Origin of the sequence: Phenylobacterium sp. (assembly GCF_030697925.1) — a bacterium.
Lineage (GTDB): Bacteria > Pseudomonadota > Alphaproteobacteria > Caulobacterales > Caulobacteraceae > Phenylobacterium.
Genome location: NZ_JAUYOJ010000080.1, coordinates 53,958 through 108,693, shown reverse-complemented (window position 1 = coordinate 108,693; position 54,736 = coordinate 53,958). Strand labels below are relative to the sequence as shown.

Genomic DNA, 54,736 nt, shown 5'->3' with positions numbered 1-54,736 from the left:
GTCGGCGGTGGTGAGGTCCAGCAGCGGCAGACCCAGGGCCTGCGCCGCCGCACGGCCTTCCGGGCGTTCGTCCCACAGGGCCACCTTGGCCCCGCCGGCCAGCAGGGCTTGCGCCGCGGTCAGACCCGTGCGCGCCAAACCGAAAACGGCGACCGTCCTGCCTTCGAAGCCACGGACCGGGATCATGACTGTGCGAGCCCTCCCCTACCGCAGCTTCAAGGTGGCGAGACCCAGCAGGGCCAGCATCATCGAGATGATCCAAAAGCGGATCACCACGGTGGACTCCGACCAGCCGAGCTTCTCGAAATGGTGGTGGATCGGCGCCATGAGGAAGACCCGCTTGCCGGTCATCCGGAAGTAGGCGACCTGGATCATCACCGACAGCGTCTCCAGCACGAAGAGCCCGCCGATCAGGCCCAGCACGATCTCGTGCTTGGTGGCCACGGCCACCGCGCCGATGCCGCCGCCCAGCGCCAGGGAGCCGGTGTCGCCCATGAATATCTTGGCCGGCGGGGCGTTGTACCAGAGGAAGCCCAGGCCGGCGCCGATCATGGCCCCGCAATAGACCGCCGCCTCGCCCACGCCGGGGACGAAGTGCAGCTGCAGGTACTGGGAGAAGACATAGTTGCCGACCAGGTAGGCGATCAGGCCGAAGGCGGCCGCGGCGATCATCACCGGCACGATGGCCAGGCCGTCGAGGCCGTCGGTGAAGTTCACCCCATTGCCGCCGCCGACGATGATGAAGGCCCCGAAGGCCAGGTAGAACCAGCCCAGGTCGACCACCAGCTGCTTGAACACCGGGAAGGCGATCGAGGTCGAAAGGTTCGGGGATTCCGGCGGGTTGGACCCAAACAGGATGATCATTGTGATCGCCGCCACGGCGATCAGGATCTCGAGGATCAGCCGCAGGCGACCGGACACCCCCTCAGTGGTCTGCTTGGCGACCTTGGCATAGTCGTCGAGGAAGCCCAGCGTGCCGTATCCCGCCGTCACCAGCAGCACGGCCCAGATGTAGACATTGCTGAGGTCGGCCCACAGCAGGGTGCCGACCAGCAGTCCGGCCAGGATCATCACCCCGCCCATGGTGGGCGTGCCGGCCTTCTCGATCACGTGGCGCTCGATGCCCTCCTTGCGGATCGGCTGGCCCTTGCCCTGCTTGATCTGCATGAAACGGATGAAGCGCGAGCCGAGCAGCACGACCACGAGCTGCGCCGTGAACAGCGCCATGCCCGTGCGGAAGGTCAGGTATTTCAGCAGGTTGAGGACAGGGATATGCCCACCGGCCGAGAGCTGCTCATACAGCCAATAGAGCATCAGCCCGCCTCCCCGGAACGCGCGTCGAGCAGCGTCAGCGCGGCGGTCACCGCACCGGCTTTCGAGCCGTTCGAACCCTTGACCATCACAAGGTCGCCAGGCTCTGCGGCCTGGGCGACCAGCGGCCCAAGCTCGGCCGCTGTCTCGGCGTAGCCCCCGCGCCGAGTCGACGGAAGGGCGTCCCACAGCGATTTCATCAGGGGGCCTGCGCAAAAGACCAGGTCGACCCTGGCGCTCGCTAGCGGTTCGGCCAGCCCCGCGTGGAATGCGGGGCCTTCGGCGCCCAATTCCAGCATGTCGGTGAGCGCGACGATCCGCCGCCCCGCGGGCTTGCGCGCGCCCAGCGAGGCGAAGGCCGCGGCCATGGAGATCGGATTGGCGTTGTAGCTCTCGTCGATCAAGGTGAAGGCGCCGGCCGGCAGCCGGATCTGACGTTCCGCCCCGCGGCCGGCCAGGGGCTCGAAGCTGCCCAACGCCGCCAGGCTGTCGCCCAGGTCGACGTCCAGCGCCTCCAGCATCAGCAGCACGGCCATGCTGTTGGGGCCCCAGTGGAAGCCGGTCTGCAGGATCGGGAAGTCGAGCGCCTTGCCGTGCAGGCGAGCCTGGACCATCGCGTGACCGGATTGGGGCTGGAAGTCGATCAGCCGCGCGTCGCAGGCCTCGCCGGAGCCGAAGCTGCGGACCTCCGCCCCGGCCTTGCGGGCCTCGGCGCTCAAGAGCTCGAACCACTTGTTGTCGGCGTTCAGCACCGCCACGCCGCCCGGCTCGATGCCGGCGAAGATCTCGGCCTTAGCGCGGGCCACGCCCGCCTCGCCGTCCGGGAAGTTCTCCACATGCACGGGGCCCACCGTGGTGATCGCCACGGCGTGGGGTCGGACGAAGCGCGATAGCGGCGCGATCTCGCCCTCGTGGTTCATGCCGATCTCGAACACTGCGCGCTCGGTGTCGCGCGGCATCCGCGCCAGGGTCAGCGGAACGCCGATATGGTTGTTGTAGCTCTTGACCGACGAATGGCCCTTGCCTGCCAGCATCAGTCCGGCCCGGACGGCCTGGGCGACGCTGGTCTTACCGACCGAACCGGTGACCGCGCCGCGCCGCGCCCGAGGCGCTCGATCGCGAGCTGCTTCCCCCAGTTTTTCCAATGCCTTGAAGGTATCTTCCACCATCACGGCCGAGCCTTCGATCGGCCGAGACGCCAGCGAGCCCGTGGCCCCGGCCGCCAGGGCCTGGCTGACGAACTCGTGGCCGTCGCGCACCCCGGCCAGGGCGACGAACAGGTCGCCGGTCTCGATGGAGCGGGTGTCGATGGAGACCCCGTGCACGGCGAAGTCGTCGCCGGTAACCTTACCGTCGACGGCCTTGGCGATCTCCTCGGCGGTCCAGAGCGGCTCAGCCATGGACAGGCTCCAGGGCGGTGGCGACCTCGGTCACGTCGTCGAAGGGATGGACCACGCCGGCGATGGTCTGGCCCTGCTCGTGGCCCTTGCCGGCCACCACCAGGACATCGCCCTTGGCCATCAGGGCGACGGCGGCCTGGATGGCCTTGCGGCGGTCGCCGATCTCCCTGGCGCCAGGGGCGCCGGCCAGGACCTGGGCCCGGATCTCGGCCGGGGCCTCGCTGCGCGGATTGTCGTCGGTGACGATGGCGATGTCGGCATGGTTGGCCGCCGCCGCGCCCATCAGCGGGCGCTTGGCCTTGTCGCGGTCGCCGCCGGCGCCGAACACCACGATCAGCCGGCCCTCAACGTGCGGCCGCAGGGCCTGGAGCACCGTCTCCAGCCCGTCAGGGGTATGGGCATAGTCCACATAGGCCTCGCCGCCGCGCAGCCCCGCCCCGACGTGCTGCAGCCGGCCCGGCGCGCCTTCCAGGGTCTCCAGCGCGGCCATCACCGTCGCTGGGTCCTCGCCCGCGGCGATGCACAAGCCCGCGGCCACCAGGACATTGGACGCCTGATAACCGCCGACCAGCGGCAGTCGCACGTCGTAGATCCTGTCCTTGAAGCCGATCTTCAGCGCCTGGCCCTCGGGGGTCGGCGTCCGGGCCAGCAGGACCAGGCCCTGCCCCGCCGCCCCGACCGACATGACGGTCTGGCCCGAGGTGACCGCGGCGCTGGCGAAGGCCTCGTAGGCGTCGGAGTCGCTGTTCAGGACAGCGGTGCGTCCGCGCGGCAGCAGGGCGTTGAACAGCCGCAGCTTGGCCTCGCGATAGACGCCCATGGTGCCGTGATAGTCGAGGTGGTCCTGGGTCAGGTTCAGGAATCCCGCGGCCGTCAGCTCGGCCCCGTCGAGGCGACGCTGGTCCACCCCGTGCGAGGAGGCCTCCAGCGCCAGGTGGGTCACGCCCAGGCCGGCGAGCCTGGCCATCAGCTCGGCCACGTCGGCCGCGTCGGGGGTGGTCAGGCCGGGCGGAGTCAGCTGCACGTCCAGGCTCGGGCCCGTGGCGCGAACGCCAAGCGTGCCCATGCTGGCGGCCTTGCGGCCCGCGCGGTTGAAGATCTGGCGGCAGAAGGCGGCGACCGAGGTCTTGCCGTTGGTGCCCGTCACCGCCACCACCACGGGCGGCTGCGCGCCCCAGAAGGCGCGGGCGGCCAGCGCATAGGCACGGCGCGGATCGGCGACGACGATCACCGGAACGCCGAGGCCTGGAATGTCCTCGCCGGAGATCACCGCCACGGCGCCGCCCGCCACGGCCTTGGCCGCGAACTCGCGCCCGTCGACCTTCGAGCCTGGCAGGGCCGCGAACAGGAAGCCCGGACGCACCTTGCGGCTGTCGGCGGTGACGCCCTCGATCGCCGGATCTTCGGCGAGATCTCGGGCTACCAAGTCTGAGAGACGCCGGCTCATCAGTGCTCGCTCTCGATCGGCACCACGGCCTCGGCCGGCGTCGTTCCCACCACCTCGGGGCGGCGGTCGACGCCCAGGAACGGTCCGATGCGGTCGATCACCCGGCCCGCCGCCGGAGCGGCCGTCCAGCCGCCGGTGGCAAAGCCGTAGGTCTCCGACGTGCCCTTGGGTTCGTCCATGAGGATCAGCACGAAATAGCGGTCGGCGTCCAGCGGGCCGTCGGTGGGAAACACCGCCGCGAAGGACGAGACGAGGATGTTGTTCGAGTAGCGCCCGCCGATCACCTTGTTGGCCGAACCCGTCTTACCGCCCACCCGCATGCCTGGCGCATTGGCCTTGCCGCCGGTGCCGCGCACCACGTTGACCCGCATCAGGTCCAGCATGGCGCGGGAGGTCTCCTCGGAGACCGCGCGCGCGCCCTTTGGCCGGAAGCCGGGCTTCACCGGCCGGATGGTCAGCGGCACATAGGTCCCGCCATTGAGGACCGAGCCCATGCCTGCGGCCACGGCCAGCGGCGAGACCGATATCGCGTGGCCGAACGAGGTCGAGGCCACATCATTGTCGTCCCAGCGGCGCGGCACGATCGGCTTGGCGCTCTCGCGCAGCTCTACCGGCGCGGCCGTGGTCAGGCCGAAAGCCTTGTAATATTTCTGCACCGTGCCGGAGCCGGCTTGCAGGGCCAGCTTGGTGGTGCCGATGTTGGACGAGTGGATGAAGATGTCTGACACTGACATCACCTTGTTCTCGGCGTGGTAGTCGCGGATCGTCCGGCCGTTCATGGTCAGCGGCGCGCGCGCGTCGAAGGTCGAGGCCAGGGTCGCGGTCCCGGAATCCAGGCCCAGCGCCACGGTGAACACCTTGAAGGTGGAGCCCATCTCGTAGACCGAGGCCGCGGCCCGGTTCGTCAGGGCGTCCGGCGAGCTCTTCCCCGCCTGGTTGGGATCGAAGGTCGGATAGCTCGCCACGCCTAGGATCTCGCCGGTGTGGACGTTGGTGACGATGCCGACGGCGCCCTTCACCTGATGCAGCGTGGCGGCCTTGTAGAGCTCGTCCTCGAGGGCGGCCTGGACCCGCAGGTCGATGGACAGGGCCACCGGCGCACCCGCGGCGGCGTTCTGGTGGGCGAGGTCGTTCAGCGCCCGCTCGGCGCCGGCCAGCCCGACCCCGCCGGTGTCGGCGAAGCCGATCAGGTGCGCCGCGGTCTGGCCCAGGGGATAAACCCGGCGCTCCTCGCGTTCGAAGGTGACCCCCGGCAGGCCGAGCGCATGGACCCTGGCCCGGGACTCAGGCGTCAGCCCGCCCAGCACGAAGGTGCGGCGCTGGCCGTTGAGCGCCCTGTTCAGCCGCGCGGGGGTGAGCGAGGGGATGGAGCCGAGCAAGGCGCGACGGACCTCGCCCTTGTCCCAGATCTCCTGCGGATCGATGTAGAGCCCGTAGTGCAGTAGGTCGGCGGCCAGCATGGCGCCGTTGCGGTCCACCAGGTCGGCCCGCGCCGAACCGACCGCCGCCGCGCCGCCATCGCCGCGTCCGAGGTTGGAGAACACCGCGGAGTTGGTGGCGCCGATGGCCAGCGTCAGAAAGCTGGCCGAGAACAGGGCCAGGACGAAGAAGATGCGGATGCGGGTGTCGTCCTCTGCCTTGCCCGCCGCCTTGGCGCGCTCGAAGGCATGCTCCAGGCCCCAGACCTGGGCCTTCAGCCAGCGCCAGCCCGGCGGCTGGAAGGACGGATGGGCCATGGTCATTGCTGCACGCCCGGGATGCTGACGCGCGCAACCTGGGTCAGCGGCTTGGCGGCCGGTTCGACCGGGGCGGCGACCTCGACCTTGGGAGGCTCGGCCGCACGCTTGGCGGTCGCGGCCTTGAGCTGGGCGGCGAGCATGACGTCGCCCAGGGTCTCGGGGGTGATCTCGTTCTTGGCCGCCATCGGCGCCATGCCCAGGTGGGCGGCCGAGAGCTGCTCGATCCGCGAGGGCTGCTCCAGGTGGGCGACCTCGGCCTGCAGCAGGCGGATGCGGTCGCGCTCGGCCTCGATCTGCTTCTCCACCGTGGCGATCTCGGTCCGCTCGCCCCCGGCGATGGTCTTGGCCAGGTAGACCGACAGGATGATCGCCACCAGCAGGCCCGCGGCGACCACGTCGACCAGTCGGAATCCCCTGATCTTACGGCTGAAAACACTCATGCGGCTTCCCTCCAGACCGGGGCCTCGGTGCGCACGGCCGCGCGCAGCTTGGCCGAGCGGGCGCGCGGATTGGCCCGGACCTCGTCGTCGGACGGGGCGTGGGCGCCATTGAACAGCAGGTTGAAACTGGGCTGACCCTTGGCCTCCACCGGGGGCGCGTGGCGCGAGCCGCCAGGGGTCTTGCCGGCGCGGACGGTGAAGAAGGCCTTCACGATCCGGTCCTCCAGCGAGTGGAAGGTGACCACCGCCAGCCGGCCACCGGCCTTCAGCACATGCTCGGCGGCCACCAGGCCTGCCTCCAGCTCGGCCAGTTCGTCATTGACCGCGATCCGCAGGCCCTGGAAGGCGCGGGTCGCTGGATGCACCTTGGCACCGCGACGGCCGCCCAGGGCGCGCTCGATGTGCTCGGCCAGGTCCAGGGTGCGGGTGAAGGGTTCGGTCTCGCGCCGCCGCACGATGGCCCGGGCGATCCGTCGGGACTCGCGCTCCTCGCCATAGACCCAGAAAATCCGCGCCAGCTCGGCCGGCTCGGCGGTGTTGACCAGGTCGGCGGCCGTCGGACCGTCAGCGCCCATGCGCATGTCCAGCGGGCCGTCGCGCATGAACGAGAAGCCGCGCTCGGCCTCGTCGATCTGCATGGAGGAGACGCCGAGATCGAGAGCCACGCCGTCGACGGCGGCCTCGCCAAGTTCCTCGTCCATCTCCGAGAAGCAGGCCTCGATCAGCCGGAACCGGTCGCCCAGACCCTCGGCGAAGCGCGCGGCGCTGGGGTCGCGGTCGAAGGCCGTCACCTGGGCGCCGGTGGCCAGCAGGGCGCGGGAATAGCCTCCGGCCCCGAAGGTGCCGTCGACGATCAGCTTGCCGGGGCCGGGCTCCAGGGCCGCGACGACTTCATCGAGCAGGACCGAGACATGGGGGGCGTCGTCCAAGTCAGGCCACCCCCAGCTTGGCGGCGCGCTGCTGGGCGCGGAGCTGGGCCAGGCCCTCGCGGGCCAGTTCGCGCTGGGCGGCGCGATAGCCTTGGAAGGCCTCCCGCTCCCAGATCTGGAACCGGTCCCCGAGGCCCACCAGGACAACCTCGTCGGTGAGACCGAACATGTCGCAGAGCTGTTCGGGCAGGGTGATGCGACCGGCGGTGTCGAAGCTCATCTTCGCCTGGCCGCCCAGGACGGAGAATTCCAGCGCCGAGCGCGTTGGGTCGCCGAACGGCATCTCTTCGATCAGCGACAGGTAGCGGTCGAACAAGGCTTTCCCGCCGCCCTCGATGCAATCGGCTTCAATGGATGGAAAGCAGATGATTCCGTCGAAGGGGCCAGAGACCAGGGCGCGAAACTCCTGCGGCACAACGATGCGCCGCTTGGCGTCCAATTGTTTCTCGAATGTCGAGAGAAACATCCCGCCGAAACCCCAATCGGCGGCCCCGAATGGGCCGCCCCTCCCCGCCTTCGGATGGCTCACGCGCCCCGCCCCGCCGCGACGCGCCCCATACCTCAGCGGACGATGATTGGGTTAACATGGGATCAATTGGGAAACAATGACTCTAGGTGGTGATTTCACGCAAATTCAAAGATGTCGCACCGACTTATGGTTAATGCGCGTAAACAATTCACAGAACATACATCGAACGCGTTAAGTATAACCGGCGTTTTCGAAGCACCGTGGACGGATGAAGGGATCAGACGGCCTATAAGCCGGGTTCTGTGCCGCCGGCGAACCGGCGCGGCGATCATTCCTCTGGACCGTCCCTCGCGGGACGGTTCTCGCGACCTACCCGGACGCCTCGGACCTACGACAGTCCTGCCCATGCGAGATGGGCGCAGCGTCCCTATTCGGTCTTGCTCCTGGCGGGGCTTGCCATGCCGGTCCTGTCACCAGGCCCGCGGTGGGCTCTTACCCCACCCTTTCACCCTTACCCGGACCGAGGTCCGGGCGGTTTGCTTTCTGTGGCGCTATCCCTGAGGTCGCCCTCGGCGGGCGTTACCCGCCGCCATGTCGTTGTGGAGCCCGGACTTTCCTCGACGGCTTGCGCCGCCGCGACCGCCCGGCCGTCTGATCGCGGGGATAAGTGAGGGTTGCGGTGGCGGCGGTCAAGCTGCGTGTCCACGCGCGCGGCCAGCGCCCGCCCCGGACTCGCGCTGGGCGATGCAGCCGAACCAGCCCAGGCCGCGATAGGTCTCGTAGCCCGGAGTCAGGGCGTAGCCGACCGTGACGCCGTCGGCGGCGTAGCTGCCCAGGTCGGCGGCGTCCGACGGCAGGCGGAACACCTCGTCCAGTTCGCCCTTGCGGTCCGACGAAGCCAGGATACGGCCGGCGTGGTCCAGCAGCAGGACGCGGGAGCAGGCGCGCTCCTCCTCCGTCAGCCGCACGCCGTCGACCACCGCGTGGGCCTGTGGGCTCCAGTCGAAGTGGATGCCCAGCACGCCGAGCACCGCCCCGTCGGCACGGCCCTCCCGGCGAATGGCGGTGGCGTAGGTGGCGACCGGGGCGTTCTCCAGCGCCGCGGCCCGCTCCACGTCGCAGGCCACGAACTCGTCGCCCGAGCGGGTGCGAACGGCCCGCTCGAACCAGGGCTCGCGCGAGACATTGAGCCCGACCGCGGCCGGTAGCGCTGCGGCCGACCGGTGGCCACCACCTTGCCCTTGGCGTCGCAGATCCACAGGTCCAGATAGACAGTGTAGGCGTCCAGGATCACCTTCAGCCGGTCGCTGGCGAAGCGGCTGGCGGCCTCCGAGGGGTCGGCGACGCAAGCGACCACGGCGGAGTCCGTCGCCCACCAGCGCACGTCGCAGGTCCTCTCATAGAGATTGCGGTCGATGATCTCGATAGCGTTCAGCGCCAGGTCGGCCACCCGCTGGCCGCGCAGGTGGGAGAGGATCGCCGCGCCCACCGCCGACAGCTCCGCCAGGTCGGCTCGCACCTGGCTCTCCATGGCCCCGGCCACCTCGTCGATCTCCGCGGCGATGCGCTTGAACTCCTCGGCGACGATGGCGAAGCCCTTGCCGGCCTCCCCCGCCCGCGCCGCGGTGATCAGGGCGTTAATGGCCAGCATCTTCGCCTGACGGTTAATCGCCGAGATCTCGCCGATCTTGCCGCCGGCCACGGCCGACAGCCGCTCCGAAAGCTCGAGAATCCGCTCCGGGACGAGACCCGCGTCTGCACTTGCCAAGTGGCCCCTCCCCGGGGATTGCGGCCGCCCGATCAGCCGCCGAGTCGCCCCCGCGGAGCATGGGTGGATTCCCGGTTCGTCAAACATGTTCGCTGAGCGCGGCGCACCGGCGCCCGCCTTTCGGGCAGATTGCGCGCAAGGGAGCAGCGATGTGCCCGTTCACCACTCAGCTTGGGCCCTCGCCGATCCGGCCCGGCGGGCCCGAGAACGGCCCGGCTAGGCCGCGGCGCGCAGCAGGGCGATCAGCCGGGCGCGGGTCATGCCGTCCGCGATCCCATCCACCTTCTCCGGGCGCCAATGCCGCTGGAAGGCGCGGACCACCGCGGCGGTGTGGGCGTCGAACTTGCCGGACGGGGCGCAGTCATAGCCCAGCCGGGTGAAACCGGCCTGCAGGGCGAAGACGCCCGCCCCCTCCTCGCCCTCTCCCAGGGGCTGGCCCGGGGCGGCGTCGGGCTCGACCCACAGGCCGTGGCCGGCTTCGGCGAGCCGCTTCCAGGGAAACAACTCGCCGGGGTCCTCCTTGCGCTCGGGGGCGACATCGGCGTGACCGACGATGCGGCCGTCCTCGATGTCCCAGCGGGTGCGGATGTCGTCCAGCAGCGCGATCACCGCGGCGATCTGGGCGTCGGGGAACGGACGGTAGCCGAACTCGTGGCCGGGATTGACGATTTCGATGCCGATGGAGCGGCCGTTGATGTCGGTCTCGCCCTTCCAGGACGACAGCCCCGCATGCCAGGCCCGTCGGGCCTCGGGCACCAGGCGGAACACCCGGCCGTCCTCCTCGACCATGTAGTGGGCGCTCACCTTGGAGTCGGCGGCGCAGAGCCGTTCCAGCGCCTCCGGCCCTGTGCGCATGCCGGTATAGTGCAGGACCACGAGGTCCGGCGGGACCAGGCGCTCGTTGAAGTTGGGCGAGGCGGCCTCGATGAGTTTCACTTGTCGCGGTTCCGCAGGGCGAGCAGCAGCAGCATGGCTTGGTTGGGCCTCAGGGCGATGATGAGGACGCCCGCGATCGCCACGGCGGCCCCGAAGGCCATGCGCGCATCGAAGGGGTCATGGGTGATCAGGACTCCGAGCCCGATGGTGGCCAGCGGCGTCATCAGGGTCAACGGCGAGATGAGGTTGGCCTCATAGCGCTGGATCAGGCCGTAATAGAGCGTGTGGCCGACCACCGAGACGATCAGACCCGAGAACAGCACCGCGGCGACGAAGGGCCAGCCGCTGGCGACGGCCACGGCCGCCGCGCCCGGCTCCAGCCACGCCGACAGGGCGATCAGCGGCAGGAACGACGAAAGCCCCACCCAGGCCTGCATCTGCAGCGGCTTCAGCCCGTCCATCTGCTTCAGCATCACCGCGCCGAGCGAGCCCATGAAGGCCGCGCCGACGACGAAGAGCAGGCCGGGCGCGATCCGGAAGCCATGCGGGTCCCACATGACGGTGAGTGCGCCCAGCAGGGTCAGCCCGATACCGAACAGCCGCCGCCGTGTCAGCCGTTCGCCCAGCAGCATGAACGACAGGAAGGTGGTCATCGGCACCATGACCTGGCTGACCACCGCCACGGAGGATGGGGTGGAGCTCTTCAGGCCCACGAACATCAGGGCGAAATTGCCGCCGCCCATGAGCAGGGCCACGACCAGCAGCCGCCAGATGGGCTGCGGAGGGTTCCGTAGCCAGGGGAACACCACCACAGCCACCACGGCGAACCGCACCGCGGCGTAGAACAGCGGCGGGACGTCCATGTACGAGACCACGAACTTCGAGACGATGTTGTTCGCCGCCCAGACCAGGCAGACCAGAACCAACAGGGCGAAATCGCGAAGCGCCATCGCCACGCCTTAGGCGCGGTTCGGCAGGCTTTGGCAAGCGTGCGGATTGCGCCAAGCTGCGGCCGGCAACCCAGAGGCCGTCCATGCTCACCCTCTACGGCTCGTCGAAGTCGCGCGCGGCCCGCGCCCTGGTGGCTCTGGAGGAACTGGGCTTGCGCTACCGCCACGCGCCGCTCGACCCCCGCGCCCGGCCGCAGGACCGGATCACGATGGACGCGATCAATCCCAATGGCCACGTGCCGGTGCTCGATGACGACGGCCTGATCGTCTGGGAGTCGATGGCGATCAACCTCTACCTGGCCGACAAGGTGGGCGGTCCGCTGTGGCCAACGCGCCCCGCCGACCGGGCGGCGACCTATCAATGGAGCTTCTGGGCCCAGACCGAGATCGACCGCGCCGATTGGAACCGCGCCCGGCGCGGCGGAGACGAAGCGCTGATCGCGTCCGACCGGCGGGACCTGGTCAAGGCGCTCAGCGTCCTCGACCGGGCGCTCGAGGGCCGAACCTGGCTGCTGGGCGAGGCCTTCACTATCGTCGATGTCAATGTCGCCACGACGCTCGGCCAGCCCAACGAGAATGGCCTGATCGGCTGGCAGAAGCTGGACCCGGCGGCGGACGGCTTGCCGGCCCTGGCGGCCTGGCTCGCCCGCTGCGCGGCGCGACCGTCCTATTTGGCTGTGCGGGATATGCGCTAGCCGGCGCCGGCGCAGAGCGCCCGCTTGCGGGCGAGGAGGTTCCGCTCGGCGGCGTTGGCGGTGCGGGCGATGGCGGCCTCGTAGGCCGTGGCCGCCTCGGGGCGGCGATCCAGCCGTTGCAACAGGTCGGCGCGGACGGCGTGGAAGAGGTAGTAGCTCTCCAGATCGAGGCTCTCGACGAGGCCGAGCGCCGCGGTCGCCCCCTCGATCTCGGCCACGGCCACCGCGCGGTTCAGGGCGACCACCGGGGTGGGAGCGATCGCGAGAAGCTGGTCATAGAGCCGTAAGATCTGCCGCCAGTCGGTGGCCGCGGCGAAGGGCGCATCGCTGTGGACGGCGTTGATGGCGGCCTGGATCTGATAGGGGCCCGGCTGGTTCCGCCGCAGGCAGCCTCGCACCAGGGCCTGGCCCTCGGCGATGAGGACGCGGTCCCATAGCCGACGATCCTGGTCGGGCAGCAGCAGGATCTCGCCGTCCGGATCCAGCCGCGCCGGCCGGCGCGAGGCGACCAGCAGCATGAGGGCGAGCAGGCCGGCGGCCTCCGGCTCATGCGGCATCAGGCCGGCCAGGATCCGGCCCAGGCGGATGGCCTCCTCGCAGAAGGCGTCGCGCGTGAGGCCCTCGCCACCGCTGGCCACATAGCCCTCGTTGAAGATGAGGTAGATCACCGCCAGCACCGCGCGGAGCCGGGTCGGAAGCTCCTCCGCCGTCGGGACCCTGTAGGGGATTGCGGCGTCCCGGATCTTGCCCTTTGCCCGCACCAGCCGCTGGGCGAGCGTTGTCTCGGGCAGGAGAAATGCCCGGGCGATCTCGGCCGTGGTCAAGCCGCCCAGCAGCCGCAGGGTCAAGGCCACCTGGGCGTCGGTCCCCAGGGCGGGGTGGCAGCAGGTGAAGACCAGGCGCAGGTGGTCGTCGTTCACGTCGTGCATGACGTTCTCCTGGGCGTCCTCCGCAGCGTGCAGCAGGGCGGCCTGGGCGTGGCGGTCATCGCGGGACGCCTCGCGGCGCAGGCGATCGATGGCCCGGTTGCGCGCCGTCATGATGATCCACCCGGCCGGGCTGGGCGGCGGCCCCGTGGCGGGCCACCGCGCCACCGCCTCGGCGAAGGCGTCCTGGACCGCCTCCTCGGCTATGGTGATATCCCGGAAGGCGCGGACCAGGACCGCGACCGCTCGGCCGTGTTCCTCGCGGAACACGCGTTCGATCGCGGAGAGCGGCAAGCTCTCAGCCATTCGCGGGGTGTCTGGCGTCCGACTGCAGCGGCCGGACCTCTATGGAGAGCGGCGCCAGCGTGTGGGCCAGCCTGCGGCCCCATTCCAGGGCCGCGTCCAGGTCGGCGGCTTCGATGACCGTGAACCCACCGATATGCTCCTTGCCCTCGACGAAGGGGCCATCCGTCGTCAGGAGTTGGCTGTCGCGATTATCATAGTGCAGCACCGTGGCCGTACTGGGCGGGAACAGACCGCCGGCGAACACCCAGGCGCCCTTGGCCCTCATCTCGGCGTTGAGCACGGCCAGATCCCGCATGATGGGTTCCAGGAACTCGGGCGGCGGCGGGTCCCCATCGGGTTGATAGATGCTGAGCAGGTACCGGGGCATGGGTTTCGTCCTTCATACTGCGGCCGGCATCTTGCCGGCTTTACACCCCCAAACGAACGGCCCGCCGCCGGATCGACATCGGCGGCCCAATTTTCCCGATCGCCCGCCGGCGGCTTGTCTGACGTTTGGGAACTCCCGGATGGTGGCGCCGCGCAACCGGAGACGCCCATGCCCCCCACCCCCTTCCTCGGCCCCGACGTCCGCGACCTGGGAGCGGCCTATATCGACCCCTCCGCGCGCATCTTCGGCGAGGTGGAGATCGCCGCCGAAGCCTCGATCTGGTGCAATGTGGTGGTCCGGGCCGAGAGCCAGAGGGTGGTCATCGGGCCGCGGGTCAATGTCCAGGACTTCGTGATGATCCACGTGGGAGCCGGCACGCCGACGCTCATTGGGGCCAATTGCTCGATCACCCACCATGTCACCCTGCACGGCTGCGATATCGGGGCCGACTGCCTGATTGGGATTGGGGCGACGATCATGGACGGCTGCGTGGTGGGCGCCGGCTCCATCGTGGCCGGCGGCGCCTTCCTGAAGGAGGGCACGGTCATCCCGCCCCATTCCATCGTCATGGGCTCACCCGGCGCCGTGACCAAGACCCGCGACAACGCTATGGCCAACCGGATGAACGCCTTCCTCTACTGGCGCAACGCCCAGGCCTATGGCCAGGGCGACTACCGGCTGTGGTCGAAGGAGAGCTTCCGCGCCGAGATGGCCGCCGAGCAGGCCCGGCTCATGGCCGCCGTCTCGTGAACCGCAGGGCGGTCAGGGTCTCCGAGAAGCTGACCACCTTATTGTCCACCAGCCCCACGGCCTTGGCCGCGGCCATCACTTCGACGTCCTTGAGCGTGGCGGCCTTGCCCTTGCGCGAGACCACCCAGATGGCCCCCTTTTCGGCCAGGGCCGGGACGAGGTCGCCGATACGCGCCAGTTCCTCGGCGCTGTCGGCGGCGTAGAACAGGATGTCGAGGGTCGTCAGGTCGTTGATCGGCGCAGCGCCGCGCCCGGCCAGCTCCCCAGCCAGGGCTTCGTCGGCGACGCCGAGGATGGCCGTCCGCATGCCGGGCTTGACCCCCAGCTTGTCCAGCCACCCCTTGGGATTGACGATCGCCTCGGCCCAGGACGCCGCGGCCTTTTCACCGAGCGCGAACCGCGATCCGTCGGCCAGGACCAGGTCGCCGCCTTCGGCGCGGACGCCCTTCAAGGCGTCGCCCTGATAGGCTCGCCGCTGGGCGCCGCGGAACAGAAGCTTCGGCGGCTCATACTGCAGCCGGCCCTGGTCGGCCCCGTCCGGAAATCTCGCCTCGACCTGCGCGTCCTTGCCCATGACCCCGCCTCCCGCCGCCTCGCATCCTAGTCGTCGCCGGCGTGGGGGCGCCAGGGGTCCGGGGGAGCGGGCCATGAGACCGGTGGGGAGACCGGTCGATCGACGAGCGCGAGGCGGCGGGGCCTTCACGCTCTAAGGACGAACGGGACCACGCCTTTGCGACATCGCGCGCCGGATATTTTCGGGTTTGGGCCGTATCCTTCTCCCCTTGCGGGAGAAGGTGGCCCCGCGAGAGCTGGGTCGGATGAGGGGTCGAAAGCCCTATCCACCTGAATCAGCGTCGAAGCTCGTGCAGAGCTAACCCGTGAGTTCTGAGAGACCCCTCATCCAACCGTTCTCCGAACGGCCACCTTCTCCCGCAGGGGGAGAAGGACGTGAGGGGCGCTTCAGATCTCAGAGGCCTACGCCGCCTTGCCGAGGCTCAGGCCTTCGTAGCGGGCCAGGTGGTGGTCGGTGGAGCCGAAGGCGCCCTCGATCATGGTGGCGCGCTTGAAGTAGTGGCCGATGGCCATCTCGTCGGTCATGCCCATGCCGCCGTGCAGCTGGATGGCGTTCTGGCCGACGAACTTGCAGGCCTTGCCGATCTGCACCTTGGCCGCCGAGACGCCCTTGGCGCGCTCGACGTCGCTGTCGGCGAGCTTGATATTGGCCATGTAGGTCATCGAGATCGACTGCTCGAGCTGGATGAACATGTCGACCATCCGGTGCTGCAGCACCTGGAACTGGCTGATCGGCTGGCCGAACTGCTTGCGCTGCTTGGTATATTCCAGGGTGCCTTCGTGCAGGCGGCGCAGGACGCCGCAGGCCTCGGCGCAGGTGGCGACGATGGCCTCGTCGATCACCTTCTCCACCAGGGGCAGGCCCGCGCCTTCCGAACCGATCAGGGCCTCGGCCGGCAGGGAGACGTTCTCGAAGGTGACTTCCGAGGCGCGGAAGCCGTCGACGGTTGGGTAGTCGCGGGTGGTCACGCCCTTGGCCGACTTGTCGACGATGAACACCGAGACGCCCTGGGCGTCGCGCTGGGCGCCGCCGGTGCGGGCGGTGACGATCAGGTGGCTGGCCCAGGGGGCGCCGATGACCACGGCCTTGGCGCCGTTGAGCAGATAGCCCGATCCGTCCTTCTTGGCGGTGGTCTTCAGATCCTGCCAGCTATAGCGCGCCTGCGGCTCGGCCGCGGCGAAGGCGATGGTGGTGGTTCCGGCGATGATCTGGGCGATGATATCGGCCGCGCCCGAATAGCCGGAGTGCTTCAGGAAGCCGCCGCCGATCACCACGGTGCCGAGATAGGGCTCGACCACCAGGGTTTTGCCGAACTCTTCCATCACCACCATGTTGTCGGTCGAGCCGCCGCCCAGGCCGCCCAGCTCTTCCGAGAACGGCGCGCCCAGTATGCCGAGCTCTTCGGCGAAGGCCTTCCAGACGGCAGGCCTCCAACCGGCTTCGGTCTTCAGCGCGTCGCGGCGCTGTTCGAAGCTGTAGTGATCGGCCAGATAGCTCGCGACGGTGTCGCGCAGCATCGACTGTTCTTCGGTGAAGCTGAAATCCATCTGGTTTCCCCGTGACGTTTCCCGCCCCGGCTGGAAGGCCGGAGCGGGCTTGAAGACTATTATTCAGAATGTGGCTTAGAGGCCCAGCACCATCTTGGCGATGATATTGCGCTGGATCTCGTTCGATCCGCCGTAGATCGAGGTCTTGCGGCCGTTGAAGTAGTCGCCGGCCAGGCCGTCGGCGTAGCCCGGGCCGATATTGGCGTTGTGGCCGAGGTCGCGCAGATAGGGCGCGCCGTAGTGGCCCACGGCCTCCAGGGCCAGCTCATGCAGGCGCTGCTGGATCTCGGTGCCCTTGATCTTCAGGATCGAGCTTTCCAGGCCGGGGCCCTTGCCGCTCTGCTCGCCGGCCAGGGTGCGGAGCTCGGTGAACTCCAGCGCCGTCAGGTCGATCTCGAGCTCGGCCACCTTGCGCTTGAAGAAGGGGTCCTGCAGCAGCGGGCCGCCGGTGTCCGACAGCTCGGTGGAGGCGATCTCGCGCACCCGCTCCAGGCCGCGCTTGGAACGCGCCACCCCGGCGATGCCGGAGCGCTCATGGGCCAGCAGCGCCTTGGCGCAGGTCCAGCCCTGGTTCTCATGGAAGATGCGGTTCTCGACGGGCACCTTCACATTGTCGAGGAAGACGTCGTTGACCTCATGGCCGCCCTCCAACGTCGTGATCCGGCGGACCTCGATGCCCGGCGACTTCATGTCGATCAGCAGGAAGGAGATGCCGGCCTGCGGCTTGGCGTCGGGATCGGTGCGGACCAGGAAGAAGCCCCAGTCGGCGTGCTGGCCGAGCGTCGTCCACGTCTTTTGGCCGTTGACCAGGTAGTATTCCTTGCCGTCGTCGCCGGTGAAGCGCTCGGCCTTGCACTTGAGGCTGGCCAGGTCGGAACCGGCGCCGGGCTCGGAATAGCCCTGGCACCACCACACCTTGCCGTCGCGGATGCCGGGCAGGAACTTCTCTTTCTGCTCCTGGGTGCCGAAGGTGTAGATCACCGGCGCCAGCATGGCGACGCCGAACGGCAAGATGCCGATGGTGTCGGCCCGGGCCTGTTCCTCGGACCAGATGTATTTCTGCGTCGGGGTCCACTCGGTGCCGCCGAACTCCTTGGGCCAGGACGGCGCCGACCAGCCTTTGGAGGCCAGGATGCGGTGCCAGGACAGGAAGTCCTCCTTGCCCAGATCCTCGCCGCGCGCCTGCTTCTCGCGCAGGGCCTTGGGATAGTTCTCGGCGATGAAGGCGCGTGCCTCCTCACGGAAGGCGGCGTCTTCGGGTGAAAAGTCGAGGTCCATGGTGCGGCTCCCTGGCGCGAGCATTTACAGTGTAATTCGTTGGCGCGACCATACGCGCGCCGCGCGACGATGTGAAGATGACGCTTACGTCAGCGTCAGCCGAAAGGTCTCAGCCCGGCATTTTGAACTTCAGCGGGACGACGATCCTGCCATTGCGAATGCGCCGGTCCTGGGGCGGGACACGGTAGGTCTTGACCAGGCGAAGGGCGAATTCGCCGACGCCGACGCCGCGCGGCGTCTCGGAAAGCAGCACGCAGCCGGTCAGCCGGCCGTCCTTCTCCACGCGGCATTCGACGCTCGCCCGGCCCTGGCGGCCCGCGGGCGGCTCGGCGGCCAAGGCCCCCAGGACGGCCATCGCCATCAGCAGCATCACATCGTCCTTATAGTCAGCCTATCCGGCGAACCTTCAGCGTGCGCCAACCGTTGGAGCGATTGCGCCGGCGTTGCGAGGCGTGCATCTCTGACCGGCCCATGCCCCGCATCCTCACCTATAACGTCCATCGCTGCGTTGGGACCGATCGTCGGCTCGATGTGGGACGGGTGGCCGAGGTCATCGCCCGGCTCCAGCCCGATATCGTCGCGTTGCAGGAGCTGGACGTCGGCCGCGCGCGGACCGGCGGCGTCGACCAGGCCCATGAGATCGCCCAGCGGCTGAAGATGTCCTTTCACTTCCACCCCGCCCTGCGGGTGGAGGAGGAACTCTATGGCGACGCGATCCTGACAGCCTATCCCGAACGGCTGATCCAGACTGGGCCCCTGCCTGGCCACCCCGCGATCCCGCAGCTCGAGCCGCGCGGCGCCCTTTGGCTGGCGGTGGAGATCGAGGGCCGCGAGGTCCACGTCTTCAACACCCATCTGGGCCTGGTGCCCAAGGAACAACAGATCCAGGCCGCCTGGCTGGCCGGTCACGGATGGCTGGATCATCCGACACGCCAGGGCCCCACCATCCTGCTGGGCGATTTCAACGCCACCGCCACCTCCGTGGTCTACCGCACCCTGCACGCCAAATTGGAGGCGGCGCGGCGGCTGGCGCCCAACAAGACGCCAACCTCGACCTTCCCCTCGGCCCTGCCGGTCCTGCGGATCGACCACATCTTCGTCAGCCCGGAGATCCGCGTCGAGAGCGTCACCGCACCCTTCGACGCCCTGACCCGGGTCGCCTCCGACCATCTGCCGCTGATGATGGACTTCAGCCTCGCCTGAGGCGCCGCTCGGTCCGGATGGTCGAATAGAGCCTGTCGCGGCGGCGGTTGGGGCGCCAACTGTCGCTGACATTGGCCGGATCACCCAGGTGATAGGCGGCGATCATCTCGCCCAAGGCCGACTGCTTCATCGGCAGGATGGGCGTGAGCCGGCCTTCGCGGTTCAAGGCCTCGACGGCTCCGATCAGGCCGCCGCGCTCGACGCAGGCCTTAGCCACCGCGTCGCCCGTATGGCCCAGGAAATGGCCCACCAGCCGGTCGCGGAAGGCGGTCACCGCCAGCCGATCGTGTTCGCTCGAGACCTCGATGCCGAGTTCGGCCTCGGTGTCGAAGCCACCCGAGCGGTTGTTGAGATTGGCCGAGCCGATCCGCGCCAGGCTGTCGTCCACCACCGTGACCTTGGAGTGGACGATGATCTTGGTCCCGGCCCGTGTGGTTGGATACCAGGCCCGGAACCGCCCGAAGATGTCGGCCGCCTGCAGGCGCCACAGGATGTTGGAGCGCGCCCGGTCCATGGTGAGATGGTCGAACCAGCTCGGGCTCTGGCCAGTGGAGATCAGCACGACCTCCGGCCCGTCGGCCTCGCCCAGCCGCGCGGCGATAGCCTCGGCGATGGCCGGGGCGGTGAAGTACTGGTTCTCCAGATAGACCGTGGTCTTAGCTGCGAGGATCGATTCCAAGGTCAGGCGGCGGATCTCCTCCACCACCGGCCGGCCCTGCCAGGCCGGTTCGGTGCGGGCGATGGCGATGGCGATATCGCGCAGGTGCGCCGGGATGTGGCTGGGCCAGGGATCGGTCCCTGCCGGCCCCACCGGTCGCGGCAGGACCTCGCCGGTGGCGCGCCGCCAGCGTTCGCGCGCCAGGTCGCCGAGCGCCATGGCGGCCTCGCCGTCGACCATGGCCATCACCTCGTGGCGCGGCGCGTGGTGTTCCTGGTCAGGCATGATCCGCCGCGGGTCGAGGTCCAGGTGGCCCGGGGTGTCCCATCGGTCGATGCTGATGTCGCCGCCCCCGCAGAAGGCCAATTCGTCGTCCACCACCAGCACCTTCTGGTGGTGGCAGGCGCCGAAGGGCACCTGGTCGTCCAGCACGAACTTCACCCCCGTTCCATGGAACCACTTGCGGGCTTTGTGGGGGAAGAACTCCTGGCTGACGGCGATGGGCAGGGCCGACTTCCAGATCAGCAGGCGGACGTCGAGATCCGGCCGAGCCCGGGCCAGCTCCACCAGGATGCGGCCCACCTCGTCGGGGTCGTCGGGCCCGTCATAGCCGTCGGGAAACAGCCGGGCCCGGGGATCGAAGCCCCACCCCACCAACAGGACCGAGCGTTTGGCCTTGCGCAGGGCTTCGTAGACGGCGGTAAAATAGGCTTCGGTGTCGATCAGGAAGGCCGCCCGCCCGGCCCGAGCCGTGCGCCAGCAGGTCTCGCCGGGTCTCAAGATGGTCATGACCGGCGCGGCGTCCTCGCAACTGCTTACGCTCGTCAGAAAGCGTACAGCCAAGGTGGGTTCCGCAGGCGCGGAAGACCAGCGGAGAGTCGTCGGCAAGAAAAAAGAGCGCCCGGCGAAACCGGGCGCTCAGGCTGTGTCGACAGGACTGGGCCGGGGGGCGTCAGCCCTTGTAGACCTGGCAGGGTCCGGTGAGTTCGGCGGTGAGGCGCGCCTTGCGCTCGGCGTTGGTGGTCTTGGCTTCGCGCCGGGCCTTGTCCATCTCGGCCTGGCCGCGATCGGCCACAAAGGTCGAGCGGGTGCGCTTCTCGGCCTTCAGGAAGGCGTCCAGGGCAGCAGTGTCGACGGCGGCCAGTTCGGCGGCGGCCAGACCTCGGCAGCGGTTGGCTCGCAGATATTCCACATCGCTGACGGCGGCGCTGGCGGTCCCGGCGGCGGTCAGGACGCAGACAGCGGAAAAGGCGGTGGTGATCAGTCGCATGGCGTTTACTCCCTGAAATTACGCAGGAAACGTGGGCCCAGCGACCGGCATCCTCAAATGAATTTCCGTACAGACTCAGTATTGTACGATTAAATATTGGTCATGATACGTAATAGTTACTTAAGTAACATAATCGGGTTGCAACTATAGAACATGGACGCAATCATTTAGGCATGGCTCCCGACATCAAGCTCGACGCCGCCGCGGTCAACGCCCTGTTGCGGCGCGCCTTTCCCCAGGGCTCGGCCCTGGTGTTCCCGACCATCACCGAGGTCGAGCCCGGCCGCGTGCATACGGTCGCGCCCTATCACGAGGGGATGTTGCGGCCCGGCGGGGTCATTTCAGGGCCCAGCCTGATGAGCCTGGCCGACACCGCAGCCTACGCCCTGGTGCTCTGCCACGTAGGCGAGGAGTTGATGGCGGTGACCAGCTCGCTGGTGATGAACTTCCTGCGCGGCGCCAGGCCTGGGGAGATTCACGCGGAGGCCCGGCTGCTGCGCCTGGGGCGGCGTAACGCGGTCTGCGACATCCGGCTCTGGACCGAGAGCCCCGAGCGGCTGGCGGCCCAGGCCACGGTGACCTACTCTATCCCGTAACATGACCGATCTGCCGCTCCGCCCCCCCGCCCCGATCAAGACGCCTTGCATCAAGGTCTGCGTCGTCGATGGCGAAAGCGGCCTGTGCATGGGCTGCTACCGCAAACTCTCGGAGGTGGCTGGCTGGGCCAAGCTCACCGACGAAGCGCGGGCGAGCATCATGGATGAGCTCTCCTCGCGCCGCGACCGCATCCGCCCTGAGAAGCTGGCCATGTTCGGCTGAGCCGGTTGGCCGTTAGGAACTCGGCAAGATTCGATTCACGGCTTGCAAACCCCGCCTGCCTACTCTTCGCGCTTGGCCGAGAACGGCCCCGGACTGGCCGAAGAGCGGGTGTGAAGATGATCAGACTGGCGGTGCTGGCGCTGATAGGCGCGGTCTCAGCCGTGGGCGCGGCCCAGGGCGTGGCCAGGTTCGAGCAGAAGAACGCCGTGCCCGAGCTGCGCGCCGCGCTCGCCGTCGCGCCCTCCGCCGCCATCGAGGGCCAGGCCGCCTCCATCGCCAAGGGCGCCGACGGCCACTATTGGGCCGAGGCCGACGTCAACGGTTCCCGGGTGCGGTTCCTGGTCGACACCGGCGCCAGCGCGGTGGCCCTGACCACCCAGGACGCCAAGCGCCTGGGCATTGATCCGTCCAAGCTGGACTACGCCTACAAGGTGATCACCGCCTCGGGCCAGACCCGCGCCGCGGCCGTCAAGCTGGGCAGCATCTCGATCGCCGGAGCCCAGGTCTCCAACGTCGACGCCCTGGTCATCGAGAAGGGCCTCGAGACCTCCCTGCTGGGCATGAGCTACCTAGGCCGCCTCTCCCGCTTCGAGGCCACGAAGACGGCCCTCATCCTGCGCCCCTGATCGGGCTTGGGACACCGCCGCCAGCGCGGCGTCGATCACGTCCAGCCCCGCCCCGGCCTTCACGCCCTCAACGGTGAGGATGCGCCGCCAGGTTCGCGCGCCAGGCAGGCCGTGGAACAGGCCCAGCATGTGCCGCGTCATGGCCGCCAGGTGCGTCCCGTTGGCCAGCTCCCGGGCGACATAGCCGCGATAGAGCTCGACGGCCTGCGCGGCGTCCACGTCCTCACCCACCCCGAAAACCCGCCGATCCACCTGACCTAATATGCCCGGGGTGTGATAGGCCGCGCGGCCGAGCATCACCCCGTCCATGACCTCGAGATGCTCGATGGCCTCGTCCAGCGAACCGATCCCGCCATTGATGGATACGGTCAGGCCGGGCCGCTCGCGCTTCAGCCGGTGGACCAGGGGATAGTCCAGCGGCGGCACGTCGCGGTTCTCCTTGGGCGACAGCCCCTTCAGCAAGGCCTTGCGCGCGTGGACGATGAAGGTGGTCACCCCCGCCTTGGCGCAGAGGTCGACCAGCCGGAACAGGCTCTCCTCGGGGTCCTGATCGTCGACCCCGATGCGGCACTTCACCGTCACCGGGACCTTCACCGCCGCGCCCATGGCGGCCATGCACCCGGCCACCAGCTCCGGCTCGCGCATCAGGCAGGCGCCGAACCGGCCGCTCTGCACCCGGTCGGAGGGGCAGCCGACATTGAGGTTGATCTCGTCATAGCCCTCGGCCTCGCCGATCCGCGCGGCGGCGACCAGGTCGGCCGGATCGGACCCGCCGAGCTGCAGGGCCACCGGATGCTCCACGGCGTCATAGGCCAGCAGCCGCGCGCGATCCCCATGCAGGATCGCCCCGGTGGTCAGCATCTCCGTATAGAGCAGCGCGCGGGCCGACAGGGTCCGGTGCAGGACCCGGCAATGCCGGTCCGTCCAGTCCATCATAGGTGCACAGGACAGTCTATGTGCTTGAAATTGCGCGTCTTTTAGCATATACATCAGCAGGTTAGTCGGACTTTCGGGTGCGCGGTTCTACGCTATTTTTCGACGGAATTCGCCCCCTTTCGCCAACCCACTGCACCGGATTTGCACCCGAAATGGCCTCCATCCGCAAACAGAAATCCGGCCACTGGCGCGTCCAGGTTCGCCGCAAGGGCCGCGCCGTGAGCGAAACCTTCGTGCGCCACGAGGACGCCCGGAATTGGGCGGTCGACACCGAGCGCCAGATCGACCGGGGCGAAACTCCGCTGACGAGCCGCATCGCCCGCGTGACGACACTCGGCGAACTGATCGACCTCCACGTCGAGGACATGAAGTCGGTCGGCAAGGCCCCCGGCCGCTCCAAGGATGCGACCCTGCAAATGCTCAAGCGCGAGCTTGGCAAGCTGAAGCTGGTCGAGGTCGACCGTGAGCGGCTGGTGAACTTCGGCCGCGCCCGCGCAGCGGCCGGCGCCGGGCCGGTGACCGTGAGCATGGACATCGGGGCGATCCGACTGGTCGTCTCTCATGCCGCGGCCGTCCACGGCCTGCAGGTGAAGGTCGAGCCCATCGACCTGGCGCGGATCGCGCTCAAGCGCCTGGGCCTGATCGGGAAGAGCAACGAACGCGACCGCCGGCCCACCGACGAGGAGATCGCCCAGCTCGTCGCGCACTTCGACGGCAATGATCGCCAGCTCATCCCGATGGGGCGGATCATCAAGTTCGCCATCGCCACGGCCATGCGCCAGGAGGAAATCTGCCGCGTCACCTGGAGCGACCTCAACGAGCGCACCAAGATGCTGACGATCCGCGACCGCAAGGACCCGCGCCTCAAGAAGGGCAACGACCAGCGCATCCCCCTCCTCTCGGTCTCGGGCTACGACGCCTCTGCACTGATCGAGGAACAGCGGGCGATCCGCGCCAATGACGACGACCGGATTTTCCCGTTCAACCACAAGTCCATCAGCACGAGATTCACGCAGACCTGCCAGGAACTGGAGATCAACAATCTTCACTTCCACGACCTTCGTCATGAGGGCACGAGCCGGCTGTTCGAAGCAGGGTTCGCGATCCATCAGGTGGCGCTGGTGACCGGACACAAGGACTGGAAGATGCTCCGCCGCTACACCCACCTGCGGCCCGAAGCGCTCCACGACATCGCCGCGAACCGCGCGGCGTAGCGGCAGGCGATGATTTCCCAAATTGAGAACTTCCGCTTGCTTCCCAAATTGGGAACTGCTAGAGATCACCTCGCATGAATGTGGTGGCGCTGAGGACTCTCCAGGCCTTCTGGACACGGCACCCCAACGCCAAGGGACCGCTCACGACCTGGTACAAACTGGCGCGCGCCGCTGAGTGGGGCACGCCTCACGACGTGAAGCAGACCTTCGGTTCGGCGGACTTCCTGGCCGACAACCGGGTGGTCTTCGACATCGGCGGGAACAACTACCGGGTCGTGGCGCGCATCTCCTACCCTTTCAAGCAGGTGCTGGTGAAGTTCGTCGGCACCCATGCGGAATACGATCGGATCGATGCAGCATCGATCTAATGGCACTAGCCTTGAGGAGGCCGGCATGAGCTTGGACACCACCCTGCGCCCGCTCCGCAGCGAGGCCGATTTCGACGCGGCCCTGCGGGAGTACGAGGGCTATTTCGACAATGAGCCCAAGCCGGACACCGAAGCGGCTTACCGGTTCGAGGTGCTGGGCCTGCTGCTCGCCAAGTACGAGGAAGACCACTACCCCATCTCCCCTCAGGACCCCGCTGACGCCCTCGTCCAAGTTATGGAAACCAAGGGCAAGACCCAATCGGACCTGGCCGCCGTCATCGGAGCGCCACGGGCTTCCGAGGTGCTGAAGCGCAAGCGGTCCCTCTCACTGGAGCAGGTGCGCCAAATCCGGGCCGAATGGGGCGTGCCGGCTGACGCTCTGATTTGAAACACTGTTAGCCAAACGCACCAAGGCAAAGTCTGGAAGGCGCCAACACCGGAAATTGGTCTTAGGCCGAGAAGCGGACGTCTATCTGACGAGCGCGTTCCCACACTGCACACTCGCTTGATTCAAACCTGTGCACGCGAATGGGCGGTCCGCCAGCTGCCCTGCGGGTAACAGCCCATACATCGGCCAACTCGTCGGCTCTTGCGCGATCACCGTCAGAATAGACGCCGATGAACACGTCTCTCAGCGTGCCAACCCCGATTTCCTCGGCGATGTGGTTGTCGCTTGCTCCGAAGCTGTGGCCAAAGGTGAATAGCGCTGAGTCCAGCCCTCCATTGCAGACCCCCTTAAACTTGCGCTTGGCCTTCGAGAGATACTCGCCTCGCTGTCGCGCTTTCTTCTTCTGGGAACTGCCCTCCGCGATGAAGATCGGGGTACGGCCCGCCCTAAGCTCAGCGTCCACCTGCTTCGTCAGTGGCCGACCCCATTCGTAGCGTAGCATCTGGGTATAGGTTCGCTCCGGCAACCGCGCCTGCGGGCGGTCGTAGATGTGGACTGCGCCGTGCAGATAATAGGCTTGCGCGTCCCCATCGGATTTGAATTCACCGGGACCAGAAAAGCCGTCCCAGCACTTCAGCTGCGAAAGCTGCTTCGTGCCGGGGTTCTTGCCTTGCCGTGACAACACCCAGTGCAAAAGCATGTCGTAGTTGCTGGTAAAGAGCAGCCCGAGCGGAACACGGTTACGGCCGACGAACGGCTCAAGAAAGTCACGGCAGCTGAGGCACTGCTCTTCAGTGAGGCTCAGAGAGTACTCGGGATGCACCGCCGCGACCGCACGGATCAGCCCCTCACGCAAACGGGCCTCGTCTCGGGGGTCGTCGCACTGCTCGAGCGCGGTTTCAAAGTTCGTATCGCCTGTGGCGAACAGCTGGCGAAGCGACGGATCTCGCGCCAACGCGGCCTCATGGAGGCTGGGATAACCAAACGCCCGATGGACACCGATGCTGAAGCCATTCCCCAGCAACAAGTGGCGCTTCTGCGACCGGGATTGGAGCAACGCCTCCGCATAGGTCGACAGTGCAGCCTTGCCGCTCTCCATGATCCACCCTGCAGACGAAACACCTAGATATGGTGGCGTTTGCTGATGGGCCTTGCAAGGAAATGTTCCGGAATTGTTCCCTGCCTCGACGTCGCTTCGACGATGGCCTGTATGATCTCTGTCGAACGAACGGTCAGCGTCGCGCCATGAACGGATTCTGACCTTCAGCCAGCAAGCGGAAGTTCCCGGTATCGCCAGCGAGGATCTACGCCCCCTCAGCGGCTCGGGCAGCGGTACCGGACAAGGGCCGAGCCAGCATCGGACGGGGCTGTCACGTAGGTGCCGTCGGAGCTTAAAATCAGCCGATGCGCAGCCAGCCAACTTTGGCCCTCGCCTGAAAGCTCAGTGATGAACATGATCTCGAACGCACCCCGGCGGACCACAGCCTTTATGGGCCCGCCGCTCTCGTAAAAGCGCACCGAGTTAGCGGAGACCCGCAATCGGCTATCGTTGCCACCCGTCCCGCAATCCGAGAGCGTTTGGTTCCACTCGCCGATAAATTCTAGCGGCATCGTGAACTGGACGTCGCGCGGTGGCGCGGCGGCGGCCTCGGCAAAGGCTGGCAGTATCAATGCAGCCGCAAAGGCCAGGCACATCCGTCTCATTCTAGCACTCCGTTCGCTGCGGCTTCGGGACTATGCCGAAGGCCACCCAACAGAGACAAGCTGGCGGATCAGCCGACCATTTGCCGGCACATAGCAGTTGGCTTGCCTAGCTGCGGCGCTTGAGCGCCAGGAGGAGACTTTGCCTCGGCCCCGAGAGCAGACGCGAGGTTGAACGCCGCGGCATCTACCAATCCGCGCCAACAACCCAAGCAATGCGCGCTCGGCACCCCGTGGGCACCCGGCAGTCCGAGCGCGACAGTAGCATAGCTGACGCGCCCGCAACCTGTCGCTAGCGCCCAATTCCGGAGCTCAACTCGCAGCTGCTTACTCAGCGAAAACAAACGCCGAAAAATTAACAGGCTCCGGCCTGCCGCGCGCCATAGGTTGCTTGTTGCACTGTGTACTTGTCGCCGGCGTCTGACGACAACTGCTCGATGAGACCATTGCAGGAGAAGCCCGAAATGCTCAGGTACTGCTTTGCAGACCTCACCGCATTTTCGTTCCAGTCAACATCGAGGCTATCAACCGCGGCCTTGGCGTCGGCCGGGTCGTAGCCGTCGCCAGCACTCGACGAGAGCTGCTGGATTAAGCCGTCCCGCGAGAAGCCCGTCATGTTGAGATACTGCTTCGCAGACCTGACGGCATTCCTCTGAGGTCCCGTCAAACTCGACGCTTCTTCAGGCGAAGCTATCGCGACCACAGACGTGGCTGCCTGGCTCGACGTGCTTGTCACGGTTTGCGGATCACCCGGACCGCTCCCGATTGCAACGAGCGCCCAAAGCGTCAGCCACCCTAAGCCAAGCACACGGGCGAGCACCGAGTAGCCCGACCTCAACAGGAACCATGAAAAGACGACGGGGAGGAGCAGTATCCCGATGCCAAGCCCCGCCCCAACCTTACGCTGTTCCGACTTTGGCGCGATCGTCGCCGCAGCTTCCGTCATTTCGCCCCCCAACGATATTTATAGAGGCGACAGCTTAGGCGTGGAGCGTGTCGTTATTCCAGAGCTTTCGCCACTTGGGCGTGCACTCCACGGCCGCGTATCCTGACGGTTCGAGCTTTAGCCGAAATCCATGGCTCACATCGCAGGCGTTTTCAGTTCATGGTTAGGCCGGTCAGCGCCAACACCGGAAGTTGGCCCGCCCCCCATGAACGGACGTTGGCGTGAGGCCAGTGAGCAGACGTTCAGTCCTGCCCTTTCCAAGTTTGCGAGTGAGCGAGGCCAACATGGCGATGGATGGCGAAGCTAGATGGCGAAGCCGCGGTTGAGGTTGGGAAAGTTGTGAGCTGGCTTTGTGACGCCGAGATGAGCGCAAAGGGGATCCCAGTGTTCTCCGCCGGCGATGTCGAGCTCCAAGAGGTCTCCTGGCCGCTTCCCGAAGTATCGGCGCACCTCGGCATGGTGGCGGCAGTAGGCCTCTGTCAGCACGTCGATGTCATAGCCAACGGTCTCATAGATCGCCATACGCCGAGCGATGCGGTCGTGCTGCCCGGTGATCGGGCGCGGGTTTTGAAGATGCGACCGTTCCATCGAGCGGAGCCAGTCCTCGACTGGTCTCGTGGTTAGGACGAACTTCGAACCGGGAAACACGAAGTCGAGATACTTGTAGTGGAGCACGACCGTGTTGCCACACGCGGCGTGGAGATCCCGCATCGCGTCGAAGGCCGGATCCTGTTCGACCGGATCGTATCCAAGAAGGCGGAGGGCCGCACAAAGTGACGTGTTGCCGGTGCGCGCCAACCCAACACCCCAACAATGGCTGAGCGGTCTCATGACGCCTCCTGGAAACTGCGGTTACCCCACCGCCTGAGCTCCCGCAATCCAACAGGCCCTCCGATGGCCAGGTCGGCTGCTGCCAATGGCAAGGCAGGCTGCTCCGGCTGAAAAGCGCCAGGAGGAGCCATTGGCTGCTTGGCGGTTAGCAGACGTTCGCCGCGCACTTGAGCGGACGTAGGCATCGGTCCAATGAAGCAGACCCCCGCTTGGCATTGCGTTCCTTCAGGCCGCTTCGGCGATCGCGGCGGCCAGGACCGCAATCTCGGCGTCAGAGACCGTGCGCAACTCCAGCAGGACCACGTCGCGCTCGATGCGCCCCAGCACCTGGGTGGCGCCGGTGCGCAGGCGACGGGCGAGATCGTCCGGACTGAACCGGTGGCTTCGCAGCGCCAGCGCCCGGCCCGGCAGCTCCAACATGGGCATTGCGCCTCCGCCCGCGTAGCCCTGCGTATCCTGCAGGCCCACGTCCAGCGCAGGGACATCGGCGACCAGAGCCAGGAGGGCGTCGGCGCGCGCCGCGATCGCGGAGAGCGTCTCCGTCAGCATCCGCAGGACCGGAATGCGCTGCGTCGGATTGGCAGGCGGGCGGTAGAGGCGAAGCGTTGCGGCCAGGGCCGCGACCGAGAGCTTGTCGAGCCGGAGCGCCCTGGCCAGGGGATGGCGGCCCAGCCGGTCGACCAGGTCGCGGCGGCCGGCGGCGATCCCGGCCTGCGGCCCGCCTAGCAGCTTGTCGCCGCTGAAGAGCACGAGGTCGACGCCCGCCCGCAGGCTGGCCTGCACCATCGGTTCGTCGGCGATCCCATAGGGCCCGAGGTCGACAAGCGCGCCGCCTCCCAGGTCCTCGACCAGCAGCAGGCTATGGGCGTGAGCGAAGTGGGCCAGCGCATCCAAGGCCGGCGCGCTGGTGAAGCCGGTCATGCGGAAGTTGCTGGGGTGGGTGCGCAGGATGACCCGCGCCTCCGGGTGATCGCGCACCGCCTGCTCATAGTCGCGAAGGTGGGTTCGGTTGGTCGCGCCCACCTCGACCAGTCGCGAGCCGCTTTGGGCCACCACATCGGGCACCCGGAACCCGCCGCCGATCTCCACAAGCTCACCGCGGGAGACGATGACAGGCGCCCCCTCCGCAACTGCCGCGAGCGCCAACAGGACCGCGCCTGCGCAGTTGTTCACCGCCAGGCCAGCCTCAGCGCCAGAAATCTCCGCGATGAGGGCGTCGACGTGGTCGTTGCGCGAGGCCCGCCGGCCCGTCTCCAGGTTCATCTCGAGATTGCTGTAGCTCGCGACCGCCTGCATCGCCGCGAGGGCTTCGGGCGCGAGCGGCGCCCGGCCGAGGTTGGTGTGGATCACGACGCCGGTGGCGTTGATCACCGGAAACAGGGTCTCGCGGGCGCCGTCCTCCAGGATCCGCCCGCCGCTCGCGAGCAGATCGGCGATCGTCGGGACCGCGCGCGGATCGACCCGGAGCTGGGCCCGGGCCTCGCCGAGCACGGTCCGCAGGGCGGCGACCACCGCGGCCGAGCCGAAACGCGCGGTCAGCGGCTGGGCCGCGGGATCGGCGCAGATCACGCCGACAGCCGGCAGCTGGCGGCGCGGGTCGGGTGCCTCAACGTCGGGCGTCGCTGTCATGGGGCTCCTCGCCGGCGCGTGCCGCGACTGTATCGAGCCCGGGAGATGACGGGCAAGGCGGATGGACGGGATGACGGCCGTCGCTGTTCGACGTAGGGACGTCGGATGGGTCTGGAAGCGGCAAGACCGCCTCTTAGCGTCGCGGTGATCGGCCACATCAATCATGGCAAGACCGCGCTCGTCCGCGCCCTGACCGGCATCGAGACCGACCGGCTGGCGGAAGAGAAGGCGCGCGGCCTGTCGATTACCCTGGGGTTCGCCTGGCGCGACTATCCCGCGGGAGCCGTCGACCTCCTCGACTCCCCGGGGCACGAGGACTTCATCCGGGCCATGGTCATGGGCGCCACCGGCGCGCGCGCAGCGATGCTGGTCGTGTCCGCCAACGAGGGCTTCGGCCGCCAGACCCGCGAGCATCTGCGCGTCGCCCAGCTGCTGGGCCTGAGGACGGGGATCGTGGCAGTCACAAAGGTCGACCTGCTGCCCGATGGGGCCGAGGCCGGTGTCCGCGCGCGGATCGCGGCTGAGCTGGTGGGCACCTTCCTGGCGAGCGAGCCGGTCGTCTTCTGTTCGGCGCAGACCGGCGCCGGCCTCACCGCATTGCATGATGCCATCGAAGCCTTGATCGAGCGATGCCCGGCCGCCGATCGGGCGCCGGGCGCCATCCTGCCGCTGGACCGGGTCTTCAGCGTCGCCGGCGCCGGGACGGTCGTCACGGGAACCTTGCAGGGTGGGCCGCTTCGCGCAGGCGCCGCGGCGGTGCTCATGCCGTCCGACCGGCCGATCACGCTGCGCCAGCTGCAGGTCCACGGCGAGACGGTCGAGGCCGCGCAGCCGGGCGGGCGCGTGGCGGTCGGGCTGCGCGGCGTGTCCGTCGACGAGGTTGAGCCCGGCGAATTGCTGTGCGCGCCGGACGCGCTCGTGCCGAGCTTGCTGGTGGACGTCGAACTGACCCTGTCGCCCGAGAGCGCACGGGCGCTGAAGTCGGCGGACGAGGTGCGCGTGATGTGGGGCGCGCGGCAGGACCTGGCCAAGGTGCGCCTCATGGGCGATGGCGCGCTCGCGCCGGGCGCCCGGGGCTTGGCACAACTTCGCTTCGCGACGCCTGTCGCCGCCTTCGCGGGCCAGCGGGCCATCTTGCGCCGCCCCTCCCCGGCCGAGACCATCGGCGGGGCCTTGGTGCTGGACCCGGCGGCGCCGAGGATGAGGGGGCCCACCGACGCCCGTCGCGACCTGCTGGCGGCCGTGGCAGCCGGGGATCTGGCGGGGATCGCCGACCTGCTGGCGGCGCGCGACGCCGGCGTCGTGTCAGCCAGCGAAGCGGCGCGTCTTTCGCGACGGCCGCTCGATGAGATCCGCGCGGCGCTGGGCGCCTTCGAGACGCTGGGCGCCGACCTGGTAGCGGCGCCTGCTGCCGTCGACTCGGCCCGGAGCGCCTACCTGGTGCGACTGGTTGAGGCCCATCGCACCGCGCCGAACCGCGCCTGGGTCAGGGTCGCCGCCATCCGCGGCCACCTCGCGCGGACCACCCCTCGCGAACTGCTGGACCACGTGGAACGCCGCCTGGCCCGCGAGCGCGAGATCCGCGTGAACGGTGGGCAGGTGCGGCTGTCCTCCCACGACCCGCTCGCACGCCTGCCGCCGGCCGCCCTCGCCCGTTTGCGCGAGCTCGAAAGCCAGGTCCGGCAAGGCGGGGTCACACCGCCGGACCTCGGTGCGCTGGCGACGCCCGGCAGCGAGGACGCGGCGCTGGTCGAGCTGCTGATCGACGTGGGCGCGCTGGTCGTGCTCCGGAACCACGCGCTGCGTCAGACGCTCGTCTTCCACGCCGAGGCGCTTGACGAGGCGCTGTCGAACCTACGCGCCGCCTTCCCGCCGTCGGCGGAGTTCGCCACGGGTGCGGCGCGCGCGGCGCTGGGCACGTCGCGCAAGTTCATCGTGCCGATCCTGGAGTTCCTGGACGTACGCGGCGACACCCTGCGCGACGGCGATGTGCGCCGGATCGTCTGAAACCGCTTCAGGACGCCATGGAAGGCGGCCTAGTGTCATCGCGCTGGAGGTGACTGGAGTCTGGTGGCTTCCCCGGTCTTCAAAACCGGTGACACGTCGACAAGGCGTGTGGTGGGTTCGATTCCCATCCACCTCCGCCAGCCTAGGGCCAAGCACGAAGATGAGGATCGCCCCATGACCGCAACGGCTTTCTCCCTGCCCGACCTAGCGGGCGAGCTTCGGCGGTTCCCCACAGAGCGGCCCGCCCTGATCTGCTTCGTCAAGGAAGACTGTGCGACCTGCAACCTGGCCGCCCCTGTGCTGGAGGCGTTCCACCATGCGTGGGGCGAGGCCGCGGACATCTGGATGGTTGGCCAGACCGCCGACGGCAACGCGATCCTCAGAGACCGCCACGGCCTGACCCTGCCCATTCTGGACGACAGCGCGCTCAGAGCCTCCCTGGCCTGGGATTTCGAGATCGTGCCGGCGGCCTACTGGATCGGCCCCGACGGCGAACGCCGCCCTCCGATCGAAGGGTTTGTGCGGCAGGAGTGGGAGGCGCTCGCGGATCGGATCGCCGCAGACTTGGAACTGGCCGCCGCGCGAGTAGCCTGGTCGGAGCTGCCGGACTGGTGTCCGGGCTGCGGCTCGAAGCACCTGGATCCCGACATCCACGACCGCCTGCTGGCCGAGGCGGAGGGCAGCCCCATCCGGGCGCGCCGCATCGACGTCGCCCCCTCCGACGACGTGGACGAATTCATGTACGACCAGGGCTTCTCCGACGGCCTTCCGCTGGTCGCCCCGACCCCGGAGCGCGTGCTGCGGATGCTTTCAGGCACAGCGCGAGATCCCCAGGGGATCGTCGCCATCGTGCCGCCCAGCATGGCCCCGGTGACGGTTGAGAAGGTCGCCATCAACGCGGTGATGGCCGGCTGCAAGCCGGAGTACCTGCCGGTGGTGATCGCGGGCGTCGAAGCCGTCTGCACCGACGAGTTCAACATCCACGGCGTCAACGCCACGACCATGGGCGCCACGCCGGTCCTTGTGGTCAACGGGCCGATCCGGCAGCGGATCGGCATGAACATGAAGCAGGCCGCGCTCGGTAACGGCAACCGCGCCAACGCCACCATCGGCCGCGCGGTCCGGCTGGTGGTCCGCAACGTCGGCGGCGCCCGGCCCGGCGGCACGGATCGCTCGACCATGTCCAGCCCGATGAAGTTCACGATGTGCTTTGCGGAATGGGAGGAAGGCTCGCCCTGGGAGCCGCTGCATGTTGAGCGGGGCTTCCAGCGCGAGGACTCGGTCGTCACCGCGTTCGCCATGACCAGCGGCCCCGTGCAGATCGTGGACCAGGAGTCCCGCGAGCCCGACCAGATCGCCGGCACCCTCGGCCTCGGCCTTGAGGGCGTGTTCCTATCGAAGATCCACCGGATGCCGGTTGACGCATTGCTGGTAGTCTGCCCGGAGCACGTGAAGACGCTGACCGTCGACGGCGACTATCCCAAGGCCCGCCTGCGCGACCGCATCCAGGCCGTGACCTCGCGACCGCTGCGGGAAATGGTTGGGAACGAGGTCTCGGGCGCGGGCATCCCGCCGGCATCGGCCGCCAAGATGACCGAGGCCATGCTGGCCTCCCCGGCCCCCAAGTTCGCGGACGGCAAGTTCATCCACATCGTCGTTGCGGGCTCGGAGGCCGGGAAGTTCTCCGCCGCTTTCCATGGCTGGCTCACCGGCGCCGCCGGCTCGGCCGTGGTTTCCCGCAAAATCGAATGCTGATAGCGTTGGCGCAGACCTTCGGAGGAAGTCGATGACGACAATCCTGGACCCCACCGACGAGCGGGTGCCCGTTGCCCGCAAGATCACGCCGCGGACGGGCAATACGCCCGGCGTTATCGGCCTGCTCGACATCTCCAAGCCGCGTGGCAACGTGCTGCTGGATGAGCTGGAACGGCTTCTGGCGGTGAGATATCCGGAGGCCGAGATTCGGCGTTACGCCAAGCCGACTTTCGCCAAGCCCTGTCCTTCGGACCTGCGGCTGAAGATCAAGGCCGAGTGCAACGTCGTGGTGGAAGCGCTCGCCGATTGAGGATCATGCACGACGTGCAGTCTGCACGACACTGTATGGTTCGAGATCCAGGGCCTTCCGGCCGTCTCCATTGCCTCCAGCGAGTTCGCCGAGGCCGCCGAGGCTCAGCGCAAGATGCTGGGCATGGAGGGCGCGCGCTACGTTTTGGTCGATCACCCGATCCAGGACGCGAACGACGAGGAGATGCGCGGCAAGGCGCGGGCGGTGTTGGAGGCCGTCGTCGAGGCGCTGAGCGTATAGCTCCGCGCTGAGCCCCTTCAGTTAGAGGGGTGTAGTGGCTGCACTGCGCTACAAACCGACATCAGAAGGCTAGGCTAGGTGCCCCCAAGCGGACCTTCCGAACTTCGCCTTGGAGTCAGGTCCGGTCCTTTAACCGCAAATGGTCATCAGAGGTCTGCGACATGCAGCGAGTTTTCTGAGAGCGGACGCTCGCAGGGACCGCTAGGAGCCCGGAGCCGACGCGCGTCTACATCTGAAGTCGGCCGTTCTAGACGTCAGCTAAGAGGGGCTCAGCAGAATGGGCTGGCGTCGGCGGATCGCCTGGGCTGCTCGGAAGTGCGTTCAAGGCCTAATGGCGCTGGCCAACCCGTCGCCTGGATTGTCCAAAGGCTGAGCCACCTCGTCAGGACAATCCGCTGGTGTCTAGGTGAAGCTGAGGAGGCGTAGCGCCGTCGTACTCTGGCGCGTGAGGGACGGCTCATCTCTAAGCCTGATCGGATGGCAAGATAAAAGCCGCGAGGTGCGCGCGTGGTTGAGAGGGTGAAAGTGTAAATAATACAATAGTGAAGCGTGAGGTGCGTCGCCGGGGTGCAGCGTGCGGACTCGCGGGGGCTGTTGGCCGGTAGGGGATTGACGCACATCGCGTTGGGCCTGACGCGGCTCAGCCCGTCAAGGGCGGCTGCGCCGTCGCCGCTGGCGACAGCCGCCTTGGCGGCTGCCCTGGACCGCCTGGTCCGCGCCCGGCGAGAAGCTCGGCAGGACGCCTATGGCGGGGCCTAGGCGTCCTCCTGGGCGCCTCGGCTTGCAACCTTGGCTGGTTCACGGGAAACAAGGGTCATGAAGACGGACTTGAGCCATCTGCCGGGCGGAAAGCGACGCGAACTAGAGTTCGTGGTCGAGGTCCTGCTGGAGGAGTTCGGCAAGCTCACCGCGACGCGCAAGGCCCCGCGGCTGGCCAGCGGGCAGGTCCTGAAGGTCATCCTGTTCGGAAGCTACGCCAGGGGCGATTGGGTCGAGGATCCGATTGGTCGGTACTTCTCGGACTATGACCTGCTGATCATCGTCGATCACGACGACCTGGCCGACACGGTCGAGTTCTGGGACACCGCCGAGGTACGGCTATTGAAGGAGCTATCCTCGGGTCGGCGTCTGCGGACGCCGGTGAACTTCATCGTTCACAGCCTTCAGGACGTGAACCACCAGCTTGAGCGGGGGCGGTACTTCTTCGTGGATATCGTCCGTGAGGGTACCCTGCTCCACAACGTGCAGGGCCACGCGCTCGCCAATCCAACTGAACTGTCGCCTGAGACGGCCCTGGCGGAGGCGCAGGGCTATTTCGATCAGTGGTTTGAAAGCGCCGATACGGCGCTCAAGGGCGCCAATTTCTATATCTCAGAGGGCGATGGGAAAGACGCGGCGTTCCTCCTGCATCAGGCCACCGAGCGGTACTACAATTGCCTGCTGCTGGTGCTGACACTCTACACGCCAAAGTCTCACAATCTCGTCCGGCTACGAAACTTGGCTGAGCCTCTTGATGCTCGGCTGATAGGCATCTGGCCGACTAAAACCAAGTTCGAGAAGCGGTGCTTCGAGTTGCTTCGTGCCGCTTACATAAAAGCCCGCTACTCGAAGCACTACCGAATTACCTCGGACGAACTCGCCTGGATTTCCGATCGGATTCAGTTGTTGCGCCAGAGAGTCGAGGCGACTTGCACCGAGCGACTAGCCGGCTAGGACCGCTCGGGGCTCCAAGCCGTCATTCCCAACGTCCGCTTGCGGGCATGAAGCCGGCGGCCGGCGGCGATGACCGGATTGACTCCCAACCGAAGTTGGGAGGGTCGGCTGTCCGGCAGTCAGATGCCTACCGGCCGCGATGACCGGCTTGGTCTCGTTCCGAGGGGATCCGGTTTTCGAGGCTGGCGTGGAGGGCACGGCATGCGGTCAGCTACATCGGAGAGTAGCCTGGCGATTATATCCGGCTAGGTTGAGAGCGAGGGAATTACGTGCATAAGTGAAAGCTTCACTTTGGGCGACCGTCGGGAGGAGCCTTGGTCGACGTTGTGCAGCAGTGGAATCCCGACGACTGGGAGTCCTTTGCGCTGAGCCTATTGCAAGCGCGACATGGCAGCTTGAATGTTCAAAAAGTGCCCGCCACCCATCAGGGTGATTTCGGTATCGATTTCTACTGCACTGCGGATTTGGTGATCTATCAATGCTTCGCAGTGGAGGAACCTATCGACATTATTGCGCGTGCAGCGCGTCAGAAGAATAAGATTACCACCGACCTCAAGAAGGTTGTTGAGGGCGCTGTCGAAGTATCGAAGCTTTTCCTCGGCTTACCCGTGAAAAAATGGATACTTCTTGTTCCTATGCACGATAGCAAGGACGTCAATCTGCACTGTGCCAAGAAGACAAACGATGCAAGAGCGCTGAAGCTTTCTCATTTGGACACCGATTTTGAGGTGTGCGTGCATGATCAGGAGTCGTTCCCGGGAGCGGCTTTGAGCGCTGCAATGTCGGCGCTGACCAGCGTATCCCTGAATGTGCAAGCGCCGACCCAAAAGGAATTGGACGAGTGGAAGGCGGGATCGCCCAGCCTCCTGGCCAACGCCACCAAGAAGCTTTCGAAGCGCACAGCCCCTGGGGATGTCCAGAACGCGGTGGTGAGCGGCGTGGAGCTATTCTTGAAGGGCAACGCGCTCGTCGACGCCCTGCGCTCGACCGCGCCCGATCTCCATGAAAAGGTCGTTGCTGCCATCTCTGGGCGCGCCCAGCGCCTAGGCTACGTCGGACCACAAGGTGGCCCGGCTCCAAACAACATCATGAACACTGAGCTCAATACCCTGATCGACGCGATCAAAGGCGCCGCACCGACGCTCTCTCACGCCAATGCCGAAGACATTGCGCTCGGAACCTTGTCGGACTGGATCATGCGCTGCCCCTTGGATTTCTCGTCCAATGGCAGCTGATAACTTCTTCCGCCAAGCTATCGAAGGCGCAACCTTCTCATTCACCGCGCGCCCCGAGCCGGTTGCGGGCGACCTTAGGATGTCATGGGGGATAGGAATCCTATTGCTCAGCCTGTTCTACGCTCATGGCAAAAAGGGCAGTTTTCAGAAATTGCAGTTCCTTGCGCATGCAATCAGAACCCAGGAGGGGCGGGAGGATGTCCGTGCCCTGATGGCTGGCCGGCTGCGCACTACCGAAGTCTCGGTGCGGGTCGAACCGTGGTTGAACCGAGCGGTTTCCTACGCCCACAGTCTTGGACTTGTCGACGTCACCAAGGGCAGGTCCGTCGGACTGACTGAGAAGGGCAAGGAGGTGGCCGCGGCCCTCGACGCTGACAAGGGCGTTTTCAAGGAGGAACGCCTCTTCTTGGCCGACGTCGCCAGGAAGCTCACCGAAGTCCAACTAACCAAGATCTGGCGAATGGAGGACCTCCTGTGACGCTGCGCCTTCGGCACTTGCGCATGCGCGCGATAACCTCCGCGGGAGTCTATGGGACGGACATCGGTTTTGAGGCGGGGCTAAACGTCATCTGGGCCGATAACACCAAGGGCAAATCCACCTGCATGCAAGGAATGCTCTATGCGTTAGGGCTGGAGAAGATGCTCAGTCCGCGCCGTGAGATTCCTTTGCCGCATGCCATGACGTCGTTCTTGAGGAATGACGATGAGAGCACCGCGACAATCTTGGAATCCGTCGTGTCACTGGAAATCCAAAACGGCGCCGGCAACGTTGTTACAGTTCATCGACCGGTTAAGAAGGCTGGGGTTGATAATCGTCTGATCACGGTCGATTTTGGCCCGACCCTGACGGATCCAGAGGCGCGCCCGGAGCGGCGCAATTTTTTCGTTTTGGATGCGGGGGCGGCGCAGCGGGAAGATGGATTCCATCGGTTCCTGGAAGATTTCCTCGGGTGGCAGCTTCCCATTGTCCGGCGCTACGACGGTCCGGAAGGCAAGCTCTACCTCGAAACAATCTTTCCGCTCTTCTGGGTGGAACAGAAGGCCGGATGGTCCGCGATCCCCGCCGCGATCCCAACCTATCTGAAGATCCAGGAGGTCCAAAAACGCGCGGTCGAGTTCATCATGGACCTCGATATCCATAAGCTCGAGCTCGAAAGGCAGCGGCTACAAGAGCGCATCGACCAAAATGTGAGAGACTGGCGAAACCTTTGGGACGAGATGGACCGCTACGCGCAACGCAGCGGCGGCAAGACGAATGCCCTCCCTCAACGGCCGACGATCATCCCGGATGAACTTGACAGGGGGCATGTCCTGCTCGCCGAAAAGACGTCCTGGATTTCACTGAGGGACATGCTGACGCAGCTACGGCGGCGCGTCGCCGAGCTCAACGAGGCTCCGGTGCCGGCCGTCGGAGCCTCCGCGGACCATCTGGTGAGTCAACTGGAGGTGCTCGGAAAGGAGGTCGAAGACGTCAACCGTAGTCGCATTGAAGTCTACAAAGCCAAGCAGTTGAAGGAGGCGGATATCGGCTCCTTGCAACGCCGGATTCAAACTCTGGTTGACGACTTGCAGAAAAATCAGGATGTCCAGAAGCTTCAGCGCTATTCGGGAAGCGCAAGCTCGCTGACGCCTGATCACTGCCCGACCTGTGAACAGTCTCTGGCAGACTCCCTGATGTCCCAGCAAGTCCTAACGGCCGTCATGCCGATCGAGGATAATATTGAATACATTCGCTCGCAGATGAAAATGTTCGAAGACATTTTGATGCGCGAGCAGGAGGAGATGTCGAAAGTCGAGATTCGAACGGCGCAGGTCGAACGCGATCTCAACGAACTTTACAGCCGCATTAGGACCGTTCGCTCCGATCTCATCGCCCCAACGGGCAATCCGTCCGCCGTCGCCATCGAGGAACGAGTGAGAGCTGAGGCGCGAATCCGTGAGCTTGAAACGATCCAGGCGACGTTCGACGATACCGTTGCGCGGATGCAAACCTTGGCGGGTACGTATGGAGACCTGCTCCTGGCTTCCGCGAAGTTGCCCAAGGATAAGATGAGCGACTTGGATCGAAGCAAATTCGACACGCTCACCGCGCTCTTGCGCCAGCTTGCCCGGGAATTCGGTTTTTCAACATTTGATGCGAACGAGCTGACGATAGACGAGGACACGTACCGGCCGCAAAAGGAAGGTTACGAGATCGGATTTGAAACGTCGGCGAGTGACGCCATCCGACTGAAATGGGCCTTTCAGCTTGGATTGTTGGAGCTTGGACACCAGCATCCGACCCATCATCCAGGCATGTTGCTGCTCGACGAGCCCCGCCAGCAGTCGTCGTCGCGCGTTAGCTTTGGAAAACTGCTTGAGCGAGCGGCCGCGCATCAGCGCGCCGATCAACAGGTCATCGTTTCGACCAGTGAGGATCTAGAGACGCTGAAGGAAATCCTCTCGCGCATCAAATGCAACGAGACGATCATCCCTGGCTACGTAATAAAGCCGATTCGAACAAGTTGATCCCGCTAGGCACTAGGCCTGCGGTCCGATCCGAACCCATTTCCCGATGCCTTGATGCCATCTAGCGCGGGATCGATCGAGGTTATGATGGACGCCGACACGCTGGCCGAGATCGACGCAACATTGGCTCGGCTTGCCGACCAATCAGCTCGCCTGTCGCCGCGGGACGCCGAGCACGGCCTTGCCAGTGTCCTCAAGCCACTTCTTGCTGCTTCCGACTATCAACTGAAACAGAATGGCGGGCCTCAGGATCCAGGGGTCGATTTCGTCATTACCCGCGCAGCGAATAGTGATGCGGCGGATGACATAATCGGGCTGGAATTTAAGTACTACTCCCACGCGATCCAGCGCTCAGCAGTAGCTGAGGTATTGGGGATGGCGATGCTCAACGCCTTCGATCGCGTCGTCCTTGTTTCCAATGCCAACTTTAGCGCTGCAGCGCGCGCCGCGGTCGAGCGGGCTATGCCGGTGAAGGTCGAGCTACTGGGATTCGATGATCTGAAAGCTTGGGCTGCGGCACTACGAAGCGATAGTGCGGAAGACAACCTCGACATCAGTGGGACAGTTCGTGCGCTAGTGAAGGCATTAAGCGCAGAATTCGCGCAGTTGATCGCGCGCAACGTCGAGACACTGCGTGCCCTTGAATGGCGCCAGCTCGAAGAGACAATGGCGGAAGTGTTTGAAAACCTTGGTTTCAAAACGACCTTGACCCCTGGGTCCAAAGACGGGGGCAAAGACCTAGTTCTCGAGTACCAAGTTGCTGGAGTGACGGCTACTTTCTACGTTGAGATCAAGCACTGGAGGTCCTCCACCAAGGTGGGATCTGGTGTGGTGCAGGATTTCCTAAAGGTTATCGTCAGAGATGCGCGGAAGGGTGGCCTTTTGCTGTCGAGTTACGGGTTTAACGACAATGCCTTCGAGGGGCTCACGGAGATCGAGCGGCGCACGTTGCATCACGGCGACAAAATGAAAATCTTCGGTCTCTGCCAGTACTATGAGAAATCCAAGCGAGGTTTGTGGTCAGCCCCAGACGACTTGGGGACCCTGCTTACAGGAGAAATCAGTCTCTAAGCGCCTCCGCGCCTGCGCCAACTGTAAACTCTCAAGCCGCGCCGAAATCACGACGCTCGGGGTCGTCGGACCGCACCATGTAGCCAATCTCCCCATATGTATCGGACCACTGGTGGGCGTTAAAGGAGATGATCAGGCAATCCTTAGCACCAATCTCCTCGATGAATGACTGTCCGGCCCATTGGATCATCTTGTCCCGAGCCTGGCGAGTGTCTGCCTTGTACACCAGAACGACTGCGGGATTAGCGCGCTCGATCGTCGGGTTGTGCAGTTTTGCCACCAACACGTCTGCGGAAACCTTCGAGGCCAGGATCCGAGCCCTCATAATCGGAAGTCGCTCTTCTAAGGCGGCCTGCACGTCATAGTCGATATTGAGCAGGCGGTGAGACATCTCAAGCCACATGCGCGGCTGGCGCTCAGCCAGAGTGGCCAGCATCCGAATCCACAGACGGGTGCGCGCTTGGCGGGGCTTGGCCGGCGGCTCCATCCCCGGTCGGCGGCGAGAGAACCATGCGTCCAGAGTCTGGGACATGCCATAGAGCCCGAGGAAGGTCGAGCCGTACTCCTTGGTCCCGATGTTGAATCCGCTGGCGATGTAGAACGCCAATAGATCGTACTCGTCCGCCATGAATTGAGCGTTGGTTTCGAACTCGATGCGTCGGCGCAGGTAGTGCACGATCTCGGCGGAGTGCTCGAGCAGTTCACACACCACTTCCAAATCCGCGGCACTCATCGTCGGGGCGTAGGGCGTGTCGGCCGCGATCAAACCGGCCTTGACCAGGCTGGGCCAGCTGGCGGCCAGGAGACCAAGGTTGTTGAAAGTGATGTTATAGCGGATGCAGCGGTCGATCTGCCTACTGTCGATCTGCGCCGGGCCCTCATCTGAATCGAAGGTGTGGAGCTCGCGGCGGCGAGTCAAGATTTCCTCCAGGCGCGCCGACTGTTCGGAAGGATCGGCAATTAGCTTGGCCAGTGTGGTCTTCAATCGTGCGTCGGCGCCGCGGCGCGCCAGCGGCGAGATCCGTCCGGCCTTAGCTTCGAAGATGAGCGCCGTGTCGCCAATCAGGACGAAGGCATCGGTCTCGTAGCCGCGACCATCGAGGTCGGAGGTCCACTTCATCCGGGTGAAGACCGGGTGGCCCTTGAACGCGGCTTTGACTACCTGGGCCAGCTCCGCTTCCAGCACCCTCCCGCGCACCCGGTCCTCATAGACGGTCTTCAGCTCCGGGACCTCATCGATCAGGGCTTCGACCATGGCAATGGCGAACGTGATCATCGTGCCTGGGCTGGGACAAAGCCAGGCGTCGCAGGGCAGGCGGATGAAGGGCTTGGTCCAGACGGGATTGGCCAAATGTAGGTGGTCAAAAGGATGGTCGGCCAGATCGCCGAACGACAGCGACCACGCGTCGAGGATTTGGCGTGCAGCGGCTTCGGTCACGTCGGTAGGCAGCAGCGCCCGAGCCTCGGTTAGATCGAACCGATAGACCTCGTCGAGCTTAAGGTGGGCCTCTTCGACCAGGAACGCGGCCACGTGGATATCAGGCACGCGGGCCGCGGTGATCCGCGCGCGAACCTCGGGCTCTTGGCCCGGCTCGAATGCAGCGACATAGGCCTTGATGGCCCGCTGGGGTTTGCCTTCGCGGGTGACGCGGAAGAGGCCGCGCCGCCAAGCCTCGATCTTGCCTTCAAGCAGGTTCAGCAGCCCAGACTGAAGGTCGGCCAGCGCGGTCGCCGAGACGCCGTATGCGGCCGTAAAACGGGCGTCGATGCGACCGGCAATTGCCCGCAGGTAGCGCTCGGTCTGGGCGGCGTGAAACTCACCGCGCACCATCTGGGTGTCGCCCCGCAACTGGTGGAGGGTGGCGCGTTTGTCGAGCATGGTCGGATCGTCTAGGCGGGTCTTCAAACCGCGCATTGAGAAGGCCTCGGCGTTGTCCTGCAGGGCGGCGAGCACCGTGGTCACCGAACTGGCGACCCGGCTGGAACTGGGCGCCGGCAGCGGCGCGCGCAGGGCGATAGCCTGCAGCAGCTCCAGATGATGCTGATGGATGCGGAGCTCGGGAGAAGCGCGCTCCCGCCCTTCGCCCTGTAGATGCAGTAGATGGATCCCGAGGGCGGTGAGGATCCTGGGCGGGTGGCAGCCGGCCAGGGTGTCGGCCAGGATCTTGGCCGACACGTTGAACCGGCCTTCGGCTTCGGCGGCGGCGGCTTTCACCACGACGAGCTGTTCGTCCGGGTTCAGGCCCGCCACGACGCTGTCGACGCCGACGAAGTCGGCTTCCCAGCCAGATCGCCTGGCTTTGGACTTGGCCCCTCGGGGGACCTTGCGAGCCCCTTTTCTCGATCGCCCCACGTCGCCCTCCGATCGTGTGACTGATGCTATAGCTAAACTCGGTCAGTTGCGCCTTCAGGTCCTCATGGGTGCGGTGTGGGATCGCCCTCGTCGGGCGGACGTCTGCTTCTCGGCCTGAGGCCGACTTCTGCGTCTGGCGCCTGGCGGACTTAGCGCACCGTCGCGCCGGTTGCTCGTGGCTGGTAGCCTGCGGGCTAACTAGTGAAGCCGATGTAGGCGATCAGCCCTTCGACGGAGGTAGGAAGCTGCCCTAGTTCCTCAGATCGGCTGAGCATAGCACTTCCTCTTTCTGCCCTGGCCCTTCGCGCGTCCAGAACAGAGATGGCGGTGGCGCGAAGCCACCCCGACACCAACTCTTGGCCGCCAGGTGAGGTTTGTTGGCTCGCTACAATGACTCTGTTCTCGCCACTTACGCCTAGTACGAGGTGGTCTCCCACGGCGGTAAAGGCGAACCCTTCGTCGTTCTGGACCCACCAATGCTCCAACCAGCTGCAAGCTTCGCCCGCGCTGCGAAAGAGGGAGACATCTCCAACCGCGAGCTGGTCGCGGCTCTCGTTCACGACAACAATATCGGCAAGCCAACCATCCATCATCACACGAGGGTGCCTTCGAGTGCCGACTTCTGCAATCGGTCGAGAATAGATCTTGAGCGGCCCAAGAACGAAGGTCCGTTCATCGCCCTGGAGCTAAGGTCCGGTTCTGGCGCATTTCGGTCGGAACGGTCCCGGTCGAGAGCTTGTCCACGAATGCGAGTCCGTCCAGTCGTGGAAACACCGACTCGCATACGAACAAAACCGAAATTCTACGAGAACGTATGATGCACTTGGCGTGCGCTCACGCCCCACCAAGTAGTTGAAATAATTGAACTATCCACCCAGTCCATCATCGGCGCAACGGACAATCTGTGGGGCGAATGGTCGGTCATTGCGCGCCCTTTAGCAGCAGAGGGCGGGGATTTCCTACCCACCGGCTTCGGACATTGCGGGTCTGGGAGGCTACCCAATCGCCGCGATTTGGCCTATGGCGGCGCCCGTGACCTTCCGGACCCGCCCAGGCGCAGCGACCACGCGCGGCATCTTCATGATGCTGGCCGCGCTGGCCGTGGCGTTGAAGGTGATGATCCCGGCGGGCTTCATGACCCGCACGGCCACGAACGACCTGCCCTTCGCCCTTGTGCTCTGCACGGCCCAGGGCGCGGTGGCGGTCGAGCCCAGCCAGGCCGCGCCGGAACACGACGATGGCGGCGACGCAGCCGACCACGACAGCCCCTGCGCCTTCGCCGGGCACGCCGCGACCGCCCCGGCCCCGAGCCCGGTCGCCATCGGCGTCGTCGAGTTCGTCGCCTATCGCCGCCACGTAGCGCCCATCGCGCCCGTCGATCTGGCGCCCGGCCGGGGCCTCGCCGCCCCGCCTTTGCCCGCCCGCGGACCTCCCAGCCTGCTGATCTGAGTGAACGGCCGCATGGCCGTCCGCCGGCGCGCCTGCGCGCCCTCCCCAGCATACTCACGCCCGCCCTCCCCGGCGGGCTAAAGGACACCGCAAGTGAAGTGTTTCCTGCTCGTTTCGAGCGCCCTCATGGCCCTGGGCTGTCCCGCCCTGGCCGTGGCCGACGACGCGGCCACCGTCGACTTGGTGATCGTCACCGCCCGTCCCGATCCTGAGGACCCCGCCGTTGTCGCCCGAGCCCGCCAGCGGCTCTCCGAGACTCCCGGCGCGGTCTCGGTCATCGCCTCGGAGTCCTACGAGAACCGGTTCGCGCTGGCGCTGGACGACATGCTGCGCGACGCGCCCGGCGTCTACGCCCAGCGCAAGTGGGGCGGCGACATCCGCATCTCGATCCGCGGCTCAGGGATCGGCGCCGCCAACCACAATCGCGGCCTGCTGCTGGCCCAGGACGGCCTGCCGCTGAACGAGGCCGACGGCTTCGGCGACAGCCAGATCGCTGACCCGCTGCAGGCCCGCTACACCGAGGTCTATCGCGGCGGCAATGCGTTGCGCTTCGGCGGCGCTCTGCTGGGCGGGGCGATCAACATGGCGACGCCCACTGGGGCCAATGCCGGGTTCGAGACCCAGTTGCGCCTCGACGGCGGTTCGTTCGGCATGCTGCGCGAACACGTCGGCTTGGCCCGCCAGCACGACGACTGGAACGTGTTCGCCGCGGCCACCACCCAGACCGGACAGGGGTGGCGACCGCAGAGCCAGCAGAACCTACAGTTCGGCTCGCTCAGTATCGGCCGCAGCCTCGGCGAGGGCCGCGAGGTCCGCCTTATCGTCAATGGCGCCAATATCGCCCAGGAGATCCCGGGTTCGCTGACCTGGGCCCAGTTCCAGGCAAATCCCCGCCAGCCCGCGCCGGGGAACTACGCAAACGACCACGGACGCAACGCGCGGGGCCTGCGCGGCTCGCTGCGGACCACCTGGCGACTGAACGAGACCTTGATCTTCGAGGGCGGCCTCTATGCCATCTGGAAGGACCTCGACCACCCGATCTTCCAGGTGATCGACCAGCAGAGCCGCAACTACGGCGCCTTCGGGCGCCTCGACTGGGGCGGCGAACTCGCCGGGATGCGGGCCGACGCCTTCGTTGGTCTGTGGCTGCGCCGGGGCGATCTGGATTCCGCCTTCTACATCAACACCAAGGGCGCGCGAGGCGCGCCACGCGCCCTGTCCCTCCAGAACGCCAAGGCCAGCGACCTGTTCGCCGAGGGACGGCTGTTCGTCACCAACGAGCTCGCCCTAGTCGGCGGCCTGACCTGGGGAACCGCCAGCCGCGAATATCGCGGCTTCGCCCTGCCGGGCGTCGCCGGGGCCTTCGACCTCACCGCCTCGAAGGACTTCGACTGGGTCGCGCCCCGCGTCGGCGTCCTGTGGGAGTCCGAGGACGGCGCCCAGGTGTTCGCCAACCTCACCAGGTCCGTTGAGCCGCCCAATTTCGGCTCGCTCTCGCCCACCGGGACCGGCTTCGCCCCCGTCGAGGCGCAGGCGGCCTGGACCAGCGAGGTCGGCGTGCGAGGCCGCCGCGGTCCGCTCACCTGGGACGTGACGATCTACCGGGCCGAGCTGAACAAGGAGCTGCTGCAATTCGCGGTGGACGCCGACCACCCGGCGGCGACCTTCAACGCCGACCGGACGATCCACGAGGGGCTGGAAGCCGCCGTCGACTGGCGGTTTGCGCCTCAATGGCGTCTTCGCCAGATCTGGACCTGGTCGGACTTCCGCTTCGACGGCGACGCCCAGTATGGCGACAACCGCCTACCGATCGTGCCCGAGCATTTCTACCGCGCCGAGCTGCGCTACGAACATCCCGCCGGCTGGTTCTGCGCACCTTCCGTGGAATGGTCGGCTTCGGACGCCTGGGTCGATTACCGCAACACCACCAGTTCGCCGTCCTACGCCGTCCTCAACCTCAACCTCGGCTGGCCCCTCAACCCGGCGGTCTCGCTGTTCCTCGACGCCCGCAACCTGACCGACGAGGCCTATGTCTCCAACGTCCAGGCCGCGATCCTCACCACATCCGCCACTGCCGCCTACTGGCCCGGCGACGGACGCTCCGTCTTCGGCGGCCTCACCGTGGCGTTCTGAGCGTGAGCCCCCTATCCCTTTCCCAGCCGCGTGGCCGCGTGGCGTTACAGGCAGGAGCCTGACCATGAAGCCCCTCTTCGCCGTTTTCGCCCTGACCCTCGCCGCCGGCTGCGCGCCTGCCGTCCAGGCGTCCGCCGCGGTGGCCGTCACCGGCGCCTGGTGCCGCGCCGCCCCGGTCGGGGCCCTGACCGGCGGCTGCTACCTCACCCTGACCGCCGACGCCGACGACCGCCTGATCTCGGTGGCCACGCCCGCCGCCAAGCGCACGGAGATCCACAGCATGGACATGACCGGCGGTGTCATGCGCATGCGCCAGCTCAAGGACGGCCTGGCCCTGCCGGCCGGCAAGGCGGTCACCCTGAAGCCGGGGGCCGAGCACGTGATGATCATCGCCCCTAAGAAGACCCTGGCCGCCGGCGGGACCGTGCCGCTGACCCTGACCTTCAAGACCGCGCCGCCGAAGAAGATCAGCGCGCCGATCCGCGACGCCGCCACCCCGGCGACGCACCATCACGAGGGTCACTGATGCGCGCCCTGGCCTGGGCCGTCGCGGCGGCCACCCTGACCCTGAGCGCCTGCGGACCATCGCCGCAGAAGGCGCAGACCACTCAGCCGAGCGTCAGGATCGGCGGACCGTTCCAACTCGTCGACACCGCCGGCCGGCCGGTGACCGAGAAGGCGTTGCTGGGCAAGCCCACGGCAGTCTTCTTTGGCTTCACCTATTGCCCGGAGGTCTGCCCGACCACTATGGCGGAGCTGACCAACTGGCTGACGGCGCTCGGCCCCGACGCTGACCGGCTGAACGTGGTCTTCGTTTCGGTGGACCCCGAGCGCGACACCCCGGCCCAACTCAAGACCTACCTCGCCAACTTCGACCCGCGCATCCAGGGCTTCACCGGCACACCTGAGAGCGTCGCGGCGGCGGCCAAGGCCTACCGGGTCTATTACGCCAAGGTCCCGACGGACGACGGCGGCTACACCATCGACCATTCCTCGGCGATCTATCTGTTCGACAAGGACGGCGGCTTTGTCGAACCGATCGGTTACGGGACGCCGGCGGAGCGCGCCATCGGCCAGCTCCGCAAGCTCGTTCGTTAGAGCCGGCGAGCGCTGGACGCAGCGACTAGGCCGCCACTGCCGGAGCTCGGCGAAGTTCGATATCCAGCAATCCCACGTCGATGGGTTTTCGAATGATGGGGCAACTTCGGAAGCGATCCTGATGATCAAGCTCCTCGTAGCCCGTACAGAAGACGACCGGCACGCGCTGGGCCTGCAGCAACTCTGCCACCGGATAAACCGGCGTGCCGCCGAGGTTGACGTCCAGGATGGCTGCGTGCAGGTGCGGCGTCTCGGCGACGAGCCGCATGGCCTCGTCAATTGTCGCCGCGGGGCCGACCACCCGCCAGCCCATCGACATCAGGCTGTTGCAAAGTTCCATCCCAATGAGCGTTTCGTCTTCGACGACGAGAATGCAGCCGCGTGCCGCGCCCATGGGCAGTGGCGCTTTCGCCTGATCCGTGACCGGTGGATCCTGGCCTGCGCCACGGCGATAGACCGTCGGCGGAAGCGTCACCGACAGCTGCAAACCCTCCTTCGGCCAGCGAATGTCGAGAACCCCACCTAGCTGGCGTCTTGAGACCTCGGCCACCAGGGTCGACCCGAACCCCCGCGACGCGGGCGCGCTGATCTCTGGTCCGCCGGCCTCGATCCAGCTCAGTTCCAGGTCGCCGGTCGAAAGGACCCTCCAGCTGATCTCCACGTGGCCCCCTTCGACCGACAGCGCGCCGTACTTGACCGCGTTCGTCGCGAGTTCATGCAGTAGAAGACCGACAGGCTGGACGGCATGCGGGCCGAGGACGATGTTCGGGCCTTGCGCCCGCAGTTGGCCCGGTCTGTGGTAGGGCGACGTTTCGTCGGCCACGACCTGGGCGAGGCTGGCGCCTGCCCAGCGGTTTTGCGCCAGGAGCGAATGGGCGCGCCCCAGAGCGGCCACCCGCCCACAGACGGCGGCGATAAAGGCCTCCTTGGTCGGCGCCTTGGTCAGGTTGACCAGGGCCTGCACGACGGCCAGCGCGTTCTTGGCCCTGTGGTCGACCTCCCTGGCGAGCAGTTGGCGCGCCTCCTCATTGGCCTTGCGTTCCGTGATGTCTCGCAGGATCACGGTTGCGATCTTCGCCCCGCCGATATCGAGCTGCGAGATCGACGCCTCGATCGGGAATTCCTCGCCATTGGCCCGCACTCCGCTGATGGCGCCCAGCGCGCCCATCCTGCGGTTGGTCATTCCCGCGTCGTGGAAACGACGAATGTGTTCGCCATGACCGGCACGAAACCGCATGGGAATGAAGGTCTCGATCGGCGACCCGATCGCCTCGGACGCCTTGACGCCGAACATGAGCTCTGCCGCGGGGTTGAACAGCATGACCCGTTGCTGCTCATCCACGGTGATCAGCGCGTCCATGGCCGACTCGACGATGCCTTCCATTCGACGGCGGCTCTCCACCAGGGCGTCCTCGGCGGCCCTGCGTTCTGTGATGTCGCGCAGAATGACGGTCGCCAGGCGCTCGCCGCCGACCTCGACCTGCGAAATCGACGCCTCGATGGGAAACTCCGTGCCGTCGGAACGCATGCCGCTGATCGCGCCGAGCGATCCCATCTGCCGATTGGTCACGCCGGTCTTGGCGAACAGGTGGATATGTTCCGCGTGCGCCGCACGAAATCGCTCCGGGATGAACCTGGAGATGTGCTGGCCAACAGCCTCTTCGGCCGAGAGGCCGAACATGCGCTCAGCGGCCGGGTTGAACAGGATTACAATCTGCAGGTCGTTGACGGTGATGATGCCGTCCATCGCCGAGGCGACGATTCCCTCGAGGCGGCGCTTGGTGTCGAGGGCGTCGGTCGAGACGCCGGTCTTGCGGGGGCGGCCAAACATGTGGCGTTTCCGGTGGAGGCGCGAAGTCAACCTATAGGAAGTTCATGATCTATCGCTACTTATCATTGATTCTTGGGATGAACCACAGCTCCACGGTTTGACGATCCGCTCCCAGGGCCGTGGCCAAGCTAGAGCTCGTCGAAGGGCGGCGGCAGGCGGCCGGACCGGAACAGGATCACCGGGCTCTCGTCATAGTCGCCCATCTCGGTGTCGGCCGAGGCGGAATAGGCCACGACGCCCAGCCGCAGGGTCGAGAGGCGCTCGGCCTTGCGGCGTGCGTCCTCGGCCGTGGCGCAGGCCACCGCCGGCTCGGACTTGAGCGCCTGGCCTCGTCCGGCCGTATAGGCCTGGACGAGGTGCACGGTTTCTCGCGCCATGGCGGGGGCCGCTATTTCTTCGTCGACGGCGGTGTCAGGAACGACTTCGGCGCATCCGTCGGCTTCGCCTTGGCGGTCTTGGGTTTTCGGGTTTCCTTGTTGCTCTTCTTCTGACCCTTAGCCATGCGGATCTCCTCTGCGAGTTGGGGGATAGAACGTCTAGACGGCGGCGACCGCCGTGGCGCCCGTGCGCGAACGCCGGCGCTCCTGGTCGCGGCCCAACACGTGGAAGCGCTGGCGCAGCAGGCGGAAAATCCAGACCTGGGGATCGACCACCTCACCGGCGCCATAGGCCGGATCGCGGGCGATGGTCAGGGTCTCGCGGACCAGGGCCTGGGCCTGGGCGGTGTCCCCGGTCAGGCTGGTGGCGCATTCGAGCAGGCGCGTCTCCAGCGCCTGGATCTGGCCGCCTAGATCTGGAGCGGACGGGGTCATGAGCGCGTCGCGCTGGTCTCGAAGGCCGCCTCGGAAGCGGCGTGCGAGGCCATCAGGTTGGGCCAGGTCTCGGAGCCCACCCTCTCCCAACCGCCGAGGCTAGGCAGGCTGGCCGTGGCGCGGTCGGTGATCGGCAATTGCAGGCGGTAGTAGTTGAAGCCGTGCGAGCCGCTGGTCGGCCCCATCAGGTCGCCAGCGATGTTCTGGGCGTGCTTGTCGTTGCTGGCGTGGCAGATGTAGCGGGGACGGACGGCGTTGCTCTCGGCCAGCCGGATTTCCACGGCCCAATAGCCTTCGCTCTGCATCCGAAGGGCGCGTTGTTTTTTGAGGGGCATGCGGCGGCTTTCAGGAGCGGGCGCCAAGACGCGCGACGCGCGGCGGTTTGCACCCTTCCCGGCCGAACGGCCGGTTTCCTTTCCGCCACAGTAGCACGCCCAGCGAGCAACCGGGCATCAATCGGGCGAGAGCGCCGCCATGGCGCCCACCCGCTCACCTCGACGCAACCGCGCGAGGCGCCTCGCTGTTCGGCTATGGTGTCGCCGAAGATCGGTTGAGCCCAAGCTCCGTCGAACAGTTTCGGGAGAACGCCATGCGCCTCATGCTCGCCGCCGCCGCCGGCCTGGCCGCCCTCGCCCTGGGCGCCTGCTCGCAGGGTTCCTCCGACCCCTTCGTGGGGTTCGGCGCCAGGCCCGCCTTGCCGGAGCCCAAGACCGGCGGCCTGCCGACGCTCAACGCCCGCAAGGCCGTGGGTTGGCCGGCGGGGGGCCAGCCCACGGCGCCCGCCGGCTTCACGGTGACGCGGTTCGGATCGGAGCTCGACCATCCGCGCTGGCTGCTGGTCCTGCCCAACGGTGACGTCCTGGTCTCGGAGGCGACCACCGAGACCAAGCCCGCCAAGAGCATCGAGGGCTGGATCGCAAACGCGCTGCAGCGGAAGGCCGGCGCCGCGGGGCCCAGCCCGAACAAGATCGTTCTGCTGCGCGACGCCGACGGCGACGGCGTGGCGGAGATGAAAACCGACTTCGCCACGGGCCTGAAGCGCCCGTTCGGCATGACCCTGGTCGGCGACACTCTCTATGTGGCCAATGACGACGCGGTGGTGAAGTTCCCCTACGCCCACGGGCAGATCTCGGTGACGGGCCCCGGCGAGAAGGTGTTCGACCTGCCCGGCGGACCGATCAACCACCACTGGACCAAGAACGTCATCGCCAGCCCGGACGGGGGCAAGCTCTACGCCACGGTGGGCTCGAACTCGAACATCGGCGAGAACGGCATGGAGAACGAGACCAGCCGCGCCGCGGTGCTGGAATACACCCTGCCCGCCGGCCCAGTCCGCATCTACGCCTCGGGCCTGCGCAATCCCAATGGCCTGGACTGGGAGCCGGTCACCGGCGCCCTTTGGACGGCGGTCAACGAGCGCGACATGATCGGCGACGACCTGGTCCCCGACTACATGACCAGCCTCAAGGACGGTGGCTTCTACGGCTGGCCCTACAGCTATTTCGGCCAGAACGTCGATGCGCGAGTGAAGCCCCCGCGCCCGGACCTGGTCGCCAAGGCCATCGCCCCCGACTATGCGTTGGGCCCGCACACCGCCTCGCTGGGCCTGGCCTTCTACAAGGCCGACGCCTTTCCGGCAGCCTATAGGGGCGGCGTGTTCATCGGCCAGCACGGCTCCTGGAACCGCAACCCGCCCAACGGCTATCGCGTGGTCTTCGTGCCCTTCGCCAATGGCAAGCCGACCGGTCCGCCTCAAGCCTTCCTGACCGGCTTCCTCGACGCCAAGGACCAGGCGCTGGGTCGTCCCGTCGGCGTGGCTGTCGACAGGACCGGAGCTCTCTTGGTCGCCGATGACGTGGGCGATATCGTCTGGCGCGTCGCGCCCGCCAAACCCTAACCGATGATCTTGCGCAGGCGCAGGAACAGCGCCCTGCCCCACTCCAGGTCGCGCACGTCGGTATAGGCGATAGCCGCCGTGCTGCGTGAGCCGGCATAGACCTCGCGGATGCGCTGGACATCGCGCTCGCCGATGTTCTGCGCCTCGATGCGCAGGATCAGGTCGGGCCGCGGCTTCAGCTCGGCGAAGACGGTGACGAAGGTCTCGAACTTGCGGGTCTCGATCTCGGTCAGCCGGTAGTAGGTCTCGCGGAACCCGCCGAAGACGTCGACGCCCCAGATCGCCTTCCACCGCGGCAGATCGTGGGTGAAATGAGCGTCCCAACTGACGGGATTCAAACCAGAAATCTCGCGCTCTTGTCCGGTCGCGGGATCGGTCACCGCCGACTCCCGCCAGGTCGCCTGGCCGCGGAGCGTGGCGTTCTTCACCCCGAGCCGCGCCAGGGGTACGGTCAGGCTCGCCGCGACCTCGTCCTTGGTCCCCTCGCCGATATTGGCCGGTCCGTCGGCGACCACGACGCCCGAGCCGATCGGCGCGCGGTCGATCACGTCGGTAAGCTCGAAGTGGCGCAGGGTCAGCACCGCCGCCCCGCTCCCCCAGAACCGCCGTTCGAAGGCCGCCTCGGCCACCCAGGCCTGCTGCGGCGAGAGGTCGGGATTGCCGGCCAGGACCACGCCGGTGCTGGCCACCGAGGACGAGGCGACGAAGTCGTCGAAATTGAGCTGGCTCACCTCACGCTCGAGGCGCAGGCGCAACTGATCGGCGGCGTTCGGCGCCCAGGTCACCGCCAGCCGGGGCTTGAGGAAGGACAGCGACTTCTCCAGCCGCACGTCGCCGGTCGAGGTGATCTTCGAGGCCTCCTGGCGCAGGCCGCCCTCCACCGTCAGCTCCGCCGTCGGCCGCCAGGTGGCGACTCCGAACACCTCGCCGCGCGCCTCCTCGACCCGGACATTGGCGGCGGGCACCGCGATGCGAGCGCCGTTGACGCTGAGGCTGGTTTCGGAGTCCAGGCCGTTGAACGCCCCCTCGATCCCGACCTCCAGCGACAGCTTGTCGGTCTGGCGCCGGCGCAGGTTCAGCCGGCCCACGCTCTCGGTGACCTTCTTGTCGCTGGCGAACAGCCGGTTGACCGCGGCGCTGGTGAAGCGGGCCTGGGTGTCGTTGTTGTTCCACTGCTGGAAGGCGACCACTTCCAGCGAGGTCGCGCCGAACCGCCGGGTATAGCGCCCGCCCAATTCGGCCTGCAGGCGGTCGACGCTGATCCGCTCGTCCTCTCGGGTCGCCGACGGCACGCTCAGATGATCGTAGAGTTCGATATCAGAGATGTTGTCGAGATAGGCGCCGTTCACCCGCAGGCGTCCCTTGGCGAAGGGGCTCTCGAAGGCTCCGATCAGCCATCGCCGCTCGCCCTGGGCGTCGGCGTCCACTCGCGAGCGGATCAGCACCTGGCCCGCCGGGCCGTAGCGGGCCCGGGGCCCGTCGCCATAGCTGTCGTCGGGGCCCTTGCCATGGACCATGGAGAGCTCGGCGAGCTTGCCGTCCCACCGCCACTGGCCCTCGGCGCGCAGGGCGTTCAGGACCCGGCCGTCGGCCAAGGGATGGACGGAGACGCTGACCGCGCCGCGCGTGCCGGAGACCTGCTTGCGCACCACATTGGCCATCACGGTCCGGCCTTGCATGTCGATGCCTGGCGCCCCGCCGCGGATCACCTCGATGCGGACGATGGAGCCGATGGGGATGCGCTTGAGCACCTCCTCCAGGGTGTCGTTCTTGGAGACCGGCGGCTCGCCGTCGATCAGCACATTGCCGCCGGCCCCGGCCAGGCCCCGCACCGCCGCGCCCTTGTCGAAGTTGAAGCCCGGCAGCCGCTGGACCATGTCGAGCGCGGTGGAAGTCCCCATCTCCGCGAAGAAGGCCGGCGGATAGGCGATCACGCCGCCCGGCGGCTCCTGGGCGGCGGCCG

55 protein-coding genes, 1 tRNA gene and 1 other RNA gene (2 of these 57 only partly in view) are annotated in these 54,736 nt (G+C 66.7%); 23 read left to right on the top strand and 34 right to left on the bottom strand.

What is annotated here, in order from left to right; genetic code table 11:
* From murD to Q8Q88_RS07700, 13 genes are all read right to left on the bottom strand, one after another.
* Window positions 1-186 carry the start of a UDP-N-acetylmuramoyl-L-alanine--D-glutamate ligase gene (murD, locus tag Q8Q88_RS07760; RefSeq protein ID WP_305674623.1) on the bottom strand. 1,230 nt of this gene lie to the left of the window's left edge, so only the first 186 of its 1,416 coding nucleotides appear in the window; the start codon lies at window positions 184-186; its stop codon lies off the left edge, out of view.
* 18 nt (window positions 187-204) lie between these two features.
* Complete coding sequence (gene mraY / locus Q8Q88_RS07755; RefSeq protein ID WP_305674622.1) at window positions 205-1,314, bottom strand: phospho-N-acetylmuramoyl-pentapeptide-transferase; 1,110 nt, start codon at window positions 1,312-1,314, stop codon at window positions 205-207.
* Window positions 1,314-2,711: a UDP-N-acetylmuramoyl-tripeptide--D-alanyl-D-alanine ligase gene (gene murF, locus Q8Q88_RS07750; protein ID WP_305674621.1), complete on the bottom strand. Its 1,398-nt coding sequence runs from the start codon at window positions 2,709-2,711 to the stop codon at window positions 1,314-1,316. Before murF ends, mraY begins: the two co-directional genes overlap by 1 nt.
* On the bottom strand, window positions 2,704-4,158 hold the full coding sequence (locus tag Q8Q88_RS07745) for a UDP-N-acetylmuramoyl-L-alanyl-D-glutamate--2,6-diaminopimelate ligase (RefSeq protein WP_305674620.1): 1,455 nt from the start codon (window positions 4,156-4,158) through the stop codon (window positions 2,704-2,706). The genes murF and Q8Q88_RS07745 overlap by 8 nt, the downstream gene beginning before the upstream one ends.
* Window positions 4,158-5,900, bottom strand: a complete 1,743-nt coding sequence (locus Q8Q88_RS07740; protein ID WP_305674619.1) for a penicillin-binding protein 2 — start codon at window positions 5,898-5,900, stop codon at window positions 4,158-4,160. The genes Q8Q88_RS07745 and Q8Q88_RS07740 overlap by 1 nt, the downstream gene beginning before the upstream one ends.
* The gene (locus Q8Q88_RS07735) at window positions 5,897-6,337 is read right to left on the bottom strand and encodes a cell division protein (protein ID WP_305674618.1); all 441 of its coding nucleotides are present in this window, start codon (window positions 6,335-6,337) and stop codon (window positions 5,897-5,899) included. The genes Q8Q88_RS07740 and Q8Q88_RS07735 overlap by 4 nt, the downstream gene beginning before the upstream one ends.
* Window positions 6,334-7,266 (bottom strand): 16S rRNA (cytosine(1402)-N(4))-methyltransferase RsmH, encoded by a 933-nt coding sequence (rsmH, locus tag Q8Q88_RS07730; protein WP_305674617.1) that lies wholly within the window; start codon window positions 7,264-7,266, stop codon window positions 6,334-6,336. Before rsmH ends, Q8Q88_RS07735 begins: the two co-directional genes overlap by 4 nt.
* 1 nt (window position 7,267) lies before the next feature.
* A complete protein-coding gene (locus Q8Q88_RS07725; RefSeq protein ID WP_305674616.1) occupies window positions 7,268-7,732 on the bottom strand; it encodes a division/cell wall cluster transcriptional repressor MraZ in 465 nt (154 codons plus the stop codon).
* A gap of 276 nt (window positions 7,733-8,008) precedes the next feature.
* Window positions 8,009-8,390: RNase P RNA component class A (rnpB, locus tag Q8Q88_RS07720), an RNA gene on the bottom strand.
* A gap of 34 nt (window positions 8,391-8,424) precedes the next feature.
* Window positions 8,425-8,757 carry a hypothetical protein gene (locus Q8Q88_RS07715; protein WP_305674615.1) on the bottom strand — a complete coding sequence of 111 codons (333 nt, stop codon included), beginning with the start codon at window positions 8,755-8,757 and terminating at the stop codon, window positions 8,425-8,427.
* A complete protein-coding gene (locus Q8Q88_RS07710; protein ID WP_305674614.1) occupies window positions 8,694-9,503 on the bottom strand; it encodes a methyl-accepting chemotaxis protein in 810 nt (269 codons plus the stop codon). The genes Q8Q88_RS07715 and Q8Q88_RS07710 overlap by 64 nt, the downstream gene beginning before the upstream one ends.
* Before the next feature lie 216 nt (window positions 9,504-9,719).
* A complete protein-coding gene (locus Q8Q88_RS07705; protein WP_305674613.1) occupies window positions 9,720-10,439 on the bottom strand; it encodes an N-acetylmuramoyl-L-alanine amidase in 720 nt (239 codons plus the stop codon).
* Window positions 10,436-11,329 carry a DMT family transporter gene (locus Q8Q88_RS07700; protein WP_305674612.1) on the bottom strand — a complete coding sequence of 298 codons (894 nt, stop codon included), beginning with the start codon at window positions 11,327-11,329 and terminating at the stop codon, window positions 10,436-10,438. Before Q8Q88_RS07700 ends, Q8Q88_RS07705 begins: the two co-directional genes overlap by 4 nt.
* An 83-nt stretch (window positions 11,330-11,412) precedes the next feature.
* Here Q8Q88_RS07700 and Q8Q88_RS07695 point away from each other — a divergent pair, with 83 nt between their 5' ends.
* Window positions 11,413-12,024, top strand: a complete 612-nt coding sequence (locus Q8Q88_RS07695) for a glutathione S-transferase family protein (RefSeq protein ID WP_305674611.1) — start codon at window positions 11,413-11,415, stop codon at window positions 12,022-12,024.
* Here the strand turns inward: Q8Q88_RS07695 and Q8Q88_RS07690 are convergent.
* The gene (locus Q8Q88_RS07690) at window positions 12,021-13,256 is read right to left on the bottom strand and encodes an RNA polymerase sigma factor (protein WP_305674610.1); all 1,236 of its coding nucleotides are present in this window, start codon (window positions 13,254-13,256) and stop codon (window positions 12,021-12,023) included. The two genes, Q8Q88_RS07695 and Q8Q88_RS07690, sit on opposite strands and share 4 nt — an antisense overlap.
* On the bottom strand, window positions 13,249-13,623 hold the full coding sequence (locus tag Q8Q88_RS07685) for a YciI family protein (RefSeq protein ID WP_305674609.1): 375 nt from the start codon (window positions 13,621-13,623) through the stop codon (window positions 13,249-13,251). The genes Q8Q88_RS07690 and Q8Q88_RS07685 overlap by 8 nt, the downstream gene beginning before the upstream one ends.
* 168 nt (window positions 13,624-13,791) lie before the next feature.
* Here Q8Q88_RS07685 and Q8Q88_RS07680 point away from each other — a divergent pair, with 168 nt between their 5' ends.
* Window positions 13,792-14,373 carry a gamma carbonic anhydrase family protein gene (locus tag Q8Q88_RS07680; protein ID WP_305674608.1) on the top strand — a complete coding sequence of 194 codons (582 nt, stop codon included), beginning with the start codon at window positions 13,792-13,794 and terminating at the stop codon, window positions 14,371-14,373.
* Here the strand turns inward: Q8Q88_RS07680 and Q8Q88_RS07675 are convergent.
* From Q8Q88_RS07675 to Q8Q88_RS07660, 4 genes are all read right to left on the bottom strand, one after another.
* On the bottom strand, window positions 14,354-14,947 hold the full coding sequence (locus tag Q8Q88_RS07675) for a DUF3052 family protein (protein ID WP_305674607.1): 594 nt from the start codon (window positions 14,945-14,947) through the stop codon (window positions 14,354-14,356). The two genes, Q8Q88_RS07680 and Q8Q88_RS07675, sit on opposite strands and share 20 nt — an antisense overlap.
* Before the next feature lie 401 nt (window positions 14,948-15,348).
* The gene (locus tag Q8Q88_RS07670) at window positions 15,349-16,494 is read right to left on the bottom strand and encodes an acyl-CoA dehydrogenase family protein (RefSeq protein ID WP_305674606.1); all 1,146 of its coding nucleotides are present in this window, start codon (window positions 16,492-16,494) and stop codon (window positions 15,349-15,351) included.
* A 75-nt stretch (window positions 16,495-16,569) separates the two neighbouring features.
* Window positions 16,570-17,772 carry an acyl-CoA dehydrogenase family protein gene (locus Q8Q88_RS07665; protein ID WP_305674605.1) on the bottom strand — a complete coding sequence of 401 codons (1,203 nt, stop codon included), beginning with the start codon at window positions 17,770-17,772 and terminating at the stop codon, window positions 16,570-16,572.
* Between the two features lie 109 nt (window positions 17,773-17,881).
* On the bottom strand, window positions 17,882-18,142 hold the full coding sequence (locus tag Q8Q88_RS07660; protein WP_305674604.1) for a TonB family protein: 261 nt from the start codon (window positions 18,140-18,142) through the stop codon (window positions 17,882-17,884).
* A 101-nt stretch (window positions 18,143-18,243) separates the two neighbouring features.
* Between Q8Q88_RS07660 and Q8Q88_RS07655 the strand changes: the two genes are divergently transcribed.
* Entirely contained in the window at window positions 18,244-18,975 is a 732-nt protein-coding gene (locus tag Q8Q88_RS07655) for an endonuclease/exonuclease/phosphatase family protein (protein WP_305674603.1), read from the top strand.
* Here Q8Q88_RS07655 and Q8Q88_RS07650 read toward each other — a convergent pair.
* Window positions 18,962-20,422 carry a phospholipase D-like domain-containing protein gene (locus tag Q8Q88_RS07650; protein ID WP_305674602.1) on the bottom strand — a complete coding sequence of 487 codons (1,461 nt, stop codon included), beginning with the start codon at window positions 20,420-20,422 and terminating at the stop codon, window positions 18,962-18,964. The two genes, Q8Q88_RS07655 and Q8Q88_RS07650, sit on opposite strands and share 14 nt — an antisense overlap.
* A gap of 163 nt (window positions 20,423-20,585) precedes the next feature.
* Window positions 20,586-20,903: a hypothetical protein gene (locus tag Q8Q88_RS07645; RefSeq protein ID WP_305674601.1), complete on the bottom strand. Its 318-nt coding sequence runs from the start codon at window positions 20,901-20,903 to the stop codon at window positions 20,586-20,588.
* A 173-nt stretch (window positions 20,904-21,076) separates the two neighbouring features.
* On the opposite strand from Q8Q88_RS07645, the gene Q8Q88_RS07640 reads away from it, so the two are divergent.
* The 3 genes from Q8Q88_RS07640 (at window position 21,077) to Q8Q88_RS07630 (ending at window position 22,348) form a co-directional block, all read left to right on the top strand.
* Complete coding sequence (locus Q8Q88_RS07640; RefSeq protein WP_305674600.1) at window positions 21,077-21,499, top strand: PaaI family thioesterase; 423 nt, start codon at window positions 21,077-21,079, stop codon at window positions 21,497-21,499.
* Between the two features lies 1 nt (window position 21,500).
* Window positions 21,501-21,722: a DUF1289 domain-containing protein gene (locus tag Q8Q88_RS07635; protein WP_305674599.1), complete on the top strand. Its 222-nt coding sequence runs from the start codon at window positions 21,501-21,503 to the stop codon at window positions 21,720-21,722.
* 116 nt (window positions 21,723-21,838) lie between these two features.
* Window positions 21,839-22,348, top strand: a complete 510-nt coding sequence (locus Q8Q88_RS07630; RefSeq protein WP_305674674.1) for a TIGR02281 family clan AA aspartic protease — start codon at window positions 21,839-21,841, stop codon at window positions 22,346-22,348.
* Here Q8Q88_RS07630 and dusA read toward each other — a convergent pair.
* A complete protein-coding gene (dusA, locus tag Q8Q88_RS07625; RefSeq protein ID WP_305674673.1) occupies window positions 22,292-23,332 on the bottom strand; it encodes a tRNA dihydrouridine(20/20a) synthase DusA in 1,041 nt (346 codons plus the stop codon). The two genes, Q8Q88_RS07630 and dusA, sit on opposite strands and share 57 nt — an antisense overlap.
* Window positions 23,333-23,436: 104 nt before the next feature.
* Between dusA and Q8Q88_RS07620 the strand changes: the two genes are divergently transcribed.
* The 3 genes from Q8Q88_RS07620 (at window position 23,437) to Q8Q88_RS07610 (ending at window position 25,254) form a co-directional block, all read left to right on the top strand.
* Window positions 23,437-24,498 carry a site-specific integrase gene (locus Q8Q88_RS07620; RefSeq protein ID WP_305674598.1) on the top strand — a complete coding sequence of 354 codons (1,062 nt, stop codon included), beginning with the start codon at window positions 23,437-23,439 and terminating at the stop codon, window positions 24,496-24,498.
* 74 nt (window positions 24,499-24,572) lie between these two features.
* A complete protein-coding gene (locus Q8Q88_RS07615; protein ID WP_305674597.1) occupies window positions 24,573-24,866 on the top strand; it encodes a type II toxin-antitoxin system HigB family toxin in 294 nt (97 codons plus the stop codon).
* A 25-nt stretch (window positions 24,867-24,891) separates the two neighbouring features.
* Complete coding sequence (locus Q8Q88_RS07610) at window positions 24,892-25,254, top strand: type II toxin-antitoxin system HigA family antitoxin (protein WP_305674596.1); 363 nt, start codon at window positions 24,892-24,894, stop codon at window positions 25,252-25,254.
* Between the two features lie 61 nt (window positions 25,255-25,315).
* Here Q8Q88_RS07610 and Q8Q88_RS07605 read toward each other — a convergent pair whose 3' ends face one another.
* The 5 genes from Q8Q88_RS07605 to selA form a co-directional block, all read right to left on the bottom strand.
* Window positions 25,316-26,353 carry a DUF4917 family protein gene (locus tag Q8Q88_RS07605; protein WP_305674595.1) on the bottom strand — a complete coding sequence of 346 codons (1,038 nt, stop codon included), beginning with the start codon at window positions 26,351-26,353 and terminating at the stop codon, window positions 25,316-25,318.
* Window positions 26,354-26,568: 215 nt separating this feature from the next.
* Window positions 26,569-26,949 (bottom strand): hypothetical protein, encoded by a 381-nt coding sequence (locus tag Q8Q88_RS07600; RefSeq protein ID WP_305674594.1) that lies wholly within the window; start codon window positions 26,947-26,949, stop codon window positions 26,569-26,571.
* A gap of 361 nt (window positions 26,950-27,310) precedes the next feature.
* Entirely contained in the window at window positions 27,311-27,901 is a 591-nt protein-coding gene (locus Q8Q88_RS07595) for an Ltp family lipoprotein (protein WP_305674593.1), read from the bottom strand.
* A gap of 303 nt (window positions 27,902-28,204) precedes the next feature.
* On the bottom strand, window positions 28,205-28,732 hold the full coding sequence (locus Q8Q88_RS07590; protein WP_305674592.1) for a sulfotransferase: 528 nt from the start codon (window positions 28,730-28,732) through the stop codon (window positions 28,205-28,207).
* Window positions 28,733-28,957: 225 nt separating this feature from the next.
* Window positions 28,958-30,361, bottom strand: a complete 1,404-nt coding sequence (selA, locus tag Q8Q88_RS07585; RefSeq protein WP_305674591.1) for an L-seryl-tRNA(Sec) selenium transferase — start codon at window positions 30,359-30,361, stop codon at window positions 28,958-28,960.
* Between the two features lie 105 nt (window positions 30,362-30,466).
* Between selA and selB the strand changes: the two genes are divergently transcribed.
* From selB to Q8Q88_RS07540, 9 genes are all read left to right on the top strand, one after another.
* Window positions 30,467-32,368, top strand: coding sequence for a selenocysteine-specific translation elongation factor (gene selB, locus Q8Q88_RS07580; protein WP_305674590.1), 1,902 nt, complete (start codon window positions 30,467-30,469; stop codon window positions 32,366-32,368).
* A 45-nt stretch (window positions 32,369-32,413) separates the two neighbouring features.
* Window positions 32,414-32,508: transfer RNA gene (locus Q8Q88_RS07575), tRNA-Sec, on the top strand.
* 34 nt (window positions 32,509-32,542) lie between these two features.
* Window positions 32,543-34,123 carry a hypothetical protein gene (locus Q8Q88_RS07570; RefSeq protein ID WP_305674589.1) on the top strand — a complete coding sequence of 527 codons (1,581 nt, stop codon included), beginning with the start codon at window positions 32,543-32,545 and terminating at the stop codon, window positions 34,121-34,123.
* 31 nt (window positions 34,124-34,154) lie between these two features.
* Entirely contained in the window at window positions 34,155-34,673 is a 519-nt protein-coding gene (locus Q8Q88_RS07565) for a UGSC family (seleno)protein (protein ID WP_305674588.1), read from the top strand.
* 816 nt (window positions 34,674-35,489) lie between these two features.
* Complete coding sequence (locus Q8Q88_RS07560) at window positions 35,490-36,386, top strand: HEPN domain-containing protein (RefSeq protein ID WP_305674587.1); 897 nt, start codon at window positions 35,490-35,492, stop codon at window positions 36,384-36,386.
* A 314-nt stretch (window positions 36,387-36,700) separates the two neighbouring features.
* The gene (locus tag Q8Q88_RS07555) at window positions 36,701-37,621 is read left to right on the top strand and encodes a hypothetical protein (RefSeq protein WP_305674586.1); all 921 of its coding nucleotides are present in this window, start codon (window positions 36,701-36,703) and stop codon (window positions 37,619-37,621) included.
* Complete coding sequence (locus Q8Q88_RS07550) at window positions 37,611-38,099, top strand: hypothetical protein (protein WP_305674585.1); 489 nt, start codon at window positions 37,611-37,613, stop codon at window positions 38,097-38,099. Before Q8Q88_RS07555 ends, Q8Q88_RS07550 begins: the two co-directional genes overlap by 11 nt.
* Complete coding sequence (locus Q8Q88_RS07545) at window positions 38,096-40,129, top strand: hypothetical protein (RefSeq protein WP_305674584.1); 2,034 nt, start codon at window positions 38,096-38,098, stop codon at window positions 40,127-40,129. The genes Q8Q88_RS07550 and Q8Q88_RS07545 overlap by 4 nt, the downstream gene beginning before the upstream one ends.
* Before the next feature lie 87 nt (window positions 40,130-40,216).
* Window positions 40,217-41,200 carry a restriction endonuclease gene (locus Q8Q88_RS07540; protein WP_305674583.1) on the top strand — a complete coding sequence of 328 codons (984 nt, stop codon included), beginning with the start codon at window positions 40,217-40,219 and terminating at the stop codon, window positions 41,198-41,200.
* 31 nt (window positions 41,201-41,231) lie between these two features.
* On the opposite strand, the gene Q8Q88_RS07535 is transcribed toward Q8Q88_RS07540, so the two are convergent.
* The gene (locus Q8Q88_RS07535; protein WP_305674582.1) at window positions 41,232-43,553 is read right to left on the bottom strand and encodes a hypothetical protein; all 2,322 of its coding nucleotides are present in this window, start codon (window positions 43,551-43,553) and stop codon (window positions 41,232-41,234) included.
* 1,032 nt (window positions 43,554-44,585) lie between these two features.
* Here Q8Q88_RS07535 and Q8Q88_RS07530 point away from each other — a divergent pair.
* From Q8Q88_RS07530 to Q8Q88_RS07515, 4 genes are all read left to right on the top strand, one after another.
* A complete protein-coding gene (locus tag Q8Q88_RS07530; protein WP_305674581.1) occupies window positions 44,586-45,002 on the top strand; it encodes a DUF2946 family protein in 417 nt (138 codons plus the stop codon).
* Between the two features lie 126 nt (window positions 45,003-45,128).
* Entirely contained in the window at window positions 45,129-47,135 is a 2,007-nt protein-coding gene (locus Q8Q88_RS07525) for a TonB-dependent receptor (protein WP_305674672.1), read from the top strand.
* A gap of 64 nt (window positions 47,136-47,199) precedes the next feature.
* Window positions 47,200-47,661, top strand: coding sequence for a copper chaperone PCu(A)C (locus Q8Q88_RS07520; RefSeq protein ID WP_305674580.1), 462 nt, complete (start codon window positions 47,200-47,202; stop codon window positions 47,659-47,661).
* Window positions 47,661-48,233, top strand: coding sequence for an SCO family protein (locus Q8Q88_RS07515; protein ID WP_305674579.1), 573 nt, complete (start codon window positions 47,661-47,663; stop codon window positions 48,231-48,233). Before Q8Q88_RS07520 ends, Q8Q88_RS07515 begins: the two co-directional genes overlap by 1 nt.
* A gap of 25 nt (window positions 48,234-48,258) precedes the next feature.
* Here Q8Q88_RS07515 and Q8Q88_RS07510 read toward each other — a convergent pair whose 3' ends face one another.
* The 5 genes from Q8Q88_RS07510 to Q8Q88_RS07495 all read right to left on the bottom strand — a co-directional run bounded on the left by Q8Q88_RS07510 (window position 48,259) and on the right by Q8Q88_RS07495 (window position 51,211).
* A complete protein-coding gene (locus tag Q8Q88_RS07510; RefSeq protein WP_305674578.1) occupies window positions 48,259-50,064 on the bottom strand; it encodes a PAS domain S-box protein in 1,806 nt (601 codons plus the stop codon).
* A 128-nt stretch (window positions 50,065-50,192) separates the two neighbouring features.
* Window positions 50,193-50,441: a hypothetical protein gene (locus Q8Q88_RS07505; RefSeq protein WP_305674577.1), complete on the bottom strand. Its 249-nt coding sequence runs from the start codon at window positions 50,439-50,441 to the stop codon at window positions 50,193-50,195.
* An 11-nt stretch (window positions 50,442-50,452) separates the two neighbouring features.
* Window positions 50,453-50,566: a hypothetical protein gene (locus Q8Q88_RS24730; RefSeq protein ID WP_371129828.1), complete on the bottom strand. Its 114-nt coding sequence runs from the start codon at window positions 50,564-50,566 to the stop codon at window positions 50,453-50,455.
* Window positions 50,567-50,600: 34 nt separating this feature from the next.
* Window positions 50,601-50,876: a hypothetical protein gene (locus tag Q8Q88_RS07500; protein ID WP_305674576.1), complete on the bottom strand. Its 276-nt coding sequence runs from the start codon at window positions 50,874-50,876 to the stop codon at window positions 50,601-50,603.
* Window positions 50,873-51,211, bottom strand: coding sequence for a hypothetical protein (locus Q8Q88_RS07495; protein ID WP_305674575.1), 339 nt, complete (start codon window positions 51,209-51,211; stop codon window positions 50,873-50,875). Before Q8Q88_RS07495 ends, Q8Q88_RS07500 begins: the two co-directional genes overlap by 4 nt.
* Window positions 51,212-51,465: 254 nt before the next feature.
* Between Q8Q88_RS07495 and Q8Q88_RS07490 the strand changes: the two genes are divergently transcribed.
* The gene (locus Q8Q88_RS07490) at window positions 51,466-52,773 is read left to right on the top strand and encodes a sorbosone dehydrogenase family protein (RefSeq protein WP_305674574.1); all 1,308 of its coding nucleotides are present in this window, start codon (window positions 51,466-51,468) and stop codon (window positions 52,771-52,773) included.
* Here the strand turns inward: Q8Q88_RS07490 and Q8Q88_RS07485 are convergent.
* On the bottom strand, window positions 52,770-54,736 hold the 3' portion of the coding sequence (locus Q8Q88_RS07485; RefSeq protein WP_305674573.1) for a TonB-dependent siderophore receptor. Its footprint extends 58 nt past the window's final position; 1,967 of the gene's 2,025 nt are visible here — the last part of the coding sequence; the start codon falls outside the window, past its right edge; it ends in the stop codon at window positions 52,770-52,772. The genes Q8Q88_RS07490 and Q8Q88_RS07485 overlap by 4 nt on opposite strands.

Excerpts from the sequence above, each read along its gene's own strand:
- Q8Q88_RS07515 (WP_305674579.1), top strand. The coding sequence starts at position 47,661 with ATGCGCGCCCTGGCCTGGGCCGTCGCGGCGGCCACCCTGACCCTGAGC.
- Q8Q88_RS07620 (WP_305674598.1), top strand. The coding sequence starts at position 23,437 with ATGGCCTCCATCCGCAAACAGAAATCCGGCCACTGGCGCGTCCAGGTT.
- Q8Q88_RS07525 (WP_305674672.1), top strand. The coding sequence starts at position 45,129 with ATGGCCCTGGGCTGTCCCGCCCTGGCCGTGGCCGACGACGCGGCCACC.
- Q8Q88_RS07540 (WP_305674583.1), top strand. The coding sequence starts at position 40,217 with ATGGACGCCGACACGCTGGCCGAGATCGACGCAACATTGGCTCGGCTT.
- Q8Q88_RS07495 (WP_305674575.1), bottom strand. The coding sequence starts at position 51,211 with ATGCCCCTCAAAAAACAACGCGCCCTTCGGATGCAGAGCGAAGGCTAT.
- Q8Q88_RS07600 (WP_305674594.1), bottom strand. The coding sequence starts at position 26,949 with ATGTGCCTGGCCTTTGCGGCTGCATTGATACTGCCAGCCTTTGCCGAG.
- Q8Q88_RS07645 (WP_305674601.1), bottom strand. The coding sequence starts at position 20,903 with ATGCGACTGATCACCACCGCCTTTTCCGCTGTCTGCGTCCTGACCGCC.
- Q8Q88_RS07680 (WP_305674608.1), top strand. The coding sequence starts at position 13,792 with ATGCCCCCCACCCCCTTCCTCGGCCCCGACGTCCGCGACCTGGGAGCG.
- dusA (WP_305674673.1), bottom strand. The coding sequence starts at position 23,332 with ATGCTAAAAGACGCGCAATTTCAAGCACATAGACTGTCCTGTGCACCT.
- Q8Q88_RS07505 (WP_305674577.1), bottom strand. The coding sequence starts at position 50,441 with ATGGCGCGAGAAACCGTGCACCTCGTCCAGGCCTATACGGCCGGACGA.
- Q8Q88_RS07660 (WP_305674604.1), bottom strand. The coding sequence starts at position 18,142 with ATGCTGCTGATGGCGATGGCCGTCCTGGGGGCCTTGGCCGCCGAGCCG.
- Q8Q88_RS07735 (WP_305674618.1), bottom strand. The coding sequence starts at position 6,337 with ATGAGTGTTTTCAGCCGTAAGATCAGGGGATTCCGACTGGTCGACGTG.
- Q8Q88_RS07695 (WP_305674611.1), top strand. The coding sequence starts at position 11,413 with ATGCTCACCCTCTACGGCTCGTCGAAGTCGCGCGCGGCCCGCGCCCTG.
- Q8Q88_RS07500 (WP_305674576.1), bottom strand. The coding sequence starts at position 50,876 with ATGACCCCGTCCGCTCCAGATCTAGGCGGCCAGATCCAGGCGCTGGAG.
- Q8Q88_RS07725 (WP_305674616.1), bottom strand. The coding sequence starts at position 7,732 with ATGTTTCTCTCGACATTCGAGAAACAATTGGACGCCAAGCGGCGCATC.
- Q8Q88_RS07685 (WP_305674609.1), bottom strand. The coding sequence starts at position 13,623 with ATGCCCCGGTACCTGCTCAGCATCTATCAACCCGATGGGGACCCGCCG.
- Q8Q88_RS07675 (WP_305674607.1), bottom strand. The coding sequence starts at position 14,947 with ATGGGCAAGGACGCGCAGGTCGAGGCGAGATTTCCGGACGGGGCCGAC.
- Q8Q88_RS07560 (WP_305674587.1), top strand. The coding sequence starts at position 35,490 with ATGAAGACGGACTTGAGCCATCTGCCGGGCGGAAAGCGACGCGAACTA.
- Q8Q88_RS07490 (WP_305674574.1), top strand. The coding sequence starts at position 51,466 with ATGCGCCTCATGCTCGCCGCCGCCGCCGGCCTGGCCGCCCTCGCCCTG.
- Q8Q88_RS07630 (WP_305674674.1), top strand. The coding sequence starts at position 21,839 with ATGATCAGACTGGCGGTGCTGGCGCTGATAGGCGCGGTCTCAGCCGTG.
- Q8Q88_RS07590 (WP_305674592.1), bottom strand. The coding sequence starts at position 28,732 with ATGAGACCGCTCAGCCATTGTTGGGGTGTTGGGTTGGCGCGCACCGGC.
- mraY (WP_305674622.1), bottom strand. The coding sequence starts at position 1,314 with ATGCTCTATTGGCTGTATGAGCAGCTCTCGGCCGGTGGGCATATCCCT.
- Q8Q88_RS07610 (WP_305674596.1), top strand. The coding sequence starts at position 24,892 with ATGAGCTTGGACACCACCCTGCGCCCGCTCCGCAGCGAGGCCGATTTC.
- Q8Q88_RS07570 (WP_305674589.1), top strand. The coding sequence starts at position 32,543 with ATGACCGCAACGGCTTTCTCCCTGCCCGACCTAGCGGGCGAGCTTCGG.
- Q8Q88_RS07670 (WP_305674606.1), bottom strand. The coding sequence starts at position 16,494 with ATGGATTTCAGCTTCACCGAAGAACAGTCGATGCTGCGCGACACCGTC.
- Q8Q88_RS07615 (WP_305674597.1), top strand. The coding sequence starts at position 24,573 with ATGAATGTGGTGGCGCTGAGGACTCTCCAGGCCTTCTGGACACGGCAC.
- Q8Q88_RS07745 (WP_305674620.1), bottom strand. The coding sequence starts at position 4,158 with ATGAGCCGGCGTCTCTCAGACTTGGTAGCCCGAGATCTCGCCGAAGAT.
- Q8Q88_RS07520 (WP_305674580.1), top strand. The coding sequence starts at position 47,200 with ATGAAGCCCCTCTTCGCCGTTTTCGCCCTGACCCTCGCCGCCGGCTGC.
- Q8Q88_RS07650 (WP_305674602.1), bottom strand. The coding sequence starts at position 20,422 with ATGACCATCTTGAGACCCGGCGAGACCTGCTGGCGCACGGCTCGGGCC.
- selB (WP_305674590.1), top strand. The coding sequence starts at position 30,467 with ATGGGTCTGGAAGCGGCAAGACCGCCTCTTAGCGTCGCGGTGATCGGC.
- selA (WP_305674591.1), bottom strand. The coding sequence starts at position 30,361 with ATGACAGCGACGCCCGACGTTGAGGCACCCGACCCGCGCCGCCAGCTG.
- Q8Q88_RS07690 (WP_305674610.1), bottom strand. The coding sequence starts at position 13,256 with ATGGCTGAGAGCTTGCCGCTCTCCGCGATCGAACGCGTGTTCCGCGAG.
- Q8Q88_RS07510 (WP_305674578.1), bottom strand. The coding sequence starts at position 50,064 with ATGTTTGGCCGCCCCCGCAAGACCGGCGTCTCGACCGACGCCCTCGAC.
- Q8Q88_RS07635 (WP_305674599.1), top strand. The coding sequence starts at position 21,501 with ATGACCGATCTGCCGCTCCGCCCCCCCGCCCCGATCAAGACGCCTTGC.
- Q8Q88_RS07740 (WP_305674619.1), bottom strand. The coding sequence starts at position 5,900 with ATGACCATGGCCCATCCGTCCTTCCAGCCGCCGGGCTGGCGCTGGCTG.
- Q8Q88_RS07665 (WP_305674605.1), bottom strand. The coding sequence starts at position 17,772 with ATGGACCTCGACTTTTCACCCGAAGACGCCGCCTTCCGTGAGGAGGCA.
- Q8Q88_RS07700 (WP_305674612.1), bottom strand. The coding sequence starts at position 11,329 with ATGGCGCTTCGCGATTTCGCCCTGTTGGTTCTGGTCTGCCTGGTCTGG.
- Q8Q88_RS07595 (WP_305674593.1), bottom strand. The coding sequence starts at position 27,901 with ATGACGGAAGCTGCGGCGACGATCGCGCCAAAGTCGGAACAGCGTAAG.
- Q8Q88_RS07655 (WP_305674603.1), top strand. The coding sequence starts at position 18,244 with ATGCCCCGCATCCTCACCTATAACGTCCATCGCTGCGTTGGGACCGAT.
- murF (WP_305674621.1), bottom strand. The coding sequence starts at position 2,711 with ATGGCTGAGCCGCTCTGGACCGCCGAGGAGATCGCCAAGGCCGTCGAC.
- Q8Q88_RS07550 (WP_305674585.1), top strand. The coding sequence starts at position 37,611 with ATGGCAGCTGATAACTTCTTCCGCCAAGCTATCGAAGGCGCAACCTTC.
- Q8Q88_RS07605 (WP_305674595.1), bottom strand. The coding sequence starts at position 26,353 with ATGGAGAGCGGCAAGGCTGCACTGTCGACCTATGCGGAGGCGTTGCTC.
- Q8Q88_RS07640 (WP_305674600.1), top strand. The coding sequence starts at position 21,077 with ATGGCTCCCGACATCAAGCTCGACGCCGCCGCGGTCAACGCCCTGTTG.
- Q8Q88_RS24730 (WP_371129828.1), bottom strand. The coding sequence starts at position 50,566 with ATGGCTAAGGGTCAGAAGAAGAGCAACAAGGAAACCCGAAAACCCAAG.